The sequence below is a fragment of the Micromonospora sp. DT31 genome (genome assembly GCF_049841795.1).
Classification (GTDB): Bacteria; Actinomycetota; Actinomycetes; order Mycobacteriales; family Micromonosporaceae; genus Micromonospora.
The window spans coordinates 171,307-224,272 of the sequence record NZ_JBNCKZ010000010.1 but is presented as its reverse complement, the minus strand read 5'-3'; the positions used below and the strand labels follow the sequence as shown (position 1 = coordinate 224,272).

Here is a 52,966-nt window from a genome sequence, read left to right as displayed (position 1 = left end):
GCCTCCCGCCCCCCGCCCGGGCGGGCCCCCCCCGGCCGCCCCCCACGTCGGGTGCTTGACTCCGGCAGCGCCCGGCTTATATAACCAAATGGTTACGCAACCAGGAGGTTATGAACGTGTCCGCGGACCTGCTCGACGCCACCTTCGCCGCGCTCGCCGACCCCACCCGGCGGGCCATCCTCGGCCGGCTGTCCGCCGGGGAGGCGACAGTCACCGAGCTGGCCGAACCGTTCGCGATGAGCCAGCCCGCCGTCTCCAAGCATCTCAAGGTGCTCGAACGCGCCGGCCTGGTCACCCGGGGCGGGGACGCCCAGCGGCGCCCCTGCCGGCTCGACGCCCGACCGCTGCGGGAGGCCGTCGCGTGGCTGGCGGACTACCGGGACTACTGGGCCGAGAGCTACGCGCGTCTCGACGAGGTGCTCGCCGAACTGACCGCCGGAGAACAGACGTGATCGGCCTGAACGTGACCCTGCACGGCGACCGGGAGATCCGGCTCAGCCGCGACTTCGCCGCCGGCCGCCACCTGGTGTTCGCCGCCTTCACCCGCCCCGAGCTGCTGATGCGCTGGTGGGGAGCGCAGGGCTGGCACCTGGTCGAGTGCGAGGTGGACCTTCGAGTGGGCGGGCGCTGGCGGTTCGTCTCCCGAGGACCGGAGGGCGACCTGATGGCGCAGGGTGGCACGTACCGGGAGATCGACCCGCCGGCGCGGCTGGTCTGCACCGAACTCTTCGACGACCAGTCCTATCCGGGCGAGACGCTGGTCCGTCACGACTTCACCGGCTCGGCGGACCGGACCACTGTCGTCACCCACCTGTGGTACGCCACCGCGCAGGGCCGCGACACCGTCCTGCGCCATCCGATGATCCGTGGCCTGACCGAGGCGTTCGACCGGCTCGCGGTAGTGCTGCACACCATTTCGACGACAGGAGCGACAACGTGAACTGGACGCTGGAAGTGGTGGTCGTGCCGGTCTCCGACGTGGACCGGGCCAAGGAGTTCTATGCCGAACGGCTCGGCTTCGCCGTCGACCACGACACCCACATCAGTGACGACGTACGGATCGTGCAGCTCACCCCGCCCGGGTCGGGCTGCTCGGTGGTGATCGGCCGGGGGGCGGTGCCGCAGATGCCGCCCGGCTCGCTCAAGGGGCTGCAACTCGTCGTGCCCGACCTGGAACGGGCCCACGCCGAGCTGGTCGGCCGGGGCGTCGAGGTGAGCGAGATCCAGGTGGTCGGCCACAACCCGCGCCCGGTGCCGCACCCACTGGACAACGTCGGCTTCGTCTTCTTTCGCGACCCCGACGGCAACGAGTGGGCAGTGCAGCAGATCTCCGCACGCGGCTGAGCGCTTCGAGCGCGCGGCCGAGCGCCGTCGAGCGCGCGGCCGAGCGCTGTTAAGAAGGGACCCTTCCTCTACCGGAGGCGTTAAGAAGGGGCCCTTCCTTACAACCGGCGCGGGCCGGTGTCCGGGCGGGCGGCCTCCGCGCCGGTGCGGACGGTGGCGTGCAGCACCGAGATCCCGTCCGGGCGGGCCAGCACCGGATTCAGCGTGAGCGAACGCACCCGCGGCTGCTCGTCGGCGAGCCGGCCCACCCGCACCAGCAGGTCGACGAGGGCCGCCCGGTCGACCGGCGCGGCACCGCGGTGCCCACGCAGCAGGGGCGCCGCCCGGGGCTCGTCGACCAGTTCGGCGGCGTCCCGGTTGGTAAGCGGCACCGCCCGCCAGGCCCGGTCACCGAGCAACTCGGTCGCCACCCCGCTCAACCCGAACCCCACCACCGGCCCGAACGCCGGATCCTCCACCAGCTCCACCACGCACGCCACGCCGGGCGCGACCATCGGCTGGATCAGCACCTCCGCGCCGAACCTCGCGGCCATCTCGACGTACGCGCGGCGCAACGCCACCGCGTCACCCAGGTCGAGGCGTACCGCGCCCAGGTCGAGGCGGTGCCGCAGCCCCGGCGCGGCGGCCTTGAGCGCCACCGGCCAGCCGAGCCGCTCCCCCGCCGCCAGCACCTCGGCGGCCGTGCGGGCGGGCACCGAGTCCACCACGTCGATTCCGTACGCGCGCAGCAGCGCGGCGGTCTCCGCCCCGTCGGGCCGCAGCGCGGCCTGCCCCGCCGCCCGGTCCACATCGGCCAGTTCCGGAAGCGTGCCGGGCGACCGGCGCAGCCAGTCCGCGTAACCGGCGACCCGGGACAGCGCCCGCACCGCCTCCTCCACGCTCGGATACGCAGGCACCCCGACCGGCACCTCGCCGGCCAGGAACGTCGCCACGACCGGCTTGCCGGTGGCCCGCGCGTCGGGCAGGGCCGCCGCGAAGTCCGCCACCGGGTCGGCGAGCTGGCCGGGCAGCGGCGGCGCGAACACCGCCACCACGGCGTCCACCCGCTCGTCGGCCACCGCGGCGGCCAGCGCGCCCGCGTACGCGGTGGCGCCGGCGCTGGGCCCCACGTCGTGCGGGTACCCGTCGGCCACCGCCAACCCCTGGCCGGCGCACGCGGTCGCGGCCAGCCCGGTCAACGCCGAGGAGTTGCCCACCACGGCGACCCGCCGCCCGGGCGGCAGCGGCTGGTGGGCCAGCAGCACGCCCACGTCGAGCAGTTCGGACACGGTGTCCACCCGGATCACCCCGGACTGGGCGAACAGCGCGCTGACCGCGGCGGCGTCGAGCGCCGGCGCCTCGCCCACGCCCCGCGGCCGGGCCAGCGACGCCAGCGCCACCACCGGCTTGCGGCGGCCGATGCGCCGGGCCAGCCGGGCGAACTTGCGCGGGTTGCCGAACGTCTCCAGGTAGAGCGTGATGACATCGGTGCCCGGGTCGTCCTGCCAGTACTGCAACAGGTCGTTGCCGGACACGTCGGCCCGGTTGCCGGCGGAGACGAAGCTGGACAGGCCGAGCCCGCGCCGGGACGCCTCGGCCAGCAGCGCCACCCCGAACGCGCCGGACTGGCTGAACACCCCGACCCGGCCCGGCGCGGGCAGCACCGGGGCGAGGGTGGCGTTGAGGCGTACCGCCGGGTCGGTGTTGGCGACGCCGAGGCAGTTCGGCCCGACCACCCGCATCCCGGCCAGGTGCGCGGCCCGGACCAGGGCGCGTTGCGCGGCCGCGCCGGCCGGGCCGGACTCGGCGAACCCGGCCGAGATCACCACCAGGCCGTGCGCGCCGGCCCGGGCCGCGTCCCGGACCACCTCGGTCACCGCGTCCGGCGGCACCGCCACCACGGCGAGGTCGATGTCCTGGCCGGCGTCGGCCGCCGACGGGTACGCGGGCAGCCCCGCCACGGTCGCCGCGCTCGGGTGCACCGGCACGACCGCGCCGGTGAACCCGCCGTCGCGCAGGTGCCCGAGCAGCGCCGCGCCGACGCCCTGGCCGGTGGTGCTGGCGCCGTAGACGGCGATGCCGCGCGGGGCGAGCAGCCGGGCGATCGACCGCGCCTCGGTGCGGTGCTCCCGGCCGCGCTGCACCGCGAGCGTCGCCTCGGTCGGCGCGATCGGGAAGCTCAGGTGCACCACGCCGTCGGCGTACTGCCGCTGCACCTGGTAGCCGAAGTCGGCGAAGACCCGCAGCATCGTCCCGTTGGCGGGGAGCACCTCCGCGACGAAGTGCACGATGCCGTGCCGGCCGGCCGCGTCGGCGAGGTGTTCCAGCAGCACCGATCCGATGCCGCGGCCCTGGTAGGCGTCCTCGACCACGAACGCCACCTCGGCCTCCGGCGAGGCCGGGCCGAGCCGCTCGTAGCGGCCCACGGCGACGATCCGCTCCCCGGCGAGCACCACGAACGCCTCCCGGTCGCGGTGGTCGACGTTGACGAAGCGCTTCAGGTCCCGTTCCGGGATGCGCGGGTACGGCGAGAAGTAGCGCAGGTAGCGGGTGCGTTCGGAGAAGCGGCCGTGCATGGCCACGATCTCGGCCGCGTCGTCCGGGCGGATCGCGCGAAGCTGGACGGTCGTGCCGTCGCTGAGCAGCACGTCCACCGGTTGTTCGACGGTGGTCACCGGTCGGTCCTCCCCCTGCCGCCGACTCAGTCGCGCGGGTCGTGCGGGTCGAGCCCGAGCAGCGGGAACACGGCCCTGCGGGTGGCCGCGACCGCCCGGTCCACCGCGTTCGGCTCGCCGCTGGGCTGCCACGGCTGGTATGCCGGGTCCACGCCGTCGGTCATCCGCAACGGCACCTCGTGCCCGGGGCGACGCCGCGCGGCAAGCGCCCGCCAACCCGGCGGGGTGAGCGTGGCCGGGTCGATCGGCGCGCCGGTGGCCGCCGCGAGCAGGTGCGTCCAGGCCCGGGGCACCACCTCGACGAGCGCGTACCCGCCCCCGCCGGTGGCGACCCAACGGCCCTCGCACAGCTCGTCGGCGAGCGCCCGCAACGTCAGGTAGGTGGCCCGCTGCCCGTCCACCGACAGGCGCAGGTCGGCCAGCGGGTCGACCCGGTGCCCGTCGGCCCCGCACTGGGTGACCAGCACCTGCGGCCGGTACGCGCGTAGCACCGACGGGACGACCGCGTGGAACGCCCGCTGCCAGCCGGCGTCACCGATGCCCGGCGGCAGGGGCACGTTGACGGCGGTGCCCTCCGCGCCCGGCCCGCCGGTCTCGTCCGGGAAGCCGGTGCCGGGGAACAGTGCGAGCGGTGTCTCGTGCACGCTGACGGTCAGCACCCGAGGGTCGCGGTAGAACACCTCCTGCACGCCGTCGCCGTGGTGCACGTCCACGTCCACGTACGCGATGCGCTCCGCGCCCAGGTCGAGCAGGCGGGCGATGGCCACCGCGGGGTCGTTGTAGACGCAGAAGCCGGCCGCCCGGGCGGGCATGGCGTGGTGCAGGCCACCGGCCACGTTCACCGCACGCCGGGCCTCCCCGCGCCACACCGCCTCGGCGGCGGCGACGGTGGCCCCGGCGACCAGTGCGCTCGCCTCGTGCATCCCCTCGAAGACCGGGTTGTCCGACGTGCCCAGGCCGAAGCCGGCGAAGAGCGGGTTGCGCGGCGCGGACCGGACCGCGTCCAGATAGGCCGGATCGTGCACCCGGGTGAGCAGGGCGTCGTCGGCCGCTTCGGGCTTGACCAGCCGGACCCCCGGCCGGTCGAGCACCCCCAGCTCGCGGGCGAGCGCCATGGTCAGCTCGACCCGGACCGGGTCGAGAGGATGGTCTCCCATGTCGTAGGCGAGGAGAGCCTCGTCCCACACCACCATCGTGTCGTCGCCCATGGGGCCATCGTCGCACGTCGGCCCGGGCGCGCCCACCGGTCGTGGGCTCACCGGCCGGACAGGTCGGCGACCGCCACCGGACGGCCCGGGTCGGCCACCCACTCGCTCCACGAACCGACGTACAGGGCGGCGTCCGGGCGCCCGGCCAGGTGCAAGGCCAGGACGGCCTGCGCGGCGGTCACCCCGGAGCCGCAGTACGCCCCGACCGGCGTGTCCGCGTCCACCCCGGCGGCGGCGAACCGTTCCCGCAGCACGTCGGCGTCGGGGAACCGCCCCTGCGTGACGTACTCCGGGGCGGGCAGGTTGACCGCGCCCGGCACGTGCCCGGCGACCGGGTCAACCGGCTCGTGCTCGCCCCGGAAGCGGGGCGCGGCCCGCACGTCCAGCAGCACGCCGCGGTCGGCGGCGGCCAGCCGGGCGGCGAGCGCGGCGTCGAGCACCGGCAGCGCACCGGGTACGACTGTCACGTCGCCGGGCGTCGGGGCGGGCACCCGGCTGTCGACCGGCAGGCCGGCCGCCGTCCAGGCCGGGTAGCCGCCGTGCAGCACCCGTACCGCCCGGTGACCGGCCCAGCGCAGCGTCCACCAGGCGCGCGCGGCGGCCATCCCGTCGCCGCCGTCGTACACCACCACGGGGTGACCGGCACGGACGCCGGCGGCCCGCAGCACGGTCTGCAAGGCCGCCGGGTCGGGCAGCGGGTGCCGGCCGGCGGCCCCGGGCGGCCCGCACAGCTCGGTGTCCAGGTCGACGAAGACGGCGCCGGGCAGGTGGCCGGCGGCGTGGTCGTCGCGGCCGGGCGGACCGGCGAGCCGCCAGCGGACGTCGAGCAGGGTGGGCGGGTCGGCGTGGTCGAGCTCGGCGGCGAGTCGGCCGGGTTCGATCAGCAGGTCTGCGGTGGCGGACATGCGGTCCAGTGAACACCACCCGGGCCGCCACCTCCGGCTTCGCCTGCGTCGATGACCGGCCGTTACGGGTAGCATCGGAGCCCGGGAGGCCGCTGACGTGAAGCATGACCTGGTCGACACGACCGAGATGTACCTGCGCACCATCCTCGAACTCGAGGAGGAGGGTGTGCCGCCGCTGCGCGCGCGCATCGCCGAGCGGCTCAAGCAGAGCGGGCCGACCGTGAGCCAGACGGTCGCCCGGATGGAGCGCGACGGCCTGCTCACGGTCGAGGGCGACAGGCACCTGACGCTCACCCCGGCGGGCCGCAACACCGCCGTGTCGGTGATGCGCAAGCACCGGCTGGCCGAACTGCTGCTGGTGAACGTGATCGGGATGCCCTACGAGGAGGCCCACGACGAGGCCTGCCGGTGGGAGCACGTGATGAGCGACGCGGTGGAGAAGCGGGTCTTCGACCTGCTCAACCGGCCGACCCGCTCGCCGTACGGCAACCCGATCCCCGGGCTTGAGGAGCTGGGGGACCCGGGCCAGCCGCTCGCCGAAGCCATCGAGGGCGAGCGGAACCTGGCCTTCCCCGGCCTGTCCGGTCCCGTGGTGGTGCGGCGCATCTGTGAGAGCGTGCAGACCGACGCGGAGGTGCTCCGGCAGTTGCACGCGGCGGGCGTCGACCCGGGCGCGACGGTGACGGTGGCGCAGGAGCGCGACGGCGTGTCCATCGACCGCTCCGGCGACCGGGTGCGGTTGCCGCGCGAGGTGGCGTCCCGGGTCTTCGTCGCGGCCCGCTGACCGCGACCCGACCCCGGTCACCGCTGACGGGTGTCGACCACCTTGGCCAGGGCGACCAGCTTTCCGCCCGTCTTCTCCACCTCCGCCGGGGCGGTGCCCCGGGGGCTGGTCCAGCGGAGGCTGACCAGTTGGTCCCCGGCGGCCAGCCAGCCCACCTCGGCGACCGGGCCGGTCCCCGCGGCCTTCGGCAGCGTCCGCCGGTAGGCGGTCTTGCCGAGCTTGGTGACCTTCGCCGCCCCACGCGGTCGGACGTCCGCGGCGAACGTCGTCGCGTCGATCGACGTGTCGGTCACGGCGAGCGTCAGCTCCGGCAGAGCCGCCCCCCGGGCGCGGACCACACAGGTGTGCGTGTCGCCCCGGTCGGTGGCGGCGGCAACGTCGAAAGCGCCCCCGGTGTGTTCGGCGATCACCGCGAAGTCGAGCAGCCGGCAGGCACCGCCGGAGGAGGCCGCGGCGGCTACGACCGCCGGTCGCGAGGCCGCCGGCACGGCCACCGGCGAGGCGTCGTCGGCGCAGCCGGCGGCGAGCAGGACGGCCGGGACGGCCAGCCAGGTACGGGCGCGCACGGGCAGACCTCCCCGATCGGCGGCGGGTCCGGCCCGCCGGAGTTCCGTCGGACACCGTACGGCCCGCCCGCCGGGGGCGGAAGACCTCGGGGTCCGGTTCGCCGGGCCGGACCCTCCGAGCCGGGGTGTCCTCCGGGACGCGCCGCGGTTGCCCGCCCGCTGGCAACGGGATCAGTTGCGGCGTTCCCGCTCGGCGGCGTGGGCGGCGTTCAGCCGCTCGAAGGGACCGGGACCGTGCCGGGGTTCCGGCGGCGCGTCGAGGTGGCGTACCCGCAGCTCGTCCATGAGTTCCTCAACGAGCGCCGGGCCGGCGTCGCGCATCACCCGCTGCCGAATCCGGAGTTCCTCGGTGCCAGGGCGTGACGATGCACCGCTACGCCGTCCGGGAGGCGGTCGCGCGCTGAGGCGGGCCCATGCTCAGGCGACCCGTCGGGCGCGGGCGCGCGCGAGACCGCCGAGCAGGCAGGCGACCGGGCCGAACGCCAGGGCCGCGTAGCCGCCGACGATGCCGTTGCCGGTTCCGGGCCCGCCGTCGGCGGTGGCGACGACAAGCCCGCCGGCGACCACGCCGATCACCCCCGCCGCGATGGCCACCACCGGTCGCCGGCCTGCGGCGCGGTCGCCGGCGCGGGTGGCCGGTCGGAGCAGGGCCAGCGCGCCGACGACCACGCCGCCGAGCGCGACCACCGCCGCCGCGGTGGCCACCGCACGATCCCAGGTGAAGGTGTACGCGTCGACGGTGGACGCGGTGAGCAGATCAGTGACGGCCATGTGGTTCTCCCTCGCTCGCCGGAGCCGGTCGTCCTGATCCTTTCCGTTGCCTCACCACATGTCGTCGTGCCGCCGTCGGCATTCGCGCTGCCACGTCGGCGGAAGCCGACTGCCGCGGATGCAGGGGGCGGGGCGGGACGCTACCGCCTCCGCGGTAGACGCCGCGCGGTGGAGCTACGCCCCGGTGGCGGCCATGCCCGGAACACGCACGGGAGAACGGGGACCTCCCGGAGGACGCGAACGCGCAGTCGCTGGCGATCTACTTCGTCGCCATCACCCCGGGGGAGGGTAGTTGCTCGGCCGTGCCGGCGTCGGCCGCGCCGTTCTCACCGCGGTCGCACTCGACGCGCCTCGCGTGCTCCACGGTCAGCGGATGGAAGCGACCGACGACCGGCCGCACGCACGTCGGGACGCGCCCTAGTCGGCCACGTACGGGCAGTGCCGGCATCCCCGCCCGCAGCACGTGCCGCGTCGGGCCAGGAAACCGGCGCTGAGCACGAACAGCCCGGTCTGCGGATCCGGGTAGCCCGCTTCCCCGGCAGCCAACGCGGCGGCGTGCGCGGCCAGGATCCGTTCCCGCCCGGGGTGATCCGGCGACAGCCGCGACGGGTGCGGCTCGGTCAACGGCCGGTCCGCCAGATCGTCACTCACCCACCGAGTCTAGGGAAGGCGCCTGCCCGGGCGCCGATCCGGTGCGGCCCGGTCCCGCCGTGCCGTCGGCGGGACCGGGCCGTCCGGTTCCGGTCAGGTGGCCCTGGCCACCTTCCGGCGCTCGACCGGGGTGATGGGCCTCAGCGTCGCGTCGCACTGCCGGCGAGGGCCGGGTAGTCGGTGTAGCCACGGTGGTCGCCGCCGTAGGCGGTGCTGTAGTCGGGGTCGTTGAACGGGCCACCGTCCCGCAGCCGGTCCGGCAGGTCCGGGTTGGCGAGGAAGAGCGCGCCGAAGGAGACCAGGTCGGCCGCGCCGGTCCGGACGAGGTCGAGGGCTTCGGGACCGGTGTACGCGCCGGGGGTGTACGGGTTGAGGATCACCGGGCCGCTCCAGCGTTCCCGCAGCCGGCCGGTGAAGTCCGGGTCCGGTCCCTCGGCGACGTGCAGGTAGGCCAGGCCGAGCGGCCTGAGCGCGTCCAGCAGCGCCAGGTACGTCTCCCGGTGTCCGTCCTCGACGATGTCGTTGTACGGGTTGGCGGGCGAGATCCGCAGCCCGACCCGGTCGGCCCCGATGGCGTCGACGACGGCCTCGGCGACCTCGACGGTGAACCGGATCCGCCCGGCGACGCTGCCGCCCCATTCGTCGACGCGTCGGTTGACGTTCGTGGAGAGGAACTGGTGCAGCAGGTAGCCGTTGGCGCCGTGCAGTTCCACCCCGTCGAAGCCGGCGGCGACGGCGTTGCGGGCCGCCGACGCGAAGTCCGCGACGGTCTGTGCGATGCCGGCGGCGTCCAGTGCGCGGGGCGTGACGAACTCCTTCGGCCCGTCGGGCGTGAACACCGTGCCGGCCGCCTTCACCGCCGAGGGGCCGACCGGTTCCAGCTTCTGCGGGTAGAGGCTCGGGTGGCCGATGCGGCCGGTGTGCATGAGCTGCGCGAAGATCAGGCCGCCGCGCTCGTGCACGGCGGTGGTCACCGACCGCCAGGCCGCGACCTGCTCGTCGCTGTGCAGGCCCGGGGTGTTCGGGTAGCCCTGCCCGACCACCGACGGCTGGATGCCCTCGGTGATGACCAGGCCGGCGCCGGCGCGCTGACCGTAGTAGGCGGCCATGAGGTCGGTGGGCGTGGCCCCCGGCCCGTACGCCCGGCTACGTGTCATGGGGGCCATCACCACCCGGTTGCGGGCGGTGTGGCGGCCGATGCTCATCGGTTCGAACGCGTCAGGCATCTCATTTCTCCGTTCGGCACTATTAGCTGTCCTGAACAGGTAAATGCCGCGGCGCCGCGTGGTATTTCCCGACACCGATGTGAGCGCCACCACACCGGCCCCGAACAGCTAACCTGAGCCGATGAGCGCCTGGGACGTGCCGATCGAGCGCCGCGGGCCCGGTGCCGCGGCGGGCGGGCCGATCAGCCACGCGATCTTCCGGCTGGCCCGCACGCACAAGATGCTCGTCGCCCAACTCCTGCGCGAGGTCGGCCTGCACCCCGGGCAGGAACTGCTGATGATGCGGCTGTGGGAATCCGGGCCGCAGCGCCAGGCCGACCTCGCCGACGAGTTCGGCACCGACTCGGCCAGCATGACCCGCACCGTGCAACGCCTGGAGCGGTCTGGTTACGTCCGCCGCGTACCGGACCCCGACGACCGCCGGGCCACGCGCGTCGAGCCCACCCCCGCCGGGCTCGCCCTCCGCCCGCGCATCGAACGGATCTGGGCGGAGTTCGAACGCCGCACCGTCGACGACATGACGCCGGACGAGCAACGCGCCGCGCTCGCGGTGCTGCACCGGCTGGAGGACAACCTGACGGCTGCGCCTTAGCCCGGCCCGCCGCCCCGCCGGCCGTCAGCCGAACCAGCTCGCCGCCTGCCCGTGCCCCCGGGTCCACGCGAGCGGACGGCCGTCCAGGGCGAGCACGTTGTGGAACCCGGCGGCCGGCTGCTCCGGCAACGCACCCTGCGGCAACACGGCCGGCTCCTCGTTGGCGATCCAGTACCCGGGCAGTGTGCGTACCAGCCCGGTGAAGGCCGCGCGGCGCTCCGGCGGCACCTGGTAGAGCACGGAACTGTGGAACACCACGAGCGTCGCGCCCGCCGGGGCCCGCGCCGCCAGCGTCGGCAGGTCGTCGACCAGATCACCCCGAACCAGCAGCGGCGGATCGGCCACCGCGACCGCCGCGGCGGCACGCAACCGCTCCCGGCGATGCCGGTGCTCCGGCCAGATCAACGCGTCCAACCAGGCCAGGTCGGCCGGCTCGGTGACGTCGAGCGGGTGCACGTCCAGCCCGGCCCGCCACACCACCTCCGGTCGCCGGTCCGGTGGGACCGTTCCGGTGAGGACGCAGTCCAGCACCGGTGCGCCCGTACCGACCCGGTGGTCGCCATAGCGGTAGGCGTACCGGTCCGGGTAGAGGCACAGGCCGGCGGACGCGCCCACCTCCAACAGCGCCAGCGGCTGCGGCAACGCGGCAAGCAACGGCAGCAGCACGGCACAGCGCCCGGCCTCGTTCGTCTGGGTCGCCCGCACCCGCATCTGCGCCGCGACGTCCGGCCAGTGCGCCAGCACGTACGCGCGGAACGCCGCCGGATCGTCCACCGGCCCGCCCGCCAGCCGCACCACCCCGAAGAGCAGGTTCGGCTGGCGCTTGGCCGGCGGCAGCGTGTCGAGAAGGGCGAGCAGCTCCGGGTCGCGCGCCACCGCCTGCGACAACCGCTCGTACGTCGGGGACACGCCGCGCGCCTCGCGCTCGGCGAACGCCAGATAACTGTCCGATGTGGTCATCCGCCGAGCATCCCAGCTCCGGCACGCCGTGGGCTGTGACCGTCGGCACCTCCCGCCGTCCGGTCGGCCGGTGCCGGTGCCGGTGCCGGTGCCGGTGCCGGCTGACGGCGCCTGAGTCGTTTCTGGCATCAGCTCGACAGGCGCGCGCAGGCGACTGCCCGCCTCCTGCCCCGGCCGGGCGCCAACGGCCTGCGGCCTGACGCGCAGCGACCGCCCTCACCCCTACAGGTGTGGGCGGTCGCTGTCACGGGCGAACTCGGCGTTGCGACAGAGGCAGCTCGGTTCGCTCTCAGCTGCAACCGCTGGTGGAGCCGCAGCCCTCGCACACGTAGCAGCTACCGGCCGGGCGCATCTTCGTGCCGCAGGTGAAGCAGAGCGGCGCGTCCGCGGCCTTGCCGATCACGGCCTCCAACAACTCGGTGCTGGAACCCACAGGCGGTGCCGGCTTGATCGCGGCGACGTCGGCCATCTCCTGCGCCGGCTGGGCGACCGGACCGGTCTTCGGCTCCGGCGCCTCGACCGGGGCGGAGGCGGCCATCGCGGTGAGGTCCGTGCCGTTGGCCTCCGCCTCCGCCTCCGCCATGAGCTGGGCGGCCCGCTCCTTGGCGGTGAAGATACCCAGCTCGGCGCGGCGGTCGTACGGCAGGAAGTCCAGCGCCAGGCGACGGAAGATGTAGTCCATCACCGACGCCGCCATCCGCACGTCCGGGTCGTCGGTCATGCCGGCCGGCTCGAAGCGCATGTTGGTGAACTTGCTGACGTACGTCTCCAGCGGGACGCCGTACTGCAGACCGATGGAGATGGCCACCGAGAAGGCGTCCATAACGCCGGCCAGGGTCGAACCCTGCTTCGACATCTTGAGGAAGACCTCGCCGAGGCCGTCATCCGGGTACGACGAGCCGGTGAGGTATCCCTCCGCGCCGCCGACCGAGAACGAGATGGTCTGCGACGGGCGCTTCTTCGGCAGCCGCTTGCGCACCGGGCGGTACTCGACGACCTTCTCCACGACCTTCTCGACCTCGCCGGTCGGGGTCTGGATCTGGGTGGTCTCGATGCTGGTCCTGCCCGACTTGGCGACCGACAGCGGCTGACCCACCTTGCAGTTGTCCCGGTAGATCGCCAGCGCCTTCAGGCCGAGCTTCCAGCCCTCGAAGTAGATCTTCTGGACATCCTCGACGGTGGCCTGCTCCGGCATGTTGACCGTCTTGGAGATGGCGCCGGAGATGAACGGCTGGACCGCCGCCATCATCCGCACGTGCCCCATCGGCGCGATCGAGCGCTCGCCCATCGCGCAGTCGAAGACCGGGTAGTGCTCCGGCTTCAGGCCCGGGGCGTCCACCACGTGGCCGTGGTCGGCGATGTGCTCGACGATCGCCTCGACCTGCTCCTCGGGGTAGCCGAGGCTCCGCAGGGCGCGCGGCACGGTCTGGTTGACGATCTGCATCGAGCCGCCGCCGACCAGCTTCTTGAACTTCACCAGCGCCAGGTCCGGCTCGACGCCCGTGGTGTCGCAGTCCATCATCAGGCCGATGGTGCCGGTCGGGGCGAGCACGCTGGCCTGCGAGTTACGCCAGCCGTACTTGTCACCGAGCTTGTTGCCCAGCGTCCACTGCTTGGTCGCCTCGCGCTGCACGGCGGTGCCCACGGTGCCGGTCGGCCTGATCGCGTCGTTGGCGGCGGCGTGCTTGCGCATGACCCGCTTGTGCGGCTCGGCGTTGCGGGCGTAGCCGTCGTACGCGCCGACGATGCCGGCCAGTTCGGCGGAACGGCGGTAGGCGGTGCCGGTCATCAGCGAGGTGATCGCGGCGGACACCTCCCGGCCCTGCTCCGAGTCGTACGGCAGGCCGGTCGCCATCAGCAGCGCGCCCAGGTTGGCGTACCCGATGCCGAGCTGCCGGTAGGCGCGGCTGGTCTCGCCGATCTTCTCGGTCGGGAAGTCGGCGAAGCAGATCGAGATGTCCATCGCGGTGATGACGAACTCGACCGACCTGACGAACTTCTCCACCTCGAAGCCACCGTCGGCGCGGAGGAACTTCATCAGGTTCAGCGAGGCCAGGTTGCACGAGGAGTTGTCCAGGTGCAGGTATTCCGAGCAGGGGTTCGACGCGGTGATCCGCCCGGTCTCCGGGCAGGTGTGCCAGTCGTTGATCGTGTCGTCGTACTGCAGGCCCGGGTCGGCGCACTCCCAGGCGGCCTGCGAGATGGTCCGGAACAGGTTCTTGGCGTCTACCGTCTCGATCACCTGGCCGTCGAGCCGGCCGCGCAGGTCGAAGCCGCCGCCGTTCTCCACCGCACTCATGAACTCGTCGGAGACGCGGACCGAGTTGTTGGCGTTCTGGTACTGCACGCTGACGATGTCGGAGCCGCCCAGGTCCATGTCGAAGCCGGCGTCCCGCAGCGCGCGGATCTTGTCCTCCTCGCGCGCCTTGGTGACCACGAACTCCTGGATGTCCGGGTGGTCCACGTCGAGGATGACCATCTTCGCCGCGCGGCGGGTGGCGCCGCCGGACTTGATGGTGCCGGCGGAGGCGTCGGCGCCGCGCATGAAGCTGACCGGGCCGGAGGCGTTGCCGCCGGAGGAGAGCAGTTCCCGGGAGGAGCGGATCCGGGAGAGGTTGACGCCGGAGCCGGAGCCGCCCTTGAAGATCAGCCCCTCCTCCTTGTACCAGTCGAGGATGGAGTCCATCGAGTCGTCGACGGCCAGGATGAAACAGGCGCTGACCTGCTGCGGTGACGCCGTGCCCACGTTGAACCAGACCGGCGAGTTGAAGCTGAACACCTGGTGCAGCAGCATCCAGGTCAGCTCGTGCCCGAACACCTCGGCGTCGGCCGGGCCGGCGAAGTAGCCGTACTCCTCACCGGCGGTGCGGTAGGTGTCCACCACCCGGTCGATCAACTGCTTGAGCGACCACTCCCGCTCCGGGGTCCCCACCGCTCCCCGGAAGTACTTCGTGGTCACGATGTTGGCCGCGTTCACCGACCAGGACTCGGGGAACTCCACCCCCCGCTGCTCGAAGTTGATCGAGCCGTCGCGCCAGTTCGTCATCACCACGTCCCGGCGCTCCCAGGCGACCTCGTCGTAGGGATGCACCCCCGCGGTCGTCCAGACGCGCTCCATCTTCAGACCCGCCCCAGCCTTGTTCCGTGACCTACTGGTCGTCACGCCCTCGCCCCCTCGTCGGGCACGGTCACCCACCGCGCCTCGTATACCTGTCAGAAACCGGAAAATGTCAGCTGATCGTGCCGGCGGCGTCCGCCGCCCGCGCACCGGCGCCCTCCCGGGCGCGTGCGGCGGCCCGCAACGTCTCGATCTCCTGCTCGAAGTCGGCGAGCGAGTCGAAGGACCGGTAGACGCTGGCGAACCGCAGGTAGGCCACCTCGTCCAGGTCACGCAACGGACCGAGGATGGCCAGACCCACGTCGTGGCTGGGGATCTCGGCGGCCCCCTTGGCGCGTACGGTCTCCTCGACCTTCTGCGCCAGCAGCGCGATCGAGTCGTCGTCGACCGGCCGACCCTGGCACGCCTTGCGAACCCCGCCGATGATCTTCGTGCGGCTGAACGGCTCGGTCACCCCGCTGCGCTTGACCACCGCGAGCACCGCCTCCTCGACGGTGGTGAACCGCTTGCCGCACTCCGGGCAGGACCGCCGCCGCCGGATGAGCTGACCGTCGTCGGCCTCCCGCGAGTCGACCACCCGGGAGTCGGCGTGCCGGCAGTACGGACACCGCATCTGGCCCGACCTCCTCGTCGATTCGGGGGCACAGCTACCGACTCCCGGGCACGCGACGCCACGGCGGGGCCGTGTGTCAGGACCGTCGCCGGATGTGCGGTGCGGGAGCGCGTTCGGTAGTGAAAACCCAACCTGTAGGCAACTTACGCCCATGTGACTACTACATCTAGGGGTCGACCGTATGCCGTCCCCCAAGCGAGGTCAAGTTGGCGGGGCGTTTCGGCGAGTCGCCAGGATCACCCCCGCAGCGACATCCCGTGGAACCCAACGGACGGGCGTCCGACCGGTCACGGCGCGTCAGGATGGAACATACGTTCGACGGCGGCGTAGGCTTCTATCAGAACACCAGTTCGGAAATCCAGGATTTCGGTGCGACACGCCGACACGACGTCGTACAGATGTTTGAAAATGACCGATCTCACCTATACGGTCAGACCACACGCACCACGAGCCGACATCACACGCACCACGAGCCGACGAGGCACCCAGCGCCGACCAGGGAGGGACGGACGTGACCGAGGACCGGGCCAGCCGGCAGAAGAACCCGCAGCCGAACGACGGGGCGGGGCCGCCGGCGACCCGTCGCCCCCGCACCGCCCGCAGCCGCACCGCCCCCAGCGCGGTACGCCCGGTGACCCCGGTGGTGAGCAGCTTCCCCGACCCGGCGACGGTCGACCTGACCGCCCGGCAACGGCGGATCCTGGAGTTCATCCGCACCTGGGTCGACCGCCACGGCTACCCGCCGAGCGTGCGCGAGATCGGCGAGGCTGTCGGTCTGGTCTCCCCGTCCAGCGTCGCCTACCAGCTCAAGGAGCTGGAGAAGAAGGGCTTCCTGCGACGCGACCCCAACCGTCCGCGCGCGGTCGACGTCCGCGCCCCCAGCGAGGTCGACGACGAGGCCGCTCGCGCCCAGCGGCCCACCCCGGCGTATGTGCCGATGCTGGGTCGCATCGCCGCCGGTGGGCCGATCCTCGCCGAGCAGGCGGTGGAGGACATCTTCCCCCTCCCCCGCGAGCTGGTCGGCGAGGGCGAGGTATTCATGCTCCAGGTCAAGGGCGACTCGATGCTCGACGCGGCGATCTGCGACGGCGACTGGGTGGTGGTCCGGCAGCAGCCCAACGCCGAGGTCGGTGACATCGTGGCCGCCATGCTCGACGGCGAGGCGACGGTGAAGACCTACCGTCGTCGCGACGGGCACGTCTGGCTGATGCCGCAGAACCCGGCGTTCGACCCGATCCCCGGCGACGACGCCACCATCATGGGCCGCGTGGTCGCGGTGTTGCGGCGCATCTGACCGACGCGAAAAGGAGGGCGCCCCCCGCGGGGTCGCCCTCCTTTTTCGTCCGTCTCTTTCGGCCGGCTCGGCAGCGGTCGCCCGGCTCAGTAGCGGTCGCCCCGGTACTCCCGGCCGCCGGAGACCGGTCCGTACCGGCCCTGCTCGTCGTAACCGTCGTCGCGCCGCGCGCCGCGCGGGTCCGGCCCACGACGCGGCGGTTCGGCCCGGCGGCCTTCCCCCCGGCCGCCGCCCGGCTGCCCGCGATGCCCGGCACCGCCGGGCCCGCCACCGTGGCCGCCGCCCCGGGGCGCGCCACCGCCCGCGCCCCGCTGACCGCCCTGGCCGCCGGCACCCCTCGGGCCACCCGGGCCGGCGCCTGCGGGTGCACCCCCGCCATAGACGCCGCCGCCCTCGGGCCGGCCACCGCCGCGCGGGGGACGTCCACCGTCGCCCTGCGGACGGGCGTCGCCCTGCGGACGGGCACCGCCCGCCGGCCCGCCGGCCTGCTGCCGGGCGGCGCCGCTCGGACCGCCACCCTGCCGACCGGTGCCGTTCGGGCCGCCAGCCTGCCGTCCACCGCGGTACTGGCCGCCGTCCTGCCGGCCGCCACCGCGCGGGGCAGCGCCGTGCGGGCTGCCACCCTTCGGGCCACCACCACCCTGCGGGGCAGCATCCGGCCGGACACCGGCCGGCGCGGGACCGCCCTGCGGGGAGCCGCCGTACACCGCGCCGCCCGCGGGCCGGCCGCCGCCGTAGACCCCGCCGGCCGGCGGCCGGTCACCGTTCGGTGCGCCGCCGTAGACGCCGCCCTGGTTGGCGCCGTAGACCGCGCCGCGGGGCACGCTGTCAGGTCGGTCGCCCGACGGGAAACCGTTGCTCGCCGGGAAATCGCCGCTGTGCTCCGACTCCTCGGCCGACGCCCGGGGGGCCGGCTTGCGGCGGGCCCGCAGGATGCCGACGACGCCCGCGCCGACCAGGAGCGCGCCGAGCACCCCGACCGCCGCGATCAGGTACGTGATCTCGTCGAGGCTGAGCCCGTCGAGCCACGAGTTCTCCGCCGCCTTGGTCTCCGTCTTGCCGCCGCCGGGCAGCGCCTCGACACCGCTGGCCGACGGTGTGTAGGCGAGGATCTCGATCGGATCCGCCGGGTCGAGCGTTCCCCCGTCGGAGACGGTGACGAAGGACTTCCCGTCGGAGGTGTAGGAGATGGCCTCACCGAACGGGTCGGCAAGCGGAGTCACCCGCGGTTTCCCGGTGGTGAGCGCCTTGACGACGTCGCCGCCGGCCACGTCGAACTCGAACGCGTCCGCGTACGTCCGCAGGACCACCCGGGCACCGTCCGGCGAGCGGGCCGCGCCGGTGACAAGCGCCCGCCCCGGCGCACCGAGCTTGTTCTCGGTGGTGGTCTCCGGCAGCGTGACATCGCCGACCTTCTTCATCGGGATCGGCTCGGTGTCACCGCCGGCCCTCAACCTCACCGTCGGCGTGAAGATCTCCGACTTGCCGGAGAGGTCCTTCGTGATCACCAGCGGCAGGTTGTCGTCCCCGACGAGCAGCGCCTCGGCGTCGCGCGGCTCCTTGCCCGGATAGCTGAGCCGGTGCAGCACCGGCTGCTTCGACCCGCTCAGCGGCATCGTCCAGACGGCGACGCGTTCCCGGCGGGTCCTCTTCTCGACGTTGTCGCCGGTGTCGGCGATCCAGAGCGTCTTACGGTCCGGCCCGAGGGCCAGGTCCTCGGTGTCGAACGGGCCGTCACCGGAGTAGCGGACCTCCTTGGCGACCCTGCACTTCCCGTTCAGGTAGAAGACCCGCTTGCGGCTGGGGTCGTCGGAGCCGTCGTTCACGACGACGTAGCCGTCGCCGGTGGCGACCAGGCCGGACAGCTCGCGGAGGCGGTCGTCCTCGACGGTGCACTTCTTCTTGGGGGCCGCTGCCAGCACGGGGACCGCGGCGGGTGCCGCCGGGGCCGGCCCGGCCGGCGCCACGAGCGCGCCGACCAGGCCGAGCGCGAGCGTGACCGAAGAGACTACGTGCCGCATGGGGCTCAGTGTCGCACGGCCGGCGTTTCCGGCGGGTGACGCCGGACGGCTCACCGCCCGGCGCCCACCCGCTCCTCGCTGGTCGCCGGATCCCCGCTGGTCAGCCGGTCGCCGGCCCGGTACGGCGCCAGCTCGGCGGCGAGCGCCTGCCCCACCCGTACGTGCAGCAGGGTGCCCTCGGGCAGGTGCGCGGTGCTGAGCACCTCACCCTGCCGGTGCACCCGGGCCACCAGGTCACCCCGGTCGTACGGGAGCACCGCGCGCACCTCGACGGCCGGTCGGGGCAGTCGCCGCTCGACCGCCTCGCGCAGCTCGTCCATGCCCCGGCCGCTGTGCGCGGACACGAACACCGAGTCCGGCCAGAGCCGCTTGAGCCGCAGCATCGTCTCCTCGTCGGTGGCGTCGGTCTTGTTCACCACGAGCAGCTCGGGCAGCCGGTCGGCGCCCACCTCGGCGAGCACCTCGCGTACCGCCCGGACCTGCTCCTCCGGGTCGGGGTGGGCGCCGTCGACCACGTGCACCACCAGGTCGGCGTCGGCGACCTCCTCCAGTGTGGAGCGGAACGCCTCGACGATCTGGTGCGGCAGGTGCCGGACGAAGCCGACCGTGTCCGACAGCGTGTAGAGCCGCCCGTCGGAGGTGGTCGCCCGGCGGGTGGTCGGGTCCAGCGTGGCGAACAGCGCGTTCTCCACCAGCACACCCGCCCCGGTGAGGCGGTTGAGCAGGCTGGACTTGCCGGCGTTGGTGTAGCCGGCGATGGCCACCGCGGGCACCGCGTTGCGGGACCGGCGGGCACGCTTGGTCTGGCGTACCGTCGTCATGCCCTTGATCTCGCGGCGCAGCCGCGCGATGCGGTGGCGGATGCGCCGCCGGTCGGTCTCCAGCTTGGTCTCACCGGGGCCACGCAGGCCCACGCCGCCGCCGGCGCCGCCGCCGCGACCGCTACCACCGCTCTGCCGGGACAGCGTCTCGCCCCAACCGCGCAGGCGCGGCAGCAGGTATTCGAGCTGGGCCAGCTCGACCTGCGCCTTACCCTCCTTGCTCTTGGCGTGCTGGGCGAAGATGTCGAGGATCAGGGCGGTGCGGTCGACCACCTTGACCTTGGTGCGCTGTTCGAGGTTGCGCAGCTGCGACGGCGACAGCTCACCGTCGCAGATGACCGTGTCGGCACCTGTGGCGAGCACCACCGCGCCCAGGTCGTCGACCTTGCCCCGCCCGATGTAGGTGGCCGGGTCCGGCCGGTTCCGGCGCTGGATCAGCCCTTCGAGCACCTGCGAGCCGGCCGTCTCGGCCAGCGCCGCCAACTCGGTGAGGCTGTTGTCCGCGTCGGACTGGGTGCCCTCGGTCCAGACCCCCACCAGGACGACCCGCTCCAGCCGCAGCTGGCGGTATTCGACCTCGGTGATGTCGGTCAGTTCGGTGGAGAGGCCGGGGACCCGCCGCAGCGCCTGCCGCTCCGACAACTCGTACCCACCTGTGGTGGTGTCGAGCTCGTCGTCCTCGTAGGGATGGAAGGTCTCCTGCTCGCGCAAGCCGCGTCTCCTGTCCGTTATGTGCGACGCCGAGAATTTTCGGCGCGTGACAGCAATCCTGACATGTGTCAACGCGGGACGCACCCGCGTTATGCCCGGGTGCTACCCGCCGGTAGCGGGGCCGGATACCGGCCGACCAGGGCGGGCGGGTAGAAATACCAGCCGAGCCGCTCAGCGCCGACCGAGGAGTATCGCGTGGCCATCACCCGACTGCCGAGTGCCGGATTCTCCATCACCATCCGGATCGCGGTACCCGCCGACGCCACCTCCATCGGTCGACTCACCACCGCCGCAGGCGAGGCCGGCGCCATCGTCACCGCGCTGGACGTGGTCGACTCCGACCCGACCCACGTGATCGTGGACCTCACCTGTGACACCGCCGACGCCGGACATGCCGACCAGGTCGTCGACGCGCTGACCGGGCTCGACGGGGTGGACGTGCGCAAGGTGTCCGACCGCACGTTCCTGCTGCACCTCGGCGGCAAGATCGAGGTCACCCCGAAGGTCGCGCTGCGCACCCGGGACGAGCTGTCCCGGGCGTACACCCCGGGGGTCGCCCGGGTCTGCATGGCGATCGCGGAGAACCCGGCCGACGCGCGCCGGCTCACCATCAAGCGCAACACCGTCGCGGTGGTCAGCGACGGCTCGGCGGTGCTCGGCCTGGGCAACCTCGGGCCGGCCGCCTCGCTGCCGGTGATGGAGGGCAAGGCGGCGCTGTTCAAGCGCTTCGGCGGGGTGGACGCCTGGCCGGTGGTGCTGGACACCCAGGACACCGACGAGATCGTGTCGATCGTCAAGGCGATCGCCCCCGCGTACGGCGGGATCAACCTGGAGGACATCGCCGCGCCGCGCTGCTTCGAGATCGAGGCCCGGCTGCGGGAGGCGCTGGACATCCCGGTGTTCCACGACGACCAGCACGGCACCGCGATCTGCGTGCTGGCCGCGCTCACGAACGCGCTGCGCGTCGTGGGCAAGCAGCTCGCGGACGTCCGGGTCGTGGTCTCCGGCGCCGGCGCGGCCGGCACCGCGATCATGAAGCTGCTGCTGCGCCAGGGCGTGGGCGACATCATCGCGTACGACCGGCAGGGCGCCCTGCACCGCGGACTGGCCGGCCTGAACCCGGCCTGGCAGTGGCTGGCCGAGAACACCAACAAGGACAACTACGCCGGTGACCTGGCCGGGGCGGTACGCGGCGCGGACGTGTTCATCGGGGTGAGCGCGCCGAACCTGCTCACCGGCGACGACGTCGCCGCGATGGCCAAGGACGCGATCGTCTTCGCGCTGGCCAACCCGGACCCGGAGGTGGACCCGCGGGAGGCACGCAAGTACGCCGCCGTGGTCGCCACCGGCCGCTCCGACCAGCCGAACCAGATCAACAACGTGCTCGCCTTCCCCGGGGTGTTCCGCGGCATGCTCGACGCGCACGCCGAGGAGTTCACCGAGGAGATGGCACTGGCCGCCGCCCGGGCCATCGCCGACGTGGTCGGCGAGGAGAAGATGAACCCGACGGTGATCGTGCCCAGCGTCTTCGACGCCCGGGTCGCCCCGGCCGTGGCCGCCGCGGTGCGGGCCGCCGCCCAGAACCCGGCCGCGACGCCGCCCCCGGCCGCCGACCCCGGCCCCGCCGACCTGCCCGAGATCGCCGCCAACGCCAGCGCCACCCCCTGACCCGACCTGACCCTGACCCTGACCCTGACCCCCACGCCCACGCCCACGCCCACGCGAGATCTTGGAAGGAGAAGGCCCCTAATTAAGGCGCCCGAACCTTCCAAGATCTTCAGCGGGACCCCTCAGGCCTGGACAGGGGACGGGATCCGCCCAACTCCTTGAGAGACCGCAGGGTGGCGAGGGCGGGGCGGGTCGTCAGGGGGTCAGGGCGCCGGGGGTCAGGGTGCCGGTGGCGACCAGGACGGCCGGGCCGGCCAGCCAGCAGGAGTCGGCGGTCACCGTGACGGTGAGGCGTCCGCCCGGCACGTCCACCGCCACCGCGCCGGTGTCGAGGCCGGCATCGCGCAACGCCACGGCGGCCACCGCGCAGGCGCCGGTGCCGCAGGAGAGCGTCTCGGCCGAACCGCGCTCGTAGACCCGCATCAGCACGTGCGCGTCGGTGCCCCCGACCGGGTCGCCGGCAGTGGTGAACTCGACGTTGACCCCGGCCGGGAAGACCGCGGCGTCGACCTCGGGCGCGCGGGTGAGGTCCAGGCCGGTCAGCTCCAGCGCGACGGGCAGCGCGCACACCAGATGCGGATTGCCGACGTCGACCGCCGTGCCGGCGAGGGTCAGCCCGCCGAGGGTGGCGGTGGCCGTGTCGTACAACCGGGGGCGGCGCATCTCGACCGCCACGTCCGCGCCCTCCACGCGGGCCCGCACCAGGCCGGCGCGGGTGGCGACCGGCAGCGTCCCGTCCACGGGGGCGGCCAGCGAATGGTCCAACAGGTAGCGGACGAACACGCGGGCCCCGTTGCCGCACATCTCGGCGAACGAGCCGTCGGAGTTCCAGTAGTCCATGAACCACTCGGCCTCGCCGGCCAGTGCGACGCCCTCCGGATGCTCGGCGGCGCGTACCACCCGCAGCACGCCGTCGCCGCCGAGGCCGCGCCGCCTGTCGCAGAGCGCGGCGACCAGCTCGGGCGTCAGGTCGAGCGTCCCGTCGGCGTCGGGCAGGACGACGAAGTCGTTGCCGGTGCCGTGGCCCTTGGTGAACTCCACGCCCCCATCATCGCCGATGCTCGGCGACCACCCGCAGGGCAGTGTCGACAAACCCGGGCGCGGCCGAGTCCAGCCAGTGGACGCGCGGGTCGCGGCGGAACCAGGATCGCTGCCGCCGGACGAAACGCCGGGTGGCGCGGATCGTCTCCTCGTACGCCTGCGCCTCGGTCAACTCCCCGGCCAGGAACCGCAGGACCTGCTGGTAACCGAGCGCCCGGCCGGCCGTGCGCCCCTCGGGCAGCCCTTCCCCGACAAGCGCCCGCACCTCGTCGACCAGGCCGTCGGCCCACATCCGGTCCACCCGCAGCGCGATGCGTTCGTCGAGCAGCGCCGTGTCCAGATCCACCCCGAGCTGCACGGACGGGTAGTAGGGCGTGGGCGCGGGCAGCGACGCGGTGAACGGCGCGCCGGTCAACTCGATCACCTCCAACGCCCGGACGATGCGCCGGCCGTTCGTGGGCAGGATGCCCGCCGCCGCCCGCGGGTCGGCCTCGGCCAACCGGGCGTGCAAGGGGCCGGGGCCGACCGCCGCCAGTTCCGCCTCCAGCCGCTCACGCAGCGCCGGGTCGGTGCCGGGGAACTGGAACTGCTCCAGCACCGCCCGCACGTACAGCCCGGAGCCGCCGACCAGCAGCGGCACCCGCCCGCGGGCCAGGATGTCGTCCACCGCCGCGCGGGCCAGCCGCTGGTACTCGGCGACGCTCGCCGGCTCGGTCACCGGCCAGATGTCCAGCAGGTGGTGCGGCACGCCGTCCCGTTCCGCAGGCGTCAGCTTCGCGGTGCCGATGTCCATGCCCCGGTAGAGCTGCATCGAGTCGGCGTTGACCACCTCCCCGCCGAGCGCCTGCGCCAGCGCGATGCTCAACGCCGACTTGCCGGCCGCCGTCGGCCCGACCACCGCAACGACGACGCTCACACCCGCTCCCAGTTCGCCACGAAGTAGGCGACGCCGTACGGCGCCCGGTGGTAGCCCAGCTCGCCCCGCCACGCGCCGCCGGCCGCGTCGACCGCGCCGGCCAGCACCTGCCACGCCGGCCGGCCGGCGACCTTCAACTGCGCCGACAGCACCGGGTCCAGGTCGCGCAGGGCCTCGGTGTCCGCGCCGGCCAGGGCCGCAGCGACCCCCTCGTCGTACGCGGGGGCGCGCGGATCGTCGTAGCCGGGCGCGGTGACGCCCCGGCAGGCCGACCCGTCGCCGAGCACCAGCAGGGCTACCCGGGGGTCGTCGTCGCCGACCAGGCTCGCGCCGAGCGCGGCGCACTCGGCCGGGGTGGCGTCGTGGGCCACCGACCGGGCCAGCCGGGGCAGGCCGGTACGGGCGCGGTTGAGCAGCCACGCGCCGACGGTCAGGCTCAGCGGCAGCACCTCGGACCCGGAACAGTTCGTCTTCCACAGCCGCACCGGACGGTCCAGCCCGTAACCGCCCAGCGAGCCGGAGTCGGCGGCGCCGAAGCGGGCCGTCTCCGGGCCGGTGCCGACCAGCAGGACCATCTCGGGGCCGACGGCCAGCAGCCGGGCGACCGCGGCGTCGGCGGCGGCACGCAGGTCGTCCAGCTCGGCCGCGGCGGCACCGGCCAGCTCGGGCAGGATCAGCGGCGGGTGTGGGCAGACGGCGGCGGCGACCAGTGGCACCCGTCCAACCTAGCGGGACGCACCGGTGCGTCCCCGCGCCGATCCGGTCATCGAGGCGATACGACACCGTATGGTCACGGTCGACGACAGGCGCTCGACACGGACGGGGTCGGACCTGTGACAATGCCGGGAGAAAGTTTGCTGCGCCGTGGCGGCGACCGAGGGGGTTCCCTCGACGCCGGGAAGAACGAGGATGGGCACATGAGCGACTGGACTGCCTTCGGACGGGTCGACGAGGACGGCACCGTCTACGTGAAGACCGCCGACGGCGAGCGGGTGGTCGGATCCTGGCAGGCGGGGGCCCCGGAGGAAGGGCTGGCCCACTTCGCCCGGCGCTACGCCGACCTGGTCACCGAGGTGGACCTGACCGAGGCCCGGCTCAACTCGGGTGCGGCGGACGCCGGCCACTCCCTGACCACGATCAAGCGGATCCGCGGGTCGCTGGCCGAGGCGCACGTGGTGGGCGACATCGAAGCCCTCGCCGCCCGGCTGGACAAGCTGGCCGGCGTCGCCGAGGAGAAGGCCGGCGAGGCCAAGGCCGCCCGGGAGGCCGCACGCGGTGAGGCCCTGGCGCGCAAGACCGCGCTGGTCGAGGAGGCCGAGACGCTGGCCGCCGAGTCGACCGGCTGGAAGACCGCCGGTGACCGGCTCAAGGAGATCCTCGACGAGTGGAAGACGATCCGCGGCGTCGACAAGAAGGCCGACGGTGAGCTGTGGAAGCGCTTCGCCGCCGCGCGGGACGGTTTCACCCGCCGCCGGGGCGCCCACTTCGCCACGCTCGACCAGCAGCGCAAGCAGGCGCAGTCGATCAAGGAGGAGTTGGTCGCCGAGGCGGAGAAGCTCAAGGAATCCACCGACTGGGGCGCCACCGCCGGGCAGCTCAAGGACCTGATGACCCAGTGGAAGGCCGCGCCCCGCGCCGCCAAGGAAGCCGAACAGAAGCTCTGGGAACGGTTCCGGGCCGCGCAGGACGAGTTCTTCACCCGCCGCAGCGAGGTCTTCTCGGCGCGGGACAACGAGCAGCGCACCAACCTGGAACGCAAGCAGGCGCTGCTGGCCGAGGCCGAGGCGCTCGACATCGACGCCGACCCGAAGGGCGCCCAGGCGAAGCTGCGGGAGATCCAGGCGCAGTGGCACGAGGCCGGACGGGTGCCCCGCGAGGCCGCCGCCGGTCTAGAGCGCCGCCTGCGGGCCGTCGACGACAAGGTCCGCGACGTGATGGACTCGGCGTGGCGGCGCACCTCCAAGGAGGACAACCCGCTGCTGGCACAGATGCGTGCCCAGGTCGCCGAGGCCGAGGACCGGCTCGCCCGCGCCCAGGCCGCCGGTGACACCCGGCGGATCAAGGAGGCCGAGTCGGCACTGGCCTCGAAGCGGCAGTTCCTCCAGCTCGCCGAGCAGGCCGGCTGACCGGACCAGTTCCACGCGGGAGCCCCCGGCCGGTCGGCCGGGGGCTCCCGCGTCTGCGCCACCGGAGTTGACGCATCGAGGCAGGCTGATCACAATGAGCGGCGGAGCCAGGTTCCGACACCGGCACGAGGGCACGACGGCTGATCTCGCCGTCGACGGTCGCCGGTGCGACTTTTCGCGATTGGCCGTCCACGTGACCGGCCCGGCGCGCGCTGTGCGCGTACTCGATGAGGAGCGGGCCGCACCTCCTGGTCCTGCCGCCCGCGGCGTGTGCGCGGCGCGGGCATCCGAAGTGGAGCTTCCATGCACCGACCCACCGCCCTCGGCGGCGCCCTGACGGCGCTCGCCACCGCCGCGGCCGGCGTTCTCGTCGCCGCCGCCGTCGCCACCACACCGGCCGCCGCGGCGGCCGGCGGCACCGGCACCGGTTACCTGCACACCAACGGCAACAAGATCGTGGACAGTACGGGTGCAACCGTCCGGCTCACCGGCATCAACTGGTTCGGGATGGAGACCGACAACAAGACGTTCCACGGTCTGTGGTCGAGCAACCCGTGGCGGTCCCAGCTCGACACCATGGCCCGGCTGGGCTACAACACGCTGCGCATCCCGTACTCCAACGACGCGATCAAGCCCGGCGCGACCGCCACCGGCATCAACGACTTCGTCAACCCGGACCTCGTCGGGCTCTCCCCGCTGCAGATCCTCGACAAGGTCATCGACTACGTGGGCGGCAAGGGGATGCGGGTCATCCTGGACCGGCACCGGCCCACCTCGGCCGGGCAGTCGCCGCTCTGGTACACCTCGACGGTCTCCGAGGCGACCTGGATCAACGACTGGAAGGCGATGGCCCAGCGGTACGCGAACAACCCCACCGTGATCGGCGCGGACCTGCACAACGAGCCGCACGCCGAGGGCACCAACCCGGCGGCCACCGGCGCCTGCTGGGGCTGCGGCGACACCGCCCGGGACTGGCGGCTGGCCGCCGAGCGGGCCGGCAACGCGATCCTCGGCGTGCAACCCAACTGGCTGATCTTCGTCGAAGGGGTGAGCTGCCCCAGCGGCGGCCTGTCGAACGTCTGGGACAACGACCCCAGCAACGACGAGGACTGCGGCTGGTGGGGCGGCAACCTGTCCAAGGCCGGGCAGTTCCCGGTGCGGCTGAACGTCGCCAACCGGCTGGTCTACTCGCCGCACGAGTACGCCACCTCGGTCTACCGCCAGGCCTGGTTCGACGACCCGACCTTCCCGGCCAACATGCCGGCGATCTGGGACAAGTACTGGGGCTACCTCTACAAGCAGAACATCGCGCCGATCATGATGGGCGAGTTCGGCAGCACGCTGCAGGACCCGAAGGACAAGATCTGGCTGCAGAACCTGATGGCCTACACCGGCACCGGGGTCAACGGGATGTCGTTCACCTACTGGTCGTGGAACCCGAACTCCGGTGACACCGGCGGCATCGCCAACGACGACTGGACCACGATCAACCAGGCCAAGCAGGACATCCTCCAGCCCTACCTGATCCCGCCGACCGGAGGCGGCAACCCGTCGCCGGTGCCGACCGGCACCGGGTCCCCCACGCCCAACCCGACCACCCCCGGCCCGAACCCGACCACGCCCGCGCCGAGCGGCGGCTGCACCGCCAGCTACCAGCAGGTGAACGCCTGGGCGGGCGGCTTCCAGGGCGAACTGACCGTGAAGAACACCGGCACCGCGGCGGTGAACCCGTGGTCGACCACCTGGACCTGGCCGGCCGGGGTGACGCTGGCCAGCGGCTGGAACGCCACGGTCACGCAGTCCGGCACCACGGTCACGGCCGCCGCGCCGGCCTGGGCGTCGTCGCTGGCGCCGGGAGCGTCGGTGACCGTCGGCTTCACCGCCAACGGAACCGCCGCCAACCCCGCCGCCGTGAAGCTCAACGGCACCGCTTGCTGACCGTGTAGGGAAGGGCCCCCTTTTAACGCCTGCGGTAGAGGAAGGGCCCCTTATTAACACCCAGTGTCAATAAGGGGCCCTTCCTTACACCTGGGGGTGGGGGACGGCGGGGGCGGTCAGGAGGTGGCACAACCGCCGGTGGGGGCGGGTGCCACGGCCGGCGCGCCGATCGTCGGCAGGCCCAGCAGCACCCCCGGCGTACGCGGCACCTGTCCCGCCTCGGCCGCGTCGCCGGCCGGGGTCCGCCGGTGCGCCAGCGGCGCCCCGTCGGCGTTGAGGTGGTGCGGGGCGGCGTACGTGACCGTGGTGTGCACGATGTCGCCGGGGCGGATCTGTCCGGCCAGTTCACCGGTGGCGAAGTGCACCAGCCGGCCGTCGCGGGCCCGGCCGGACATCCGGCCGGTGCGTTCGTCCTTGCGGCCCTCGCCGACGGCGACCAGCACCTCGACGGTCTCCCCGACCAGCTTCTTGTTCTCCGCCCAGGTGATCTCCTCGACGCAGGCGATCAGCCGCTCGTAGCGCTCCTGCACCACCTGCTTCGGGATCTGCCCGTCCATGGTCGCGGCCGGGGTGCCGGGGCGCTTGGAGTACTGGAACGTGAACGCCGAGGAGAACCGGGCCTCCCGGACCACGTCGAGGGTGCGGGCGAAGTCGGCCTCGGTCTCGCCGGGGAAGCCGACGATGATGTCGGTGGTGATGGCCGCGTCCGGCATCGCCGCCCGGACCTTGGAGATGATCCCGAGGTAACGCTCCGACCGGTACGAGCGGCGCATCGCCCGCAGCACGTCGTCCGAGCCGGACTGCAACGGCATGTGCAGCGAGTGGCAGACGTTCGGCGTCTCGGCCATCGCGGCGATCACGTCGTCGGTGAAGTCCTTCGGGTGCGGGCTGGTGAACCGCACCCGCTCCAGCCCGTCGATGTCGCCGCAGGCGCGCAGCAGCTTGCCGAACGCGTACCGGTCGCCGAACTCGACGCCGTAGGAGTTGACGTTCTGCCCGAGCAGCGTCACCTCCAGCACGCCGGAGTCGACGAGGGCGCGTACCTCGGACAGGATGTCGCCGGGGCGGCGGTCCTTCTCCTTGCCGCGCAGGGAGGGCACGATGCAGAACGTGCAGGTGTTGTTGCAGCCGACCGAGATGGACACCCAGCCGGCGTACGTCGACTCGCGCCGGGTCGGCAGCGTGGAGGGGAACACCTCAAGCGATTCGAGGATCTCCACCTCGGCGGTGGTGTTGTGCCGGGCCCTGTCCAGCAGCGCCGGCAGCGACCCGATGTTGTGCGTGCCGAAGACCACGTCCACCCAGGGTGCCTTGCGCACGATCTCGCCCCGGTCCTTCTGGGCCAGGCAGCCGCCGACCGCGATCTGCATGCCGGGGTGCCTGACCTTGACCGGGCGCAGATGACCCAGGTTGCCGTAGAGGCGGTTGTCGGCGTTCTCCCGGACCGCGCAGGTGTTGAACACCACCACGTCGGGTTGGTCGTCGGCCTCGGCGGCACGCACGTAGCCGGCGCCCTCCAGGAGGCCGGAGATGCGTTCGGAATCGTGCACGTTCATCTGGCAGCCGTACGTTCGCACCTGGTAGGTGCGCGGGCTGCCCGCGGGTGCGGTAGTCATGACCCGGACAGCGTATCCGGGTGGAGTCGATCGGATCGAACGAGGAGGACCCATGTGCCGGAGCATCAAGACCTTGCGTGAGCCGTACGTCCCGGTGGTGACCGAGGAGGACATCCGGGCGGCCGCGTTGCAGTACGTCCGGAAGATCTCCGGGTTCCGCGCCCCGGCGGCGCACAACGCCGCCGCGTTCGACGCCGCGGTGGAGGCGGTGGCGGCGGCCACCGCCACCCTGCTCGACCAGCTCGTGGTGCGGGGCCAGCAGCCGGCGACGCGGGGCTGACCCGGCCGCCGCCGACCGCCGACCCGCCCGGGTGGCGGGCGCCTCGGCGCGGGCAGCGGGCGGTCGCGCTCAGGCGGCGGCGAGCGCCGGGCCGACCGAGTCGGGGGCCCAGCGGGAGCGGTGGCACTGCGACCAGCCCCGGCAGCCGGGGTCGCCCGACGTGCAGAGCCGGTGGTTGCTGAGCACCTCGCCGTCCTCGGTGTCGGCCACGTCGAAGTGCACCGGGCGGATCGTGCCGTCCGGGGCGACCAGCAGGTGCCGGCCGGCGTCGAGCGTGTCGTCACGCACCAGGCAGTTGCGGCCCAGCAGCCGGGCCAGTGCCGCGATGGCGGGCAGCTCGGCCAGACGTTCGGGCACGCCGTAACAGTCGACCACGGTGCCGTACAACCCGGGCGCCTCCCACACGTCGCAGACCACCGCGTACGCGGGCAGTCGGGCCGGGTCGGCCACGGCGAGCGGCATGACCACCCGTCCGAGGGCCTCGGCCAGCGCCGGGTAGACCTCCACCGGCGCACTGCCGTCGATTCTCCAGTTCCACAGCTCGGTCATGCCGCCTCCTCGCTGCGCTCGTTCCACCGGCCTCCGGATCGGGCCTTACTGACGATGGTGGAGGGCATTTGCCCTCAGCCGGGCGCAAGTTACCGGTCTGTGACCATTCCGGGCAGAATTCCCTCGGGCGACGTTGCCGGAGTAGCGGGAAGATGACAGTTTATCGGGTACGGTACCGCGCCACGGCCCGGCCACGCCGCGGTCCGCGGCTCAGCGCACCCGGATCAGGTGCTCCGAGGCGGGCAGCAACTCGCCGATGATCGTGCCGCCCGGCACCTCGCCGGCGACCAGCAGCCCGCCCGAGGTCTGCGCGTCGGCCAGCAGCAGCCGCTCCCCCTCGTCCGCGCCGCCGAAGTCGGTCCACGGGGTGACCCAGTCCAGGTTGCGCCGGGTGCCGCCGCTGACGTACCCGTCGCGCAGCGCCTCCCGCGCCCCCGGCAGGTACGGCACCGCGGCGGCGTCGATCACCACCGTGAGCCGGCTGGCCCGGGCCAGCTTCGAGGCGTGCCCGAGCAGCCCGAAGCCGGTCACGTCGGTGCCGCAGCGGATGCCGGCGGCCACCGCGTCGCGGCCGGCGTCCCGGTTGAGCCGGGCCATCGACTCGACCGCCTCGGGGAAACGCCGCCCGGTCTGCTTGTGCCGGGTGTTGAGCACGCCGACACCCAACGGCTTGGTCAGCGACAGCGGCAGCCCGGCGCGCCCGGCGTCCAGCGTGATCAGCTCGTCCGGCCGGACCACGCCGGTGACCGCCAGGCCGTACTTCGGGCTGTCGTCGTCCACGCTGTGCCCGCCGGCCAGGTGGCAGTCCGCCTCCCGGGCCACGTCCAGACCGCCACGCAGCACCTCGCGGGCCATCTCCGGCGGCAGCACCCCGCGCGGCCAGCAGAGCAGGTTGAGCGCCACCAGCGGGATGCCGCCCATCGCGTACACGTCGGAGAACGCGTTGGCGGCGGCGATGCGCCCCCAGTCGTAGGCGTCGTCGACCACCGGGGTGAAAAAGTCGGCGGTGCTGACCAGGCCCGTACGCTCGTCGAGCCGGACCACCGCGGCGTCGTCGCCGTTCTCCAGGCCGACCAGCAGGTCGGCGGTGCCACCGGTGGCACCGAGACCGGCGACCATCACCTCCAGCTCACCGGGCGGGATCTTGCAGGCGCAACCGCCACCACGGGCGTAGTCGGTCAGCCGAATCGGGTCGGTCATGATCTCATGATCTCCGTCCGGCGGCCACGCCGCCAGTCGGCCCGCTCCGAGGGTGACAAAATTCGGACGCACCGGCACGGCGGTGACCGGTGTTATCGCTCCGTGACCAACCGAGTTGCGTTCTGCCATGTCAGGCCGCCTACAGTTGCCCAACCGGGGGTCGACCGACCCCCGAATCCGCCATGGACGACAGGGACGGTGGACGACGTGACGACGGGCGACCCGCTGATCGTGCTCGACGGGGTCAACAAGTGGTTCGGGCCGCTGCATGTGCTCGACGACGTGTCCCTCTCCGTCGCCCGGGGCGAGGTGGTCGTGGTGATCGGCCCGTCCGGTTCCGGCAAGTCGACGCTGTGCCGCGCGATCAACCGGCTGGAGCCGATCGACAAGGGCACCATCACCTTCGACGGGCAGCCGCTGCCCGCCGAGGGCAAGCCGCTGGCCAAGCTGCGCAGCGAGGTCGGCATGGTGTTCCAGTCGTTCAACCTCTTCGCGCACAAGACCATCCTGGAGAACGTCACGCTGGGGCCGATCAAGGTACGCCGGGAGAAGCCGGCCGCCGCCCGCGAGCGCGGCCTGGCCCTGCTCGACCGGGTGGGCATCGCCAACCAGGCGGACAAGTACCCGGCGCAGCTCTCCGGCGGTCAGCAGCAGCGGGCGGCGATCGCCCGCGCGCTGGCCATGCAGCCCAAGGCGATGCTCTTCGACGAGCCGACCAGCGCGCTCGACCCGGAGATGGTCGGCGAGGTCCTGGACGTGATGACGGCGCTGGCCCGCGAGGGCATGACCATGGTGGTGGTCACGCACGAGATGGGCTTCGCTCGGCACGCGGCCAAGCGGGTCATCTTCATGGCCGACGGCAAGCTGGTCGAGGACGCCCCGCCGGCGGAGTTCTTCGCGAACCCGCGCAGCGAGCGGGCCAAGGACTTCCTCTCCAAGATCCTCACGCACTGAGCGTATGTAGTGGAGTCGTCCAGGCGACTCGCCCCTAGAAGGAGATGTGTATGCGGTACAAGCGCGTGGCCGCGGTGGCCATGATGGCCTCGCTCGCCCTGTCCGTGGCGGCCTGTGGCAAGGAGGGCGACCCGGCCCCCAACGGCGGCGGCAACGCCAGCGGTGGAGCCCAGGGCGACAACTGCTCCACCTCGGGCGTCACCTTCACCCCCAAGACGGACGCCAGCGTCGCCGGCAGCCCGGCCTTCGACAAGATCAAATCGGCCGGCAAGGTCGTCATCGGCGTCAAGTTCGACCAGCCGAACCTCGGCTACAAGGACGCCCAGGGCAAGCGCTGCGGCTTCGACATCGAGATCGCCCAGTACGTTGCCAGCAAGCTCGGCGTCGACCCGGCGAAGATCGAGTACAAGGAGATCGCGTCGGCCAACCGGGAGACCGCGATCAAGGGTGGTGAGATCGACTACTACGTCGGCACCTACTCGATCACCGACAAGCGCAAGAACGACGTCTCCTTCGCCGGCCCGTACTTCGTCGCCGGCCAGGACCTGCTGGTCCGCAAGGACGAGTCGGCCATCACCGGCAAGGACACGCTCAAGGGCAAGAAGGTCTGCTCGGCCACCGGCTCCACCCCGATCCAGAAGGTCCGGGACGAGGGCCTGACCGAGGCGAACAACATCGTCGAGTTCAAGACCTACTCCGAGTGCGTCTCCCAGCTGCTCGACAAGAAGGTCGACGCGGTCACCACCGACGACGCCATCCTCAAGGGCTACGCCGCGCAGAACCCGGACGAGCTCAAGGTCGTCGGCCAGCCGTTCAGCACCGAGAAGTACGGCATCGGCCTGCCCAAGGACGACAAGGCGCTGCGCGACTACGTGAACGACCAGATCGAGGCGGCGTTCACCGACGGCACCTGGAAGAAGATCTACGAGGGCACGCTTGGCAAGTCCGGCTCGCCGGCCACCGAGCCGAAGCTCGAGCGGTACTGACGGTCCGCCACCGACGTCGCGCCGGGCGGGGAGGCACCTCCTCCCCGCCCGGTCCCGTCCGACAGAGTGAGAGCGAGGCATGGGCGAGTTCTTCCGCGTCCTGACGGACAACGAGGCCCTGTTCCGCGAGGGGTTCTACAACACCGTCAAGCTGTTCCTGATCGCCGGCGTCGGCAGCCTCGTTCTCGGTACGCTGCTCGGCGCGATGCGGGTGTCACCGGTGCCCGCGCTGCGGGCCTTCGGGGCCACCTACGTCAACCTGATCCGCAACACCCCGCTGACGCTGGTGTTCGCGTTCCTCGTCTTCGCGGTGCCGAAGCTGGACGTCAACATCGACTACTTCAACAGCGCCTGCATCGCGTTGGTCGCCTACACCTCGGCGTTCATCTGTGAGGTGATCCGCTCCGGCGTGAACACCGTCGCCACCGGCCAGGCCGAGGCCGCGCGGGCGCTGGGCATGACGTTCATCCAGGTGCTCACGCTCATCGTGCTGCCGCAGGCGGTGCGCGCCATGGTGCCGCCGCTGATGAGCGTGCTCATCGCCATGTTGAAGAACACCACGATCGCCGCCGGTTTCTCCGTGCTGGAGGCCGGCGCCATCCCGGCGTACATGGCCGAACGCGGTGAGCCACAGTTCGCCGTACTCACCTGGATCGTCATCGGATTCCTGATCCTCATCCTCCCGCTGGTCCTGCTTCAGCGGTTCCTCGAGCGCAAGTGGGCGGTGGCCCGATGAGCAGCAGCATCCTCTACGACATCCCCGGCCCCAAGGCCCGACTGCGCAACCGGGTCCTCGGTGTCGTCTCGGTCGCGGCGATCGTCGCGCTGATCGCGTTCGTGATCTACAAGTTCGACCAGACCGGCCAGTTCGAGGCCCGCAAGTGGGAGCAGTTCCAGTACGCGGCGGTGCAGCGGGAACTGCTGAACGGCCTGTGGGCCACGCTGAAGGCCGCCGCGGTCGCCACCGTGCTGGCGCTGCTGTTCGGCGCCGTCTTCGCCAGTGCCCGGCTCAGCGACCGGGCGCTGTTCCGCGCCCCGGCCACGTTCGTGGTGGAGCTGTTCCGGGCCATCCCGCTGCTGATCCTCATCTTCTTCGGCTACTACGTGCCGTTGCAGTACGGCTGGCCGATCGACAAGTTCTGGGCGCTGGTCATCGGCCTGACGCTCTACAACGGCTCGGTGCTGGCGGAGATCTTCCGGGCCGGCATCAACGCCGTGCCGTACGGGCAGACCGAGGGCGCGTACGCGGTGGGCCTGCGCAAGAACCAGGTGCTGCGGCTGATCCTGCTGCCGCAGGCGTTCCGGGCGATGCTGCCGGCGATCGTGAGCCAGCTCGTGGTGCTGCTCAAGGACACCGCGCTCGGTTTCATCATCACGTACCCGGAGCTGCTCTTCGCCGGCAAGCAGATCGGTGGCCGGCTGGCCTTCGGCCTGCCGTACGTGCCGACGTACCTGATCGTCGCGGCCATCTACATCGCCATCTGCGGCCTGCTGTCGGTGCTGGCCTGGTGGTTGCAGAAGCGGCTGACCCGGCTGCCGCGCAGCGCGGTCAAGCCGCTGCCGGCCACCCAGACCGACGGCGGCACCGGCGTCACGCCACTGTGAGCTGACTCGACCGCGCTGACGCGACGGGCGGGTGGGGGAACTCCCCCACCCGCCCGTTCCGCGTTGTCGGCCGGTCAGCGGGCGATCTCGGTGACCCGGGACTCGCGGACCACGGTCACCCGGATCTGACCCGGGTAGGTCAGCTCCTCCTCGATCTGCTTGGCCACGTCCCGGGCCAGTACCGCCGCGCCGATGTCGTCCACGTCGTCCGGCTTGACCATCACCCGGATCTCCCGGCCCGCCTGCATGGCGAAGACCTTCTCCACGCCCAGCTTGCCGGCGGCGATCTCCTCGATCCGCTCCAGCCGCTTGACGTACGCCTCCAGGCTCTCCCGCCGCGCGCCGGGCCGACCGCCCGAGCACGCGTCCGACGCCTGGGTGAGCACCGCCTCGATGGTCTGCGGCGGCACCTCGTTGTGGTGCGCCTCGATGGCGTGCACCACGTCCTCGCTCTCGCCGTACTTACGGGCCACGTCCGCGCCGATGATGGCGTGGCTGCCCTCCACCTCGTGGGTGAGCGCCTTGCCGATGTCGTGCAGGAACGCGCACCGCTTGATCGTCGGCACGTCCAGCCGCAGCTCGGCGGCCATCACACCGGCGATGTGTGCGGTCTCCACCAGGTGCTTGAGCACGTTCTGCCCGTACGACGTCCGGTAGCGCAACCGGCCCAGCAGGGTGACCAGCTCCGGGTGGATCTCGGTGATGCCGACCTCGACGAGCGCGTCCTCGGCGGCCCGGTGGCACAGGTCCTCCACCTCCTGCCGGGCGAGGTCGTAGACCTCCTCGATCCGGTGCGGATGGATCCGGCCGTCCAGGACCAGCTTCTCCAGCGTCACCCGGCCGACCTCCCGGCGGACCGGGTCGAAGCAGGACAGCAGCACCGCCTCGGGGGTGTCGTCGATGATCAGGTTGACGCCGGTGACCGACTCGAAGGCGCGGATGTTGCGCCCCTCCCGGCCGATGATCCGACCCTTCATCTCGTCGCCGGGCAGGTGCAGCACGCTGACCACACTCTCCGCGGTCTGCTCGCTGGCCACCCGCTGGATGGCGTCCACCACGATGTTGCGGGCGCGCTGCTCGGCGCTGCCCCGGGCGTCCGCCTCGATCTCCCGGACCAGCAGCGCGGCCTCCCGCTTGGCCTGCCCCTCGATCGACTCGACCAGCTCGACGCGGGCCGCGTCGGCGGTCAGCCCGGCCACCCGTTCCAACTCGCGGCGCCGCTGCTCCTCCACCTCGGTCAGGGTCCGCTCCCGCTCGACGAGCGCGGCCTCCCGGGCGACGAGCGCCGCGGCGGCCGCGGTGAGCTGCCGCTCCCGCTCGGCGAGCCGCTCCACCTCCTCGGTGTGCAGCCGTTCCCGCTCGTCCATCCGGGCCGCCCGCCGCTCCACCTCGGCGGCCTGCTCCCGGGTGGTCGCGGCCAGCACCGCCACCTCCCGCTCGCCGCTGCGCCGCGCGGTGGTGCGCAACTGCTCGGCGTCCGCCTCGGCCTGCTTGTGCGCCCGTTCCAACACGGTGTCGGCCTCGGCCCGGGCGTCGTCGAGCACCCGCCGCGCCTCCGCGCGGGCCGCCTTCGCCTCGGCCTTCGCGGCGGCCGCCTCGGCGCGGGCCGCCGAGGCGGCCGACTTCGCCACGTCGATGGTGCTGTTCGCCTCGCTCGCCGCGGTGCGCAGCGCGGCCAGGGACTGCTCCTGCCGGTCCTTCTCCGCGATGAAGCCCGGGTCCTCGGGCGCGGGGGCGACGTTCAGCCGCCTGACCGCACGCACCCCCACGAGCACCGCGCCGACCACCACCACGACCAGCAGCAGCACCACCAGGAGCAGGACGATGTCGAAGGCGCTCATGCGACCGCTCCGCACCGGTACGCCCGCCGGCCGGATCGCCGCGTCGGGTCGGCCCGTCCCGTTCCGGTCACCCGCCGGGGGCCCTCGGCCCGTCCGGAGGTGTCGCCCGGCGACGGCCCGGGATCCTGTGGCAGACCGCCGGTGAACCTGTGCCGCCCCACCATGGCCGCCTCCCCTGAACGTCGACCGCAGGACATGCGCCTGCGGCTCTAAACGCCCGACCGGAGCGCTGGCAGTGGGCAGCCTTCCGTCGGCGGTGTCCCGCACGGGGCACCGCCAGCAACCGGTTGCAGTTGTCGGACACGCCGGACGGGTCCGGAGCCTCCGTCAAGGGGCCGGTGAAGCTGGCCAAAGTGATGCTGTTCTGTTACGCGATCTATGTTGTGCGCTTAGCCTGCGCTGGTCGGGCAAAGTGAGCCTGTATGGCGAGGCTAGGTCGCGAGGGGCCATTCGGTCAAGAAGTCATGATCAAGCCACCCGGACGGAGAGAAGTTGCGGCGTCACGCACTGCTGATCAGATGCCGGACACGCTCGGACAAAATTCGCCGCCTGTCATCGTCCCGTGACCTTCCCGGCCTGCTCAGGCCACGTCTGGCCGCGCGCCCCGGCGCTCCGCCCGTGCGCCGGCCCGCCCGAGGCCCCGGTGCGGCGTAAACGTCGGCCGTGCGTGTCCACACCACTCGCCCGAGTTGGGTTGGTCACGCAGCGCCCGGGTCAGCGGCGGCGGAACGTGTGGGCGGTGCGCACCAGGGTCACGTTGTCGGGCGCGGAGGTGCCGTCCGGCAGCAGCAACGTGTCCTCCAGACCGATCCGGGTGTGCAGCCCACGGCGGACCGCCTCGGCGTACACCGGCCAGGTGGCGGGGCCCTCACCGTGCAGCAGCACCGGTGGACGCTCGCCTGGCAACGCGGCAAGGATGGCGGCCGCGTCGGCGAGCGCCGTCTCCACCGGCTCGGCCATGCACTCGACGAGGATCCGCCCGGCCGGTGTCGGCCAGCGGCGCCAGGCGTCGACCGCCGCGGTCGTCCAGAGGCCGGCCTCGACCAGCACGCCGCGCTCGTGCAGGGCGGCCGCGACCTGCGCCGCGCCGGGTTCGTGGGCGTTGACCGAGGCGAAGTCGGGCAGCACCGTCCAGGCGCGGACTGCCGCGACCCGCGCGGCCGGGTCGGGGACGATCCAGGCGCCGGTGCTGACGCCGACCGGCAACCCGGGACGGGCGGACCGGATCGCGGTTACCGCCGCGGCGATCACCGCCGGGTCGAACGACTCGGCGCCGTCGTCGCCGCGGGGATGCACGTGCACGGCTGCGGCACCGGCGTCCGCGCAGCGCGCCGCGTCGGCGGCCAGTTCCGCCGGGGTGAGCGGCACGGCGGCGTGCTCCTCCCGCCGCCGTGCGCCGTTGAGACACGCCTTCAGCACGTCGCCTGCTTCCTCCTCGGCGTCGGCACGCGTCGGTCAGTCGTGCCGGCGGGCATCCAGGTCGTTCTCGGCGTCGGCAAGCGCGTCGGCGTCGATCTGCTCGGCGAACTCGGCGGCCTCCGCACTCTGGGCGGCGAGCGCGTCCTTCACCGCCCGGATCGCCACACCGGCCGGGTAGCCCTTGCGCGCCAGCATGGCGACCAAGCGCCGGAACACCGCGTCGGGCTCGCCCCTGGTGCTGCGCAGCTTGCGCTCCACGAGGACCCGGGCCGTCTGCGCCTCGGTCTCCTCGTCGAGCCCGTCGAGGGCCACGCCGGCCACCTCGCCGTCCACGCCCCGCTGACGCAACTCGTTGGCGAGCGCCCGGCGGGCCAGGCCCCGGCCGTTGTGCCGGCTGCTCACCCAGGCGCGGGCGAAGGCGGCGTCGTCGATGATGCCGACCTCGTCGTAACGGTCGAGAACCTGCTCAGCGACCTCCTCCGGGATGCCCCGGCGGGCCAACGCGCCGGCCAGCTCGGCGCGGGTGCGGGGCCGCACCGCGAGCTGCCGCAGGCAGATCTCCCGCGCCAGTTCGGCGGGGTCCTGCGGCGGAGCCGGAGCCTGCCCGGCGTCGGAGTCCACCGCGTGGTCACGACGCCCACGGCGGGGCCGGGGCGTTCCGGTGGCGTCGCCCGTACGGGGCGGGCTGGCATCCCAGCCCCGTCCCGTACGGGCGCGTCGTCCTGCCACGAATCAGCCGATCAGAAGTCGACCGGCGGCAACTCCGGGCCGCCGGCGGCGTCGCCCGCGCTGGTGCCGACGCCGAGCTTCTCCAGGATCTTCTTCTCGATCTCGGCCGCCACGTCCGGGTTCTCCCGGAGGAACTCGCGGGCCTTCTCCTTGCCCTGGCCGAGCTGGTCACCGTCGTAGGTGTACCAGGCGCCGGACTTGCGGATGATCGCCTGCTCCACACCGACGTCGATCAGCGAGCCCTCACGGGAGATGCCCTTGCCGTACATGATGTCGAACTCGGCCTGCTTGAACGGCGCCGCGACCTTGTTCTTCACGACCTTGACCCGGGTGCGGTTGCCGACCACGTCGGTTCCGTCCTTGAGGCTCTCGATGCGACGCACGTCGAGCCGGACCGAGGCGTAGAACTTCAGCGCCCGACCACCGGTGGTGGTCTCCGGGCTGCCGAACATCACGCCGATCTTCTCGCGGAGCTGGTTGATGAAGATCGCGGTGGTGCCGGTGTTGTTGAGCACACCGGTGATCTTCCGCAGCGCCTGGCTCATCAGCCGGGCCTGCAGACCCACGTGGCTGTCGCCCATCTCGCCCTCGATCTCGGCGCGTGGCACCAGGGCCGCCACCGAGTCGATCACGATGACGTCGATCGCGCCGGAACGGACCAGCATGTCCACGATCTCCAGCGCCTGCTCGCCGGTGTCCGGCTGGGAGACCAGCAGGGCGTCGGTGTCGACGCCGAGGGCCCGCGCGTAATCCGGGTCGAGCGCGTGCTCGGCGTCGATGAACGCGGCGATGCCGCCCGCCCGCTGGGCGTTGGCAACCGCGTGCAGCGCGACAGTGGTCTTACCGCTGGACTCCGGACCGTAGATCTCGACGACCCGACCGCGGGGCAGACCGCCCACGCCGAGCGCCACGTCGAGCGCGATGGAGCCGGTGGTGATGACCGCCGTCTGCACGACGGGCCGCTCCCCCAACCGCATCACCGAACCCTTGCCGAACTGCTTGTCGATCTGAGCGAGAGCAAGGTCGAGCGCCTTCTCCCGGTCAGGACCTGCCGCCATCGTTGCCACCCCTGCCTTCGCCGGCGTCTTTCCTGAGCTTCGCGTCACGCGGGACACGCTAGGCGCTAGGTCCGACAGAAAACCAGCCGACGGGCCGTGAGCTGTGGACGAGCACCCCGCTGTGGACAATAGCCGAACAGGTGTACGACCGGGCAAGCGACACGCGGGAACGACGAAAAGGCTGCTCAGCGTAGCCGGGCGGGCACCCGGTCGGGATAGGCGGCGACCACCGCGCGCCACACCACGTGCGTTTGCTCACCGGCCGCGAGGGCCTGCTCGATGGTCCGCCCACCGAGTTGGGAGAGCACCTGGTCGCTGGCGATGCTCGTCGCGTACCCCGGGCCGAACGCCTCCTCCAGCCGGGTCCAGAAGTCGGTCAACCGCACCTGGTCAGTCCTCCTCGTCGAGTGGGCCCGGGCCCGACCGGCGCAGCGCCAGCGCCACCAGCGGCACCACCGCGATCGCCGCCAGCAGGGTGAGCGTCGGATACCCCACGGCCCGCATCACGAACCCGCTCGCCGCCGCCCCGCCCGCCCCGGCCAACCCCATGAGCAGGTCGGACAGGCCCTGCACGCCGGGGCGGTCGTTGGTGGGCACCGACTCGGACAGCAGCGTCGAGCCCGCCACCATGGTGCCCGACCAGCCGAGCCCGAGCAGGACCAGCCCCACCGAGAGCAACGCCGTGTGGTGCCCGGCGGTGCCGGCCACCGCGCACGCGGCCAGCAGCAACCCCACCCCACCGAGGATGACCGGGCGGCGGCCCACCCGGTCGGTGAGCCAGCCCGTCACCGGCGAGAGCGCGTACATGCCGGCGATGTGCAGACTCAGCACCAGGCCGACCACGGGCAGCACGTCCGCGTCGGAGTGCCACTCGCCCAGGTGCACCGGGGTCATCGACATCACCGCGACCATCACCAGGTGCCCCACCGCGACCGCGGCGACGCCGAGGCGGGCAGCCGGCCGACGGCGTACCGTCCGCCACGCGGCGCCCATGCCCCCGCGGCGCACGCGCGTCGGCGCGGCGCCCGGTGCCGGCTCGGCCGCCGTCAGCCGGCGCGCGGTGAGCAGCGGATCCGGCCGCAGCAGTACCAGGATCAGGACGGCGGCCAGCGCGAACGCGACCGAGCTGAAGGCGAACGGCCCGGCCAGGTTCGGCAGGCCCCATCCCCGGGTGGTGGCGTCGGCGAGCGCGGCGAAGTTCGGCGCGGCCACCGCGCCGATGGTGGTGGCCCACACCACGAGCGAGAGCTGGCGTCCCCGGCGCTGCGGCTCGGCCAGGTCCACGGCGGTGTAGCGGGCCTGGAGGTTGGCCGCCGTGCCGCCGCCGAACAGCAACATGCCGAGGAAGAGCAGCGGCACCAGGCGGGTCACCGCGGCGACCACCACCAGCACACCACCGACCGCGCCGACCAGGTACGCGACGACCAGACCCGGTCGCCGTCCGCGGGCCAGCATGAGCCGCGTGACAGGTACGGCCAGCAGCGCGCCCCCCACCACCCCGGCGCTCTGCGCCAGTCCCGCCAGGGCGGTGCCGGCGACCCGGGCGGCGAGCAGCGCCCCGACCGAGATGCCGATGGTGACGCCGATGCCGCCGATGATCTGGGTGAGGAAGAGCAACCGGACGGTACGGCGCTGGACAGCGGCGACGTCGGGCCGGGGCAGGGCCGGCGCGGTCAGGTCGGTGGCCATGGGCGCGCTCCTCAAGCTGCGGGGATGCCTATCCTTCCGCAGCGTGTGCGCCGGTCGGCAACCGGTTTCGCTACAGGCCGAGACCGCGGCCGATGATCTCCTTCATGATCTCGGTGGTGCCCCCGTAGATGGTCTGCACCCGGCTGTCCAGCCACGCCTTCGCCACCGGGTACTCCAGCATGAAGCCGTAACCGCCGTGCAACTGCACGCACCGGTCGGCGACCTTCGTCTGCAACTCGGTGGTCCACCACTTGGCCTTCGCCGCGTCGGTCACCGACAACCGGCCGGCGTTGAACTCGGCGACGCAGTGGTTGACGAACGTCCGCGCGATGGTGATCTCGGTGTCCAGCTCGGCCAGCAGGAACCGGTTGTGCTGGAACCGGCCGATCGGCCGGCCGAACGCCTCCCGGGAGCGGGCGTGCTCGATCGTGATCGCCAGCAGCCTCTCGCAGGCCGCCACCGCCGCGACCGCGATGCTGAGCCGCTCCCGGGGCAGGTTGGCCATCAGGTGGTAGAAGCCCTGGTTCTCGGTGCCGATCAGGTTCTCCGCCGGCACCCGGCAGTCGTCGAAGAACAGCTCGGCGGTGTCGTTTGCCTTCAGGCCGACCTTGGCCAGCCGCCGTCCCCGGCTGAAGCCCGGCGTACCGTTCTCCACCACCACCAGGCTCACCCCGTGCGCGCCCTGCTCCGGCGCGGTCTTGACCACCACGACCACGAGGTCGGCCATCTCGCCGTTGGTGATGAACGTCTTCTGCCCGTTGAGGACCAGGCTGTCGCCGTCGCGTACCGCAGTGGTGCGGATGCCGGCCAGGTCGCTGCCCGCGCCCGGCTCGCTCATCGCGATCGCGGTGACCAGGTCGCCGGAGCAGAAGCCCGGCAGCCACCGCTTGCGCTGGTCGTCGGTGGTCAGCTCGGTCAGGTACGGCGCGACCACGTCGTTGTGCAGCCCGAACCCCAGACCGGTGCACCCGGCCGCGACGATCTCCTCGTCGAGCACCGCGTTGAACCGGAAGTCGCGCTGCCCGCCGCCGCCGTACTCCGGGTCCACGTCCGGGCCGAGCAGCCCGGCCGCGCCGGCGGCCCGCCACACCTGCCGGTCGACGATCCCGTCGGCCTCCCAGCGCTCGTGGTGCGGCACCGCCTCCCGAGTCAGGAACCGGCGGCACAGGTCGCGGAACTCGTCGTGGACGGCCTCGTAGAGATGCTGCTCCATGGCGGCCAGTCTGGCACGCTCAGCCGCCCCGGACAGGGGCGAGCGCCGCTCACGTCCGGCGCTCCCGCCGGCCGGGGCGGACGGCCACCGCGCGGTTCTCCGAACCGGCTCAACGCCGGGGCCGCACCCCGACACCCCCGACGATCCCGTGTGGATGGTGGCGGCCGGGCGGGACGCACGCCAGGATGACGGGATGAGCACACTCACGGGGAAACAGGTCGCCGAGGCCGGGCTGGACGGATGGACGTACCTGCTGGGGGCGTTGCAGACGCGCATCCGTACCCCGGATTTCGCCGCCGGGCTGGCCCTGGTCGCCGCGGTGGGCGCGGAGGCCGAGCGGGTCGATCACCATCCCGACCTGGACCTGCGCTACACCCACGTGGACGTACGGCTCCGGTCGCACGACGTGGGCGGCGTGACCCAGCGTGACCTGCGGCTGGCTCGGTTCGTCTCGGAGCGGGCCGCCGATGCCGGGCTGACCCTGTCGGCGGCCGGGCTGTCCCGCCTGGAACTCGCCCTGGACACCCCGGAGCACGCGGCCGTGCTGCCGTTCTGGCGGGCGGTCCTGACCTGGCACTCGCCGGAGGGCCAGGCCTCCGACGACGAGGTACGCGACCCGGCCGGCGTGCTGCCGACGGTCTGGTTCCAGCGCTCCGGCCGCGAGGAGCCGCGACAGCGGTGGCACCCGGACGTGTGGGTCGACCCGGCCGAGGTGGACGCGCGCATCGCGGCGGCGCTGGCGGCCGGCGGCACGCTGGTCAGCGACGCGGAGGCGCCGAGCTTCTGGGTGCTCGCCGACCCGGACGGCAACCGGGTGTGCCTCTGCACCTGGCAGCAACGCGCCTGACTCAGCGCAGCGCCTTCGCGGCCACCGCCAGGTCGGCGACCAGGCCCTCGTACGCGACGTCCTGGTTGTCGGCGCGCAGCACCGCGGACGGGTGGATGGTGGCCAGCAGCCGGGCCGCCGGGGCGTCGGCGACGTCGCCGGCCCGGTCCACCGGCACCCGCGCGAAGTCCTCCGGGTGCTGCGCGGCGGCCGGCCAGGGCAGCAGCTCGCCGCGCTGCTTCGTGACCCGGAACGACGGGCCGAGCAGCGCCTTGGCGGCGGTGGCGCCGAGCACCACCACGATCTGCGGGCGCAGCCGGGCGAACTCGGCGACCAGCCAGGGCCGGCAGGCGGTGACGTGCACCCGGTCCGGGGTCTGGTGGATGCGCCGCCTGCCGCGCAGTTCGAAGCGGAAGTGCTTCACGGCGTTCGTCAGGTAGATCTGGCCGGGGTCGAGCGCGGCGTCGTCGACGGCCCTGCGCAGCAGCCGCCCGGCCGGGCCGACGAACGGCAGCCCCTGCTGGTCCTCGATGTCGCCCGGCTGCTCGCCGACGAAGACCACCCGGGCGTGCTCGTCGCCGCGGCCGAAGACGGTCTGGGTGGCGTTCCGGTACAGCTCGCAGCCCTGGCATCCGGTGGCGGCGGCGCGCAGTTCGTCGATGGTGCCCGCGCCGGGCGGGATGAACTCCTGCGCTCCGGGGGCGCTGTCGGTCTCAGCCATGCCGATCGTTCTACCCCGTCCGCCGCCGCCCACGCGGGCGGCCCACCGCGCGGGCTGGCGCTGTTAAAAGGGGGCCCTTCCTATACCGAATGCGTTAATAGGGGGCCCTTCCTTTCCACGAGGGCGGCGGCGAGCGCGGGCACGTCGGCCTCGTCCAGCGCGCTCACCGACACGCGCACGGCGGGCGCGGCGGCGATCCGGTAGAGCCGGCCGGGGGCCACCGACCAACCGGCGTCGCGCAGCGCGGTCACCGCCGTGGTCTCGTCGGGCACCGGCACCCAGACGTTGATGCCGGTCCGCCCGTGCGCGGGCACGCCGTGCGCGGCGAGCGCGGCCACCAGGCCGTCGCGCCGCCGGTCGTAGCTGTCCGCCGCGCGCCGCACCAGCTCCGCGGTGGCCGGGTCGCGCCAGAGCGACAGCACGAGGCGTTGCAGCACGGTGGAGACCCAGCCGGCACCGACCTGCGCCCGTCCGGCCACCCGGGCCACGGTCGCCTCGTCACCGGCCAGCACGGCCAGCCGCAGATCGGGCCCGTAGGGCTTGCTCACCGACCGGACGAACGCCCACGTCGGGGTCGCCCCGGCGAGCGGGTGCAGCGGTACGCGGGCCAGCTCGGCGGCGTGGTCGTCCTCGATCAGCAGCAGGTCGGCCCGTCCGGCGAGCACTTTCCGCAGCGCCGCCGCACGGTCGGCGGAGACGGCCGCCCCGGTCGGGTTCTGGGCCCGGCTGGTCACCACGAGCGCGCGGACCCCGGCGGCCAGCGCGGCCCGCACACCGGGCACGCTCGGCCCCGCGTCGTCCACCGGCACCCCGACGGTGCGCAGGCCCAACGCGGCGATCAGGTCGAGCAGGTTGGCCCAGCCCGGGTCCTCCACCGCCACCGCGTCGCCGGGGCGCAGGTGGGCGGCGAGGAGGCGTTCGATGCCGTCGAGGGCGCCACCGGTGACGGTCAGGTCGGTGGCCGGCACGCCGTCGGCGGTGAGGCGGTCCCGGGCGGCGGCGGCCAGTGCGGGCAGGACGGGGGCGTTCGCGTACCCGGCGGGCGGTCCGGGGTCGGCGGCGAGCGCGGCCAGGTGCGGGCCGAGTGGAGGCAGCAGCCGAGGGTCGGGCTGACCGGCGGACAGGTCGCGGCCGTCCGGCAGTGGTGGGGGCAGCAGTGCGGCGCGGCGGGCGGCCACCGGCGGGCGGGGGCGGACCCGGGTGCCGTGCCGGCCGGCGGTGCTGACCAGGCCGCGTTGCCGCAGCTCCTGGTAGGCGCGGGCGACGGTGGCCGGGCTGACGCCCAGCTCGACGGCGAGTGCGCGGACGGCGGGCAGGGGGTCGCCCGGGGCGAGGCCGCCGGTGCGGATGCCGGATTCCACGCTCGCCGAAATGGCGGCGGACGTGGACCCGGTGGGCTGATAATGTGCTGCCACAGTTCTGAGATTGTACTAGAACAAAGGCGGGATGTCGCATGTACGCTCCGACCGCACGCACCACGGCCACCCGCACCCGGGACCGGATGCACTACGACCGGGCCACCGCCCACGCGCTGCTCGACGAGGCGTACCACTGCGCGCTGGCGTTCACAGTGGACGGTGAGCCCCGCCTGCTGCCGACCCTGCACGTCCGCATCGGCGACACGCTCTACCTGCACGGCTCCACCGGCAGCCGGCCACTGCTGGCCGCCCGGGGCCCGGCCGGGCTGCCGGTCTGCGTCGCGGTCACCCACCTCGACGGGCTGGTCTACGCCCGCTCCCAGTTCCACCACAGCGCCAACTACCGGTCCGTGGTGGTGCACGGCACCGCCCGGCTGGTCGACACCCTCGACGAGAAGACGACCGTGCTGACCGCGCTGATCGAGAAGGTCGCCGCCGGCCGGTCCGCGGACAGCCGCCCGCCCGACCGGCGCGAACTGGCCGAGACCGCCGTGCTGGCGCTGCCGCTGCGCGAGGTGTCCGTACGGTTGCGCACCGGGGGCGTCCGGGACGAACCGGCCGACGAGGTCCTGCCGTACTGGGCGGGAGTGGTGCCGCTGCGGCTCACGCCGGGGCGCCCCGAACCGGCCCCCGGGGTGACCGCACCACTACCGGCGTACCTGCGGCCGGCGCGCCCGGCATGGCTCGACCCGGCGGTGCTGCGCGGTGCACACGTGGTGCTCGAACCGCTGGACCTCGCCCACGCCGAGGAGTTGTACGCCGCCACCGCAGACCCGCAGGTGTGGCAGCACCTGGGCGGCCCGCAGCCGGCCGACGTCGCCGACATACGCCGGATCGTCACCGGCTACCTGGACGCGCAGGACCGCGGCGAGCAGGTGTGCTGGGCGCAGCGCTGCGCCACCACCGGCGCGGTCGTCGGCACCACCTCCTACTACGAGGTCGACCCGGTCCGCCGGTCGCTGGCGATCGGCTACACCTGGCTGGGCCGGCCGTGGTGGCGCACCGGCGTCAACACCGAGGCGAAACTGCTGCTGCTCGGGCGGGCCTTCGACGAGTTGGACGCGGTCCGCGTGGTCTGGCACACCGACGTGCGCAACGAACGTTCCCAGCGGGCCATCGAACGTCTCGGCGCGAGCCGCGAAGGCGTGCTGCGCCGGCACAAGCAACGCGCCGACGGGTCCTGGCGGGACACCGCGCAGTACTCGATGATCGCCGACGAGTGGCCCGGCGTACAGGCCCGCCTGCGGGAACGGCTCCACGCGGCTGAGGGGTAAGGAAGGGCCTCTTCTTAACACACGCACGGCAGCGCTCAGGTGCCGTCGCCGCCGCCTCCCCCACCGCCGCCGATGCCCGCGCCGCCGCCCGTACCGCCGAGGCCGTAGCCGGGGGCGACCGGCTGGTCGGGTCGGCGGCTGACGTGCGCCGACTCGCGGACGGTGGCCGACCAGCCGGCGTGCGCGGCGGCCGCGGCGTGCCGGTCGATGGCATGCCGCAGCCAGCCGTCCACGGTGGCCACCCAGTCCCGCTGGTCGGCACCGGCGTGCCAGACCCGGAACCGGCTGATGCTCTGGTGGGTGATCCCGGCCAGGGAGAGCCGCCGGTCCAACCAGAACAGCACCTCCATGCCGGCCGGGTCGGTCAGCATGATCACTTCGAGTTCGGTCATCGGGCCGGCGTAGAGCGGGGCGGCCCAGTAGCCGAACCGTAGCTGCACCGGCAGCGCCTGCCGCACCCCGGGCAGCCGGCCCTGCTGCAACCCGGCCTGCCGGGCGGCGAAGCCGAGCGTGTCCAGGGCGGCCAGGACGTGCTGCTGGGTGGGCAGGGGGTGGACCAGGACCGGCACCATCTCGCCCTGGTCGACGTCCGGGTCGACGGACACCTCGGTCCGCAGCCCGGTGCGCAGGCTGAGCAACGGCACCCCGCCGAACGTGGTCACCGGCGTCTCCCAGGGCAGCGGCACCGCGAAGTCGACCGCGCGCCGCCGACCGGCGGGCACCACGAACCGCCCGGCGATCGACCACTCGTGGTATTGCACGAGCCGGCGCGCCGCTTCCGGGTCCTCCGGCTCCGCCTGCGCGACCAGCCCGAGGCGGATCCGCCGGACCGGGACGTCCCAGCGGCCGGCGGTGAGGGTCACCCGCCCCGGCAGCCGCAGTCCCGGCCGGGTGCTCGGGTTGGGCAGGGTGGTGCTCACCGAGAGCCCGGTCCAGGCCGTGCCCCGGGACACCCCGGTCAGCCGCATGCCGCGGCTTTCCCGCTACCCGTCCACCCATGCGTCCGCCCCGCCCGCGCGAGCGCGGACGGGGCGGACAAGGTCGGGTCGGAGCGGTTCAGCGCATCCGCCGGCCCCTCGGGACCGGGTCGGTCTCGTCGTCGAACTCGCCGATGACCTCTTCCAGCAGGTCCTCCAGCGCTACGAAACCGATCGGCCGGGTCGGCCCACCGCCGTTGCTGACCAGCGCGAGCTGCGCCTGACGGGCCCGCATCGCGGCCACCGCCTCGGTCACCGACGCCTCGGCCGGCAGCGTGAAGGCGCTTGTCATCAGCTCCTCCGCGGTCGCCGGTCGCCCGGTGGTGACCGCGCGCACCGCCTCGCGTACGTGCACCAGGCCGCACACCTCACCACCGGCGTCGACCACCGCCAGCCGGGACCGGCCGCTGTCGCGGGAGACGTGCTCGATCCGCTCCGCGGTCTCACCCCGGCCCACCGTGACGATCTGCTCGAACGGCTCCATCACCTGCGCCACCGTGGTGCCCTGCAACTCCAGCATGCTGGTCAACATCTGGTGCTGCTCCGCACCGAGCAGTCCGTGCTCCCGGGACTGCTCCAGCAGGATGCGCAGCTCGTCCGGACCGTGCACCTGGGCGAGCTGGTCCTGCTGCTGCACCCCGACCACCCGCAGCATCGCGTTGGCCAGCCCGTTGAGCACGGACAGCACCGGCCGGGCGACCCGGGCGAAGGCCCGGAACGGCAGCGCCAGCAGCGTCGCCGAACGCTCCGCGTCGGTGATCGCCCAGGACTTCGGGGCCATCTCGCCGACCACCAGGTGCAGGAACGTCACCAGGGCCAGCGCGAACACGAGCGCGACCACGTGACTGACCGCCTCGGGCAGCCCGACCGCGTGCAGCAGCGGGCTGAGCAGGTGCTCGATGGCCGGCTCGGCCAACGCGCCCAGGCCCAGCGTGCACAGCGTGATGCCGAGCTGCGCGCCGGCCAGCATGAGGCTCAGCTCACGGACGCCGTCCAGCGCCGCGCGGGCCGCCCGGCCACCGGCTGCCGCCGACTGCTCCAGCCGGTACCGCTTGGCCGCCACCAGGGCGAACTCGGCAGCCACGAAGAACGCGTTGAGCGCCAGCAGCACCACCGAGAAGAAAAGCGCGAAACCCGGGCTCATGCCTTGCCCTCCCCGGACACGCCGGCCGTGGGACGCAGGCGTACGGAGTCGGCCACGTGCCGATCCACCGCCAGCACCTCGACCAGCACCCGGGTGCCGGGCGTCGGCTCGTCGCCGTCGGTGACCACCGCGATCTCCAGCTGGTCACCGACCTCCGGCACCCGACCCAACTCCCGCATCACCAGGCCGGAGAGCGTGTCGTACTCGGGCGCCTCGGGCAGTTCGATGCCGGTGCTGTCGGCGACCTCGTCGATCCGCCAGCGGGCCGGCACCACCCAGGAACCGTCCTCCTGCCGGGCCGGGGCCCGGTCCGGTGGGTCGTCCTCGTCGCGGATCGGCCCGACCAACTCCTCGGCCAGGTCCTCCAGGGTGATCACGCCGGCGAACCCGCCGTACTCGTCGACCACGCAGGCGAGCTGCCGGTGCCCGGACCGCAGCCGGTCCAGCACCGTCGGCAGCGGCAGCGTCTCCGGCACCAGCAACGGGGGTACGGCCACCGCGTCGACCCGGGTGGTGGCGCGCTGCGCCGGGGGCACCCCCAGCACGTCGGTGATGCCGACCACACCTACCAGGTCGTCGACGCCATCGGTGCCGTGCACCGGGAACCGGGAGTGGCCGGTGTCGAGCAGCTCGACGATCCGGCTGACCGGCTCGTCGGCCCGCACCGTGTGCACGTCGACCCGGGGCACCATCGCCTCCCCGGCGGTGAGCTGGCGGAAATCCAGCCCTCGGTCGAGCAGGTCGGACATGTCGGCGTCCAGGTGCCCCTCCTCCCGGGACTCGGCGATGATCTGCTCCAGGTCCTCGGGGGTGGCGCCGCTGGGCAGCTCCTCGATCGGCTCGATGCCGAGGCGTCGCAGCAGCCGGATGGCGGCCCGGTCGAAGAGCGTGATCAGCGGGCCGGCGACCCGCATGTAAATGAGCGTGGACCTCGACAGCGCCCGGGCCAGCGGCACGGCCCGGGCGATAGCCAGGTTCTTCGGGGCCAGCTCACCCAGGACCATCTGCACCACGGTGGCGATGGTCAGGGCGAGCGCCACCGACATCGGAAACGCCACCGCGCTGGACAGGCCGGCGACGCCGAGCAGGTCGGCCAGTCCGGCACCCAGGTACGGCTCGGCGACATAACCGACGAGCAGGGCGGTCACGGTGATGCCGAGCTGGGCGCCGGACAGCATGAACGACAGCCGTCCGGTCACCTCCAGGGCGCGGGCCGCAGCGCGGTCGCCACCGTCGGCGAGCTGCTTGAGTTTGCCGCGGTCCACCGCGACGTAACCGAACTCCTGCGCCACGAAGTAACCCGTGGCGGCGGTGAGCACGATGATGAGAAGGAGACCGACGAGGATCAACACGGGAGGTTCAGGGCTCCCGGGGTCGTCGGGGAGGGAAGATACCGGGTACGACCCGGCCGGCTACTGCTGCCCTCCGGGGCAGGAGAGTCGATCATGCCCGCCAGTTTATCCGGGCCGGCTGGGGGTCCGCTGGGGGTGTCGGGAAGCCCTCTCCGCGTCCGGTTCACCGCCCGGCCAGCTCGTCGGCGTCCAGCAAGGTCCGGTCGACCCGCCCGGAACGGTACGCGGCCCGCCCGATCATCTGCGCGGCCACCGGCGCGGTGGACAGTTGGAAGATCGCCACCAGCGCCAACATGCCCAGGTCCGACGGCGTACGCAGCCGCAACGCCAACCCGGCCAGGAGCAGCAGGACACCGAGGACCTGCGGTTTGGTGGCCGCGTGCATCCGGTCCAGCACGTCCGGGAACCGCACCAGCCCGATGCCCGCGACCAGGCCCAACGCCGCGCCGGCAACCAACAGCACCCCGCCCGCCCACTCCGCGACGGAATCCACGCTCACGCTGGTTTCTCCTTCGTCAGCGACTGCGGGGCTCGCAACACCGGCTCACTCCTCGCGCTCACGCTGGTCCCTTCGCTCGCGACTGCGGGGCTCGCAACACCGGCTCACTCCTCGCGCTCACGCTTCAGCCCGGACGGCGAAGCGCACCATCGACACCGAACCGATGAACCCGAGCAGGGAAAGCACCACAAGCACGGGCAGGGTGGCGGCGTGCCTGTTGACCGCGGCCTCCGCCCCCACCGCGGCGAGCATCGCCGACAGCAGCAGGTCGGCGGCCACGACCCGGTCGAGCAGGGACGGGCCACGGTAGATCCGGGCCAGGGCGAGCAGCGCGGTGGCCGAGAGCAGCACGGTCAACGCGCCGGCGAACAGGACGGTCACGGGTGGTTCCTCCGTTCCACGGGATCGAGGTCGAGCTGGCGTACCTCGGTGGGAGAGCCGATGGCGCGGACGATGCGCCGTTCGACGGTGAGTACGCGGGCGCGGCTGGCGTCCAGGTCCTCCGGACCGCGCACGTCGAGCACGTGCACGTAGAGCACGCCCCGCGCGCGGTCCACGTCGATGATCAGGGTGCCCGGCACCAGCGAGATCAGCTCGGCGGTGAGAGCCAGGTTGAGGTCGGTGCGCACCCGCAGCGGCACCGCGATGATCGCGCCGCGCGGGCGGTAGCCGAACCGCAGCGCGAGGGCGGCCACGTGCAGGCTGGCGCTCACCAGCTCCGCGACGAACGTGGCCACGAGCACCAGCAGCGGCCCGGGGCGCAGCCGCCCGCCGAAGGTGACCGTCGGCAGCGGGAAGAACAGCAGCACCGCCGCGCCGACTGCCAGTCCGGTGAACACGTTGCCCCAGGAGACGTCGCCCCACAGCAGCAGCCAGGCGACCACCAGCCAACCGAGCGCGACGGCCTGGTCCCGACGCCGCCCGCCGCGGCCCACGGCCGGCTGCCCGCCCGGGCCGGTCACGGCACGTCCCGGGGCAGGACCGCCCGCACGTACGGGGTGCGCTCGCGCAGGTCCGTGGCGGCGTCGGCGGTCACCTGGAACAACGGCCCGGCCACCAGGGTGAGCAGCACGCCGAGCGCCACCAGGGCGGTGGTCGCGCCGACCATCAACCGGGGCAGCCGGACCGGCGGACTGGTGGTGGCCAGCTGGGGCGCCCGCCAGAACGCGATGTTCCACACCCGGGAGGCGGCGTAGAGGGTGAGCAGGCTGGTAAGCGTCCCCGCCCCGACAAGCACCGCGGGCAGCGGCCGGCCGGCGGCCACCCCGGCCTGGAGCAGACCCACCTTGCCGAGGAAACCGGAGAACGGCGGGATGCCGGCCAGGTTCATCGCCGGTACGAAGAACAGCACCGCGAGCATCGGGGTGACCCGCGCCAACCCGCCCAGGCGACGCAGGTCGGTGCTGCCGGCGCGCTCCTCCACCAGGCCGGCGACCAGGAACAGCGTGGTCTGGATGGTGATGTGGTGCACCACGTAGAAGATCGCCCCGGACAGGCCGGCGACACTGCTCAACGCCACCCCGAAGATCATGTAGCCGATGTGGCTGACCAGGGTGAACGAGAACAGTCGTTTGATGTCCGACTGGGCCACCGCACCGAGGATGCCCACCACCATGGTCAGCCCGGCCACCACCATCAGCAGCCCGGCGACCTGCCCACCGGGGAACAGCAACGTCTCGGTGCGGATG

51 protein-coding genes (1 of these 51 cut by a window edge) are annotated in these 52,966 nt (G+C 73.0%); 16 read left to right on the top strand and 35 right to left on the bottom strand.

Annotated elements, in window-relative coordinates; genetic code table 11:
- Positions 1 to 116 precede the first annotated feature (116 nt).
- Genes ACLQ2X_RS18945 through ACLQ2X_RS18935 form a run of 3 tightly spaced genes read left to right on the top strand, consistent with a single transcriptional unit; the run spans position 117 to position 1,344 of the window.
- Positions 117 to 452, top strand: coding sequence for an ArsR/SmtB family transcription factor (locus ACLQ2X_RS18945; RefSeq protein ID WP_425682368.1), 336 nt, complete (start codon positions 117 to 119; stop codon positions 450 to 452).
- On the top strand, positions 449 to 940 hold the full coding sequence (locus tag ACLQ2X_RS18940; RefSeq protein ID WP_425682367.1) for an SRPBCC domain-containing protein: 492 nt from the start codon (positions 449 to 451) through the stop codon (positions 938 to 940). The genes ACLQ2X_RS18945 and ACLQ2X_RS18940 overlap by 4 nt, the downstream gene beginning before the upstream one ends.
- Entirely contained in the window at positions 937 to 1,344 is a 408-nt protein-coding gene (locus ACLQ2X_RS18935) for a VOC family protein (RefSeq protein WP_425682366.1), read from the top strand. Before ACLQ2X_RS18940 ends, ACLQ2X_RS18935 begins: the two co-directional genes overlap by 4 nt.
- A gap of 98 nt (positions 1,345 to 1,442) precedes the next feature.
- Here the strand turns inward: ACLQ2X_RS18935 and ACLQ2X_RS18930 are convergent, their stop codons facing one another.
- The 3 genes from ACLQ2X_RS18930 to ACLQ2X_RS18920 are packed head-to-tail and all read right to left on the bottom strand — an operon-like array spanning position 1,443 to position 6,111.
- The gene (locus tag ACLQ2X_RS18930) at positions 1,443 to 3,998 is read right to left on the bottom strand and encodes a GNAT family N-acetyltransferase (RefSeq protein WP_425682365.1); all 2,556 of its coding nucleotides are present in this window, start codon (positions 3,996 to 3,998) and stop codon (positions 1,443 to 1,445) included.
- A gap of 26 nt (positions 3,999 to 4,024) precedes the next feature.
- Positions 4,025 to 5,206 (bottom strand): acetoin utilization protein AcuC, encoded by a 1,182-nt coding sequence (locus ACLQ2X_RS18925; protein ID WP_425682364.1) that lies wholly within the window; start codon positions 5,204 to 5,206, stop codon positions 4,025 to 4,027.
- A 47-nt stretch (positions 5,207 to 5,253) separates the two neighbouring features.
- Positions 5,254 to 6,111 (bottom strand): sulfurtransferase, encoded by an 858-nt coding sequence (locus ACLQ2X_RS18920; protein WP_425682363.1) that lies wholly within the window; start codon positions 6,109 to 6,111, stop codon positions 5,254 to 5,256.
- A 97-nt stretch (positions 6,112 to 6,208) separates the two neighbouring features.
- On the opposite strand from ACLQ2X_RS18920, the gene ACLQ2X_RS18915 reads away from it, so the two are divergent.
- Positions 6,209 to 6,895, top strand: a complete 687-nt coding sequence (locus ACLQ2X_RS18915) for a metal-dependent transcriptional regulator (RefSeq protein ID WP_425682362.1) — start codon at positions 6,209 to 6,211, stop codon at positions 6,893 to 6,895.
- Positions 6,896 to 6,912: 17 nt separating this feature from the next.
- Here ACLQ2X_RS18915 and ACLQ2X_RS18910 read toward each other — a convergent pair whose 3' ends face one another.
- The 5 genes from ACLQ2X_RS18910 to ACLQ2X_RS18890 all read right to left on the bottom strand — a co-directional run bounded on the left by ACLQ2X_RS18910 (position 6,913) and on the right by ACLQ2X_RS18890 (position 10,109).
- Complete coding sequence (locus ACLQ2X_RS18910) at positions 6,913 to 7,461, bottom strand: hypothetical protein (protein WP_425682361.1); 549 nt, start codon at positions 7,459 to 7,461, stop codon at positions 6,913 to 6,915.
- A gap of 171 nt (positions 7,462 to 7,632) precedes the next feature.
- A complete protein-coding gene (locus ACLQ2X_RS18905; RefSeq protein ID WP_425682360.1) occupies positions 7,633 to 7,782 on the bottom strand; it encodes a hypothetical protein in 150 nt (49 codons plus the stop codon).
- A gap of 96 nt (positions 7,783 to 7,878) precedes the next feature.
- On the bottom strand, positions 7,879 to 8,232 hold the full coding sequence (locus tag ACLQ2X_RS18900) for a DUF6223 family protein (protein WP_425682359.1): 354 nt from the start codon (positions 8,230 to 8,232) through the stop codon (positions 7,879 to 7,881).
- A gap of 417 nt (positions 8,233 to 8,649) precedes the next feature.
- Positions 8,650 to 8,883 (bottom strand): DUF5522 domain-containing protein, encoded by a 234-nt coding sequence (locus ACLQ2X_RS18895; protein WP_425682358.1) that lies wholly within the window; start codon positions 8,881 to 8,883, stop codon positions 8,650 to 8,652.
- Positions 8,884 to 9,023: 140 nt separating this feature from the next.
- Entirely contained in the window at positions 9,024 to 10,109 is a 1,086-nt protein-coding gene (locus tag ACLQ2X_RS18890; RefSeq protein ID WP_425682357.1) for an alkene reductase, read from the bottom strand.
- A gap of 121 nt (positions 10,110 to 10,230) precedes the next feature.
- Here ACLQ2X_RS18890 and ACLQ2X_RS18885 point away from each other — a divergent pair, with 121 nt between their 5' ends.
- A complete protein-coding gene (locus tag ACLQ2X_RS18885) occupies positions 10,231 to 10,701 on the top strand; it encodes a MarR family winged helix-turn-helix transcriptional regulator (protein ID WP_425682356.1) in 471 nt (156 codons plus the stop codon).
- Positions 10,702 to 10,725: 24 nt separating this feature from the next.
- On the opposite strand, the gene ACLQ2X_RS18880 is transcribed toward ACLQ2X_RS18885, so the two are convergent.
- From ACLQ2X_RS18880 to nrdR, 3 genes are all read right to left on the bottom strand, one after another.
- The gene (locus ACLQ2X_RS18880) at positions 10,726 to 11,661 is read right to left on the bottom strand and encodes a DUF2332 domain-containing protein (protein ID WP_425682355.1); all 936 of its coding nucleotides are present in this window, start codon (positions 11,659 to 11,661) and stop codon (positions 10,726 to 10,728) included.
- A gap of 289 nt (positions 11,662 to 11,950) precedes the next feature.
- A complete protein-coding gene (locus ACLQ2X_RS18875; RefSeq protein WP_425682354.1) occupies positions 11,951 to 14,857 on the bottom strand; it encodes a vitamin B12-dependent ribonucleotide reductase in 2,907 nt (968 codons plus the stop codon).
- A 34-nt stretch (positions 14,858 to 14,891) separates the two neighbouring features.
- Positions 14,892 to 15,392, bottom strand: a complete 501-nt coding sequence (gene nrdR, locus ACLQ2X_RS18870; RefSeq protein ID WP_425682353.1) for a transcriptional regulator NrdR — start codon at positions 15,390 to 15,392, stop codon at positions 14,892 to 14,894.
- A gap of 511 nt (positions 15,393 to 15,903) precedes the next feature.
- Here nrdR and lexA point away from each other — a divergent pair.
- Positions 15,904 to 16,686 carry a transcriptional repressor LexA gene (lexA, locus tag ACLQ2X_RS18865; protein ID WP_425682352.1) on the top strand — a complete coding sequence of 261 codons (783 nt, stop codon included), beginning with the start codon at positions 15,904 to 15,906 and terminating at the stop codon, positions 16,684 to 16,686.
- An 86-nt stretch (positions 16,687 to 16,772) separates the two neighbouring features.
- Here the strand turns inward: lexA and ACLQ2X_RS18860 are convergent, their stop codons facing one another.
- Together ACLQ2X_RS18860 and hflX are read right to left on the bottom strand one after the other, a co-directional pair.
- Positions 16,773 to 18,707, bottom strand: a complete 1,935-nt coding sequence (locus ACLQ2X_RS18860) for a hypothetical protein (RefSeq protein WP_425682351.1) — start codon at positions 18,705 to 18,707, stop codon at positions 16,773 to 16,775.
- A 50-nt stretch (positions 18,708 to 18,757) separates the two neighbouring features.
- Positions 18,758 to 20,239: a GTPase HflX gene (hflX, locus tag ACLQ2X_RS18855; protein WP_425682350.1), complete on the bottom strand. Its 1,482-nt coding sequence runs from the start codon at positions 20,237 to 20,239 to the stop codon at positions 18,758 to 18,760.
- A 195-nt stretch (positions 20,240 to 20,434) separates the two neighbouring features.
- Here hflX and ACLQ2X_RS18850 point away from each other — a divergent pair, with 195 nt between their 5' ends.
- Entirely contained in the window at positions 20,435 to 21,907 is a 1,473-nt protein-coding gene (locus ACLQ2X_RS18850) for an NAD-dependent malic enzyme (RefSeq protein ID WP_425682349.1), read from the top strand.
- A 195-nt stretch (positions 21,908 to 22,102) separates the two neighbouring features.
- Here ACLQ2X_RS18850 and dapF read toward each other — a convergent pair whose 3' ends face one another.
- Genes dapF through ACLQ2X_RS18835 form a run of 3 tightly spaced genes read right to left on the bottom strand, consistent with a single transcriptional unit; the run spans position 22,103 to position 24,580 of the window.
- Positions 22,103 to 22,948, bottom strand: a complete 846-nt coding sequence (gene dapF, locus ACLQ2X_RS18845; protein WP_425682348.1) for a diaminopimelate epimerase — start codon at positions 22,946 to 22,948, stop codon at positions 22,103 to 22,105.
- A 7-nt stretch (positions 22,949 to 22,955) separates the two neighbouring features.
- Positions 22,956 to 23,864, bottom strand: a complete 909-nt coding sequence (gene miaA, locus ACLQ2X_RS18840; RefSeq protein ID WP_425682347.1) for a tRNA (adenosine(37)-N6)-dimethylallyltransferase MiaA — start codon at positions 23,862 to 23,864, stop codon at positions 22,956 to 22,958.
- The gene (locus tag ACLQ2X_RS18835) at positions 23,861 to 24,580 is read right to left on the bottom strand and encodes a hypothetical protein (protein WP_425682346.1); all 720 of its coding nucleotides are present in this window, start codon (positions 24,578 to 24,580) and stop codon (positions 23,861 to 23,863) included. The genes miaA and ACLQ2X_RS18835 overlap by 4 nt, the downstream gene beginning before the upstream one ends.
- A 201-nt stretch (positions 24,581 to 24,781) precedes the next feature.
- Between ACLQ2X_RS18835 and ACLQ2X_RS18830 the strand changes: the two genes are divergently transcribed.
- Positions 24,782 to 25,990, top strand: a complete 1,209-nt coding sequence (locus tag ACLQ2X_RS18830; RefSeq protein ID WP_425682345.1) for a DUF349 domain-containing protein — start codon at positions 24,782 to 24,784, stop codon at positions 25,988 to 25,990.
- Between the two features lie 303 nt (positions 25,991 to 26,293).
- Positions 26,294 to 27,928, top strand: a complete 1,635-nt coding sequence (locus tag ACLQ2X_RS18825; RefSeq protein WP_425682344.1) for a cellulase family glycosylhydrolase — start codon at positions 26,294 to 26,296, stop codon at positions 27,926 to 27,928.
- A gap of 116 nt (positions 27,929 to 28,044) precedes the next feature.
- Here ACLQ2X_RS18825 and miaB read toward each other — a convergent pair whose 3' ends face one another.
- Positions 28,045 to 29,544, bottom strand: coding sequence for a tRNA (N6-isopentenyl adenosine(37)-C2)-methylthiotransferase MiaB (gene miaB, locus ACLQ2X_RS18820; RefSeq protein ID WP_425682343.1), 1,500 nt, complete (start codon positions 29,542 to 29,544; stop codon positions 28,045 to 28,047).
- Between the two features lie 52 nt (positions 29,545 to 29,596).
- On the opposite strand from miaB, the gene ACLQ2X_RS18815 reads away from it, so the two are divergent.
- Positions 29,597 to 29,824: a DUF2277 family protein gene (locus ACLQ2X_RS18815; RefSeq protein WP_425682342.1), complete on the top strand. Its 228-nt coding sequence runs from the start codon at positions 29,597 to 29,599 to the stop codon at positions 29,822 to 29,824.
- Between the two features lie 69 nt (positions 29,825 to 29,893).
- Here ACLQ2X_RS18815 and ACLQ2X_RS18810 read toward each other — a convergent pair whose 3' ends face one another.
- Positions 29,894 to 30,373, bottom strand: coding sequence for a hypothetical protein (locus tag ACLQ2X_RS18810; protein WP_425682341.1), 480 nt, complete (start codon positions 30,371 to 30,373; stop codon positions 29,894 to 29,896).
- 210 nt (positions 30,374 to 30,583) lie between these two features.
- Positions 30,584 to 31,573, bottom strand: coding sequence for a selenide, water dikinase SelD (selD, locus tag ACLQ2X_RS18805; RefSeq protein ID WP_425682340.1), 990 nt, complete (start codon positions 31,571 to 31,573; stop codon positions 30,584 to 30,586).
- A gap of 198 nt (positions 31,574 to 31,771) precedes the next feature.
- On the opposite strand from selD, the gene ACLQ2X_RS18800 reads away from it, so the two are divergent.
- The 4 genes from ACLQ2X_RS18800 to ACLQ2X_RS18785 all read left to right on the top strand — a co-directional run bounded on the left by ACLQ2X_RS18800 (position 31,772) and on the right by ACLQ2X_RS18785 (position 35,118).
- Positions 31,772 to 32,527 carry an amino acid ABC transporter ATP-binding protein gene (locus ACLQ2X_RS18800; protein ID WP_425682339.1) on the top strand — a complete coding sequence of 252 codons (756 nt, stop codon included), beginning with the start codon at positions 31,772 to 31,774 and terminating at the stop codon, positions 32,525 to 32,527.
- A 50-nt stretch (positions 32,528 to 32,577) separates the two neighbouring features.
- Positions 32,578 to 33,513, top strand: coding sequence for a glutamate ABC transporter substrate-binding protein (locus ACLQ2X_RS18795; protein WP_425682338.1), 936 nt, complete (start codon positions 32,578 to 32,580; stop codon positions 33,511 to 33,513).
- Between the two features lie 79 nt (positions 33,514 to 33,592).
- Positions 33,593 to 34,249 carry an amino acid ABC transporter permease gene (locus tag ACLQ2X_RS18790; RefSeq protein WP_425682337.1) on the top strand — a complete coding sequence of 219 codons (657 nt, stop codon included), beginning with the start codon at positions 33,593 to 33,595 and terminating at the stop codon, positions 34,247 to 34,249.
- On the top strand, positions 34,246 to 35,118 hold the full coding sequence (locus tag ACLQ2X_RS18785; protein WP_425682336.1) for an amino acid ABC transporter permease: 873 nt from the start codon (positions 34,246 to 34,248) through the stop codon (positions 35,116 to 35,118). The genes ACLQ2X_RS18790 and ACLQ2X_RS18785 overlap by 4 nt, the downstream gene beginning before the upstream one ends.
- A 74-nt stretch (positions 35,119 to 35,192) precedes the next feature.
- Here the strand turns inward: ACLQ2X_RS18785 and rny are convergent, their stop codons facing one another.
- The 7 genes from rny to ACLQ2X_RS18750 all read right to left on the bottom strand — a co-directional run bounded on the left by rny (position 35,193) and on the right by ACLQ2X_RS18750 (position 43,067).
- A complete protein-coding gene (gene rny / locus ACLQ2X_RS18780) occupies positions 35,193 to 36,959 on the bottom strand; it encodes a ribonuclease Y (RefSeq protein WP_425682335.1) in 1,767 nt (588 codons plus the stop codon).
- A gap of 714 nt (positions 36,960 to 37,673) precedes the next feature.
- Positions 37,674 to 38,378 carry a 3-keto-5-aminohexanoate cleavage protein gene (locus ACLQ2X_RS18775; RefSeq protein WP_425682334.1) on the bottom strand — a complete coding sequence of 235 codons (705 nt, stop codon included), beginning with the start codon at positions 38,376 to 38,378 and terminating at the stop codon, positions 37,674 to 37,676.
- Between the two features lie 36 nt (positions 38,379 to 38,414).
- Positions 38,415 to 39,107: a regulatory protein RecX gene (locus ACLQ2X_RS18770; RefSeq protein WP_425682333.1), complete on the bottom strand. Its 693-nt coding sequence runs from the start codon at positions 39,105 to 39,107 to the stop codon at positions 38,415 to 38,417.
- Positions 39,108 to 39,118: 11 nt separating this feature from the next.
- Positions 39,119 to 40,165, bottom strand: a complete 1,047-nt coding sequence (gene recA / locus ACLQ2X_RS18765) for a recombinase RecA (RefSeq protein ID WP_425682332.1) — start codon at positions 40,163 to 40,165, stop codon at positions 39,119 to 39,121.
- Between the two features lie 185 nt (positions 40,166 to 40,350).
- A complete protein-coding gene (locus tag ACLQ2X_RS18760; RefSeq protein WP_425682331.1) occupies positions 40,351 to 40,551 on the bottom strand; it encodes a DUF3046 domain-containing protein in 201 nt (66 codons plus the stop codon).
- 4 nt (positions 40,552 to 40,555) lie between these two features.
- On the bottom strand, positions 40,556 to 41,854 hold the full coding sequence (locus ACLQ2X_RS18755) for an MFS transporter (RefSeq protein ID WP_425682330.1): 1,299 nt from the start codon (positions 41,852 to 41,854) through the stop codon (positions 40,556 to 40,558).
- 70 nt (positions 41,855 to 41,924) lie between these two features.
- On the bottom strand, positions 41,925 to 43,067 hold the full coding sequence (locus tag ACLQ2X_RS18750; protein WP_425682329.1) for an acyl-CoA dehydrogenase family protein: 1,143 nt from the start codon (positions 43,065 to 43,067) through the stop codon (positions 41,925 to 41,927).
- Positions 43,068 to 43,260: 193 nt separating this feature from the next.
- On the opposite strand from ACLQ2X_RS18750, the gene ACLQ2X_RS18745 reads away from it, so the two are divergent.
- Complete coding sequence (locus tag ACLQ2X_RS18745) at positions 43,261 to 43,914, top strand: 4a-hydroxytetrahydrobiopterin dehydratase (RefSeq protein ID WP_425682328.1); 654 nt, start codon at positions 43,261 to 43,263, stop codon at positions 43,912 to 43,914.
- Position 43,915: 1 nt separating this feature from the next.
- Here the strand turns inward: ACLQ2X_RS18745 and ACLQ2X_RS18740 are convergent, their stop codons facing one another.
- Positions 43,916 to 44,614 (bottom strand): UdgX family uracil-DNA binding protein, encoded by a 699-nt coding sequence (locus ACLQ2X_RS18740; protein ID WP_425682327.1) that lies wholly within the window; start codon positions 44,612 to 44,614, stop codon positions 43,916 to 43,918.
- 80 nt (positions 44,615 to 44,694) lie between these two features.
- Complete coding sequence (locus ACLQ2X_RS18735) at positions 44,695 to 46,029, bottom strand: aminotransferase class I/II-fold pyridoxal phosphate-dependent enzyme (RefSeq protein ID WP_425682326.1); 1,335 nt, start codon at positions 46,027 to 46,029, stop codon at positions 44,695 to 44,697.
- A 38-nt stretch (positions 46,030 to 46,067) separates the two neighbouring features.
- Between ACLQ2X_RS18735 and ACLQ2X_RS18730 the strand changes: the two genes are divergently transcribed.
- Positions 46,068 to 47,306, top strand: coding sequence for a bifunctional pyridoxamine 5'-phosphate oxidase family protein/GNAT family N-acetyltransferase (locus ACLQ2X_RS18730; protein ID WP_425682325.1), 1,239 nt, complete (start codon positions 46,068 to 46,070; stop codon positions 47,304 to 47,306).
- A 35-nt stretch (positions 47,307 to 47,341) separates the two neighbouring features.
- Here ACLQ2X_RS18730 and ACLQ2X_RS18725 read toward each other — a convergent pair whose 3' ends face one another.
- From ACLQ2X_RS18725 to ACLQ2X_RS18695, 7 genes are all read right to left on the bottom strand, one after another.
- Entirely contained in the window at positions 47,342 to 48,274 is a 933-nt protein-coding gene (locus ACLQ2X_RS18725) for a sporulation protein (RefSeq protein WP_425682324.1), read from the bottom strand.
- Positions 48,275 to 48,362: 88 nt separating this feature from the next.
- Complete coding sequence (locus ACLQ2X_RS18720; protein ID WP_425682323.1) at positions 48,363 to 49,427, bottom strand: hemolysin family protein; 1,065 nt, start codon at positions 49,425 to 49,427, stop codon at positions 48,363 to 48,365.
- Positions 49,424 to 50,779: a hemolysin family protein gene (locus ACLQ2X_RS18715; protein ID WP_425682322.1), complete on the bottom strand. Its 1,356-nt coding sequence runs from the start codon at positions 50,777 to 50,779 to the stop codon at positions 49,424 to 49,426. Before ACLQ2X_RS18715 ends, ACLQ2X_RS18720 begins: the two co-directional genes overlap by 4 nt.
- A gap of 163 nt (positions 50,780 to 50,942) precedes the next feature.
- On the bottom strand, positions 50,943 to 51,272 hold the full coding sequence (gene mnhG / locus ACLQ2X_RS18710; protein WP_425682375.1) for a monovalent cation/H(+) antiporter subunit G: 330 nt from the start codon (positions 51,270 to 51,272) through the stop codon (positions 50,943 to 50,945).
- A gap of 123 nt (positions 51,273 to 51,395) precedes the next feature.
- Positions 51,396 to 51,659, bottom strand: coding sequence for a monovalent cation/H+ antiporter complex subunit F (locus ACLQ2X_RS18705; RefSeq protein ID WP_425682321.1), 264 nt, complete (start codon positions 51,657 to 51,659; stop codon positions 51,396 to 51,398).
- Positions 51,656 to 52,240 carry a Na+/H+ antiporter subunit E gene (locus ACLQ2X_RS18700; RefSeq protein WP_425682320.1) on the bottom strand — a complete coding sequence of 195 codons (585 nt, stop codon included), beginning with the start codon at positions 52,238 to 52,240 and terminating at the stop codon, positions 51,656 to 51,658. Before ACLQ2X_RS18700 ends, ACLQ2X_RS18705 begins: the two co-directional genes overlap by 4 nt.
- Positions 52,237 to 52,966, bottom strand: the end of a protein-coding gene (locus ACLQ2X_RS18695) for a Na+/H+ antiporter subunit D (protein WP_425682319.1). The gene runs 776 nt beyond the window's last position; 730 of the gene's 1,506 nt are visible here — the last part of the coding sequence; its start codon lies off the right edge, out of view; its stop codon occupies positions 52,237 to 52,239. Before ACLQ2X_RS18695 ends, ACLQ2X_RS18700 begins: the two co-directional genes overlap by 4 nt.

What these genes read in the sequence shown, in the direction of transcription:
- nrdR (WP_425682353.1), bottom strand. Translation starts at nt 15,392, where the DNA reads ATGCGGTGTCCGTACTGCCGGCACGCCGACTCCCGGGTGGTCGACTCG.
- ACLQ2X_RS18745 (WP_425682328.1), top strand. Translation starts at nt 43,261, where the DNA reads ATGAGCACACTCACGGGGAAACAGGTCGCCGAGGCCGGGCTGGACGGA.
- ACLQ2X_RS18925 (WP_425682364.1), bottom strand. Translation starts at nt 5,206, where the DNA reads ATGGGCGACGACACGATGGTGGTGTGGGACGAGGCTCTCCTCGCCTAC.
- ACLQ2X_RS18755 (WP_425682330.1), bottom strand. Translation starts at nt 41,854, where the DNA reads ATGGCCACCGACCTGACCGCGCCGGCCCTGCCCCGGCCCGACGTCGCC.
- ACLQ2X_RS18825 (WP_425682344.1), top strand. Translation starts at nt 26,294, where the DNA reads ATGCACCGACCCACCGCCCTCGGCGGCGCCCTGACGGCGCTCGCCACC.
- ACLQ2X_RS18725 (WP_425682324.1), bottom strand. Translation starts at nt 48,274, where the DNA reads ATGCGGCTGACCGGGGTGTCCCGGGGCACGGCCTGGACCGGGCTCTCG.
- recA (WP_425682332.1), bottom strand. Translation starts at nt 40,165, where the DNA reads ATGGCGGCAGGTCCTGACCGGGAGAAGGCGCTCGACCTTGCTCTCGCT.
- ACLQ2X_RS18830 (WP_425682345.1), top strand. Translation starts at nt 24,782, where the DNA reads ATGAGCGACTGGACTGCCTTCGGACGGGTCGACGAGGACGGCACCGTC.
- ACLQ2X_RS18920 (WP_425682363.1), bottom strand. Translation starts at nt 6,111, where the DNA reads ATGTCCGCCACCGCAGACCTGCTGATCGAACCCGGCCGACTCGCCGCC.
- ACLQ2X_RS18720 (WP_425682323.1), bottom strand. Translation starts at nt 49,427, where the DNA reads ATGAGCCCGGGTTTCGCGCTTTTCTTCTCGGTGGTGCTGCTGGCGCTC.
- ACLQ2X_RS18730 (WP_425682325.1), top strand. Translation starts at nt 46,068, where the DNA reads ATGTACGCTCCGACCGCACGCACCACGGCCACCCGCACCCGGGACCGG.
- ACLQ2X_RS18885 (WP_425682356.1), top strand. Translation starts at nt 10,231, where the DNA reads ATGAGCGCCTGGGACGTGCCGATCGAGCGCCGCGGGCCCGGTGCCGCG.
- ACLQ2X_RS18740 (WP_425682327.1), bottom strand. Translation starts at nt 44,614, where the DNA reads ATGGCTGAGACCGACAGCGCCCCCGGAGCGCAGGAGTTCATCCCGCCC.
- ACLQ2X_RS18790 (WP_425682337.1), top strand. Translation starts at nt 33,593, where the DNA reads ATGGGCGAGTTCTTCCGCGTCCTGACGGACAACGAGGCCCTGTTCCGC.
- ACLQ2X_RS18900 (WP_425682359.1), bottom strand. Translation starts at nt 8,232, where the DNA reads ATGGCCGTCACTGATCTGCTCACCGCGTCCACCGTCGACGCGTACACC.
- rny (WP_425682335.1), bottom strand. Translation starts at nt 36,959, where the DNA reads ATGAGCGCCTTCGACATCGTCCTGCTCCTGGTGGTGCTGCTGCTGGTC.
- ACLQ2X_RS18750 (WP_425682329.1), bottom strand. Translation starts at nt 43,067, where the DNA reads ATGGAGCAGCATCTCTACGAGGCCGTCCACGACGAGTTCCGCGACCTG.
- ACLQ2X_RS18815 (WP_425682342.1), top strand. Translation starts at nt 29,597, where the DNA reads ATGTGCCGGAGCATCAAGACCTTGCGTGAGCCGTACGTCCCGGTGGTG.
- selD (WP_425682340.1), bottom strand. Translation starts at nt 31,573, where the DNA reads ATGACCGACCCGATTCGGCTGACCGACTACGCCCGTGGTGGCGGTTGC.
- ACLQ2X_RS18880 (WP_425682355.1), bottom strand. Translation starts at nt 11,661, where the DNA reads ATGACCACATCGGACAGTTATCTGGCGTTCGCCGAGCGCGAGGCGCGC.
- ACLQ2X_RS18905 (WP_425682360.1), bottom strand. Translation starts at nt 7,782, where the DNA reads ATGCGCGACGCCGGCCCGGCGCTCGTTGAGGAACTCATGGACGAGCTG.
- ACLQ2X_RS18890 (WP_425682357.1), bottom strand. Translation starts at nt 10,109, where the DNA reads ATGCCTGACGCGTTCGAACCGATGAGCATCGGCCGCCACACCGCCCGC.
- ACLQ2X_RS18860 (WP_425682351.1), bottom strand. Translation starts at nt 18,707, where the DNA reads ATGCGGCACGTAGTCTCTTCGGTCACGCTCGCGCTCGGCCTGGTCGGC.
- miaB (WP_425682343.1), bottom strand. Translation starts at nt 29,544, where the DNA reads ATGACTACCGCACCCGCGGGCAGCCCGCGCACCTACCAGGTGCGAACG.
- ACLQ2X_RS18810 (WP_425682341.1), bottom strand. Translation starts at nt 30,373, where the DNA reads ATGACCGAGCTGTGGAACTGGAGAATCGACGGCAGTGCGCCGGTGGAG.
- ACLQ2X_RS18785 (WP_425682336.1), top strand. Translation starts at nt 34,246, where the DNA reads ATGAGCAGCAGCATCCTCTACGACATCCCCGGCCCCAAGGCCCGACTG.
- ACLQ2X_RS18795 (WP_425682338.1), top strand. Translation starts at nt 32,578, where the DNA reads ATGCGGTACAAGCGCGTGGCCGCGGTGGCCATGATGGCCTCGCTCGCC.